The organism is Streptococcus mitis (assembly GCF_047459985.1).
Taxonomy (GTDB): domain Bacteria; phylum Bacillota; class Bacilli; order Lactobacillales; family Streptococcaceae; genus Streptococcus; species Streptococcus mitis_DZ.
Genome location: NZ_JASHHD010000011.1, coordinates 1 through 57671, shown reverse-complemented (window position 1 = coordinate 57671; position 57671 = coordinate 1). Strand labels below are relative to the sequence as shown.

Here is a 57671-nt window from a genome sequence, read left to right as displayed (position 1 = left end):
TCCACCGTAACCTCCTCCTGATTGGGTTGGGGGAGTTGGAGGAGTATTGTTAGAAGGTCTAAAATTGTTTAGGTCATTGAAGAAATCACCAAAGGGATCAAAGTCACGATTGTTCAAATCCGTCATGCCTTTAAAGAGACTATTGTTAGGATCTGTTTTGATAATCTTGTAGCAGTTTTGACAGAGGTCAATTTGCTTTTGTTTTCCATTGAGATTGGTGTAAAGATGAATTGTTGAGTCGTTGATTTTACAGTTTTGACAAAGCATACATCTACCTCATTTCTTTCTTTAGCCTGACCTGTCTAAAGGTCAAAAATAGTCAAATTTCTATACTCTCATTATAACAGGATTGGGGTGTAAAGCAAGTAAAAAGATTGTAGATATGATAATACTCAATGAAAATCAAAGAGCAAACTAGGAAACTAGCCGCAGGCTGTACTTGAGTACGGCAAGGCGACGCTGACGTGGTTTGAATTAGTATAAGTTGTTACAATGAAAATCTTTGTGAATTTGAACTATAAAAAAATCCTATTTGTGAGACAAAAAGGATTTTGGTTAGACATGCAGGGTTTAATCCCAGCTTGTTTTATACTAGTATAGGAGTTCGTAAATCTCCATTGCAATCAAGTCAATGCTGTCAAACGTATAAGTTTCGCGAGCTTCGACATCACGAAGGGTAAAGATTGATCCGTTTTCTTCATCATGGCTGTATGCAACTTCTGCAACAACAACTCCTTCGCGTTCAAAATTACGTTTTAAATTTCCGCCGTCTTTTGCCATTGCTTCAAGGCGGTTGATGATTCTAACCAAATGTGATTCCATTTTGATTCTCCTTCATTTCTTATCGTTACTATTTTACCATAAAGGAGGTCAACTTGACTAGAAAAAACTAAGATTTCTCGCTAATTCTACTAGTTGAAAGATTTTTTGAATAAATTAGATAAAGTATTTGAATTTTAATTCAAATCATGTTATAATCATACAGTATTCTATTTTAGAAAGTAGTGTGACTATGAATTTTTCTTTTTTACCTAAGTATTTACCTTATTTTAACTATGGAGCTGTTGTGACGGTTCTCATTTCTATCTGTGTTGTCTTTTTGGGGACTATTTTGGGTGTTGTCTTGGCTTTTGGGCAACGTTCAAAGTTTAAACCGCTTGTTTGGCTCGCCAACTTGTACGTTTGGATTTTCCGTGGGACGCCGATGATGGTTCAGATTATGATTGCCTTTGCTCTTATGCATATCAATGCTCCGACTATTCAGGTTGGGATTTTGGGAGTTGATCTGTCTCGTCTGATTCCAGGGATTTTGATTATCTCTATGAACAGTGGTGCTTATGTTTCTGAGACTGTTCGGGCTGGGATTAATGCGGTTCCAAAAGGTCAGTTAGAGGCGGCTTATTCTTTAGGGATTCGTCCTAAAAATGCTATGCGCTATGTGATTTTGCCACAAGCAATTAAAAATATCTTGCCAGCATTGGGAAACGAATTTATCACTATTATCAAGGATAGCTCCCTCTTATCAGCTATTGGTGTCATGGAGTTGTGGAATGGGGCTACAACAGTTTCTACAACGACCTATCTACCTTTAACACCACTTTTATTTGCAGCCTTTTATTACTTGATTATGACCTCTATTTTGACAGTAGCCTTGAAAGCTTTTGAAAAACGTATGGGACAAGGAGATAAGAAATAATGACAGAAACCTTGATAAAAATTGAAAATTTACATAAATCCTTTGGAAAGAATGAAGTATTGAAGGGCATCAACCTCGAGATTAAAAGAGGAGAGGTTGTTGTTATCATAGGTCCTTCAGGAAGTGGGAAATCTACCTTGCTTCGCTCTATGAATTTGCTAGAAGAAGCAACTAAAGGGAAGGTTATCTTTGAGGGAGTCGATATTACGGACAAGAAGAATGACCTCTTTGCCATGCGTGAGAAGATGGGTATGGTTTTCCAACAATTTAACCTCTTTCCTAATATGACTGTGATGGAAAATATCACCTTGTCTCCTATCAAGACCAAAGGCGAAAGTAAGGCAGTTGCAGAGAAGAGAGCTCAGGAACTTTTGGAAAAAGTTGGTTTACCAGATAAGGCAACTGCTTATCCACAGAGTTTGTCAGGTGGCCAGCAACAGCGGATTGCTATTGCGCGTGGCTTAGCTATGGAACCAGATGTTTTGCTCTTTGACGAGCCAACTTCAGCCCTGGACCCTGAAATGGTAGGTGAAGTGTTGGCTGTTATGCAAGACCTAGCCAAGTCAGGAATGACCATGGTTATCGTAACACATGAGATGGGATTTGCTCGTGAGGTGGCAGACCGTGTCATCTTTATGGCAGACGGTGTGGTTGTTGAAGACGGAACACCTGAACAGATTTTTGAACAAACTCAAGAACAACGGACTAAAGACTTCTTGAGTAAGGTTTTATAAGTTAGCTTTGTTTAGCTATTTGTAGCCAACTTTACATATAAAATATAGATTAATGAAAAGCTCGAACCGAGCTTTTTCTTATAGTTTGAAACTATAGGGTTGCCTAAGAAAGAAGTGTTAGAGGGGACTAGCAGTTTTTGGTATAATGGAAGATATTTGAAAGAAAAGAGAAGTGATATGACACAGATTATTGATGGGAAGGCTTTAGCGGCCAAATTGCAGGGGCTGTTGGCTGAAAAGACTGCAAAATTAAAGGAAGAAACAGGTCTAGTACCTGGTTTGGTAGTGATTTTGGTGGGAGATAATCCTGCAAGCCAAGTCTATGTTCGTAACAAGGAACGTTCTGCTCTTGCGGCTGGTTTCCGTAGCGAAGTAGTGCGAGTTCCAGAGACCATTACTCAAGAGGAGTTGTTAGACTTGATTGCCAAATACAATCAGGATTCAGCTTGGCATGGGATTTTGGTCCAGTTGCCATTACCAAAACATATCGATGAAGAGGCAGTTTTATTAGCCATTGACCCAGAAAAGGATGTGGATGGTTTCCATCCTCTAAACATGGGACGTCTTTGGTCTGGCCATCCAGTTATGATTCCATCGACACCTGCAGGAATTATGGAGATGTTTCATGAGTATGGAATTGATTTAGAAGGTAAAAATGCCGTTGTTATCGGTCGTTCCAATATCGTTGGAAAACCCATGGCCCAGCTTCTTTTGGCCAAGAATGCAACAGTGACCTTGACTCACTCACGGACTCATAATCTCGCTAAGGTTGCTGCAAAAGCGGATATTCTTGTGGTCGCAATCGGTCGTGCCAAGTTTGTGACTCCTGACTTTGTCAAACCAGGTGCTGTTGTCATTGACGTTGGGATGAACCGCGATGAAAATGGCAAGCTCTGTGGGGATGTGGATTATGAGGCGGTTGCACCACTTGCTAGTCATATCACGCCAGTTCCTGGAGGTGTTGGTCCTATGACCATTACTATGCTGATGGAGCAAACCTATCAGGCAGCACTGCGGACATTGAACAAGGACTAGGAAGATGAAATTCGTATTTGATTTGGATGGGACGTTGTCTTTTGACTATATGACCATAGATGAAGAGATCAAGCAGGTTCTTTTAAAGGCTGAAGATTATGGGCATGAGGTTGTATTTGCCTCAGCTCGCTCTTATCGGGATTGTTTGGGCTTGTTAAGTCCCGAGCTCAGTCAGCGTTTGGTTATAGGTTTGAATGGTGGTGTAGCCTATTATCTGGGGAAAGCTATCTATGAAAGAAATCTCGATGCTAGAGTTTATCAGGCGCTGGTGGATTATTGCCAAACCTATAATCTCCCTTTCTTTGTAGATGATTGCTTTGACTATAGTGGTCAGATCGTGGGGAAGATTCCATTTATCTCTAGTGTGGATCCCCTAAAGGTAGCTCGTCATCAGAAACTTGAGGACTTGGGTACTCCGATTAAGATAGTCGTTTATATGGGAGACCATGAGGATTTGCTTGATGACCTTCTTGGTCAGTTAGAAAGACTGGGGCAGGCTCATCTGTCCTATCATGCCCATGAAAAGTGCCTTTATGTCAATCCTTGGGATACTCATAAGGCGACAACTGTTGAAAAGTTGTGTGGAGAGAACTTCATCGCTTTTGGAAATGACCAAAATGATATTGAACTGTTTAAAACATCTCTCTACTCTGTCCAGATAGGAGATTTTGCTGGCCTTACTCCATATGCAGATGAAACGTTTGAGCTAAAAGGAGAACCTTCTCCAGCAGTGGCAGCTAAAATCTTACAGACCTTTGCGGAATTTAAGGGAAAATAGATAAAAGGAGGTAAGTGCCTCCTTTTTGTTGTATAATAAAGTGAGGTGATTAGATGATTTTAAAAATTTATAATGGAGAATATAGTTTGCAATGGGATGGAATATATCACTTAGCACTAATTGATTATCCAAATATTCAAGAGTGGGAATTAGAAAAAATTGCTAAATTTATAGCTTACGAAAAACTTCATAAACGTCAAACAAGTATCGAGTGTAATGATTCTTGTTTAAAAAAAGAAATTTTAGATTACCTCTGTCAGCATCCTTTTCTGCCACCATTTACCCCTACAGATAAAAGGGTAGCCTCGACTTATGATTTACATAAGAGGTTAGTGACTTCAGACTACTGTAGTCATACTACGACTATAGATGCAGCAATTTCTATTCTTAAAACTGGTCAGCTATTATCTGCTGTAAAAGCCTTTGGTCGATACGCTGAGGAGTTGGTTTTTGATAGTCGAAATGCTGCATCTGATCCAGCAGATTATTTTGACTATATCATGTTTGGATGGTCTAATACGACTTCGGGTTACCGACTCGCTATGGAGCGTTTGTTAGGACGGGCACCTTCTGAAGAGGAACTGCAAGAAAAGTTCATTCCTGGCGTTAGTTTTCATTTCCTGTATGAAGAATTAATTCAAGCACCAGGTTATATCTTTGATGGCTATCATGTTGCGAAGGTAAGAGATAGTTTAGATTTGGATACCTTTCTTCATTTGTGTATGATTCCTTCGAAAGATAAGGCTTGTTTTGAAGGTTTGATTCCTAGTCAATTACAAGATAGAGTGATTTACCTAGACTATGAGGGAGAAGGGTTACAGGCTTGGAATACTAAGGTGAATCAAGTGTTACATAGTAAGGATAAGTTGAAGGAGTAGTGTATGAAGGAGATTAATCAAGCTCTACTGAAAAAAGTAATCATCGAGCGTCCTCGGTCTAGTCATAAGGGAGACTACGGTCGTCTTCTCTTGATTGGGGGAACTTATCCCTATGGGGGAGCGATTATTATGGCTGCCTTAGGGGCGGTTAGAAGTGGCGCAGGCTTATTGACAGTAGCAACGGATAAAGAAAATATTCCAGCTCTCCATAGCCATTTACCAGAAGCTATGGCCTTTTCTCTTCAAGACCAGCAATTGTTAAAAGAGCAGTTGGAGAAGGCAGAAGTTGTCTTACTGGGACCTGGTTTACGAGACGATGCTTTTGGAGAAAATCTAGTAAAACAAGTCTTTGCTAGCTTAAGACAGAATCAGATTTTGATTGTAGATGGAGGTGCCCTGACTATTCTTGCTAGGACAAAGTTGTCATTTCCGTCTAACCAGCTTATCCTAACTCCCCACCAAAAAGAATGGGAAAAGCTGTCTGGTATTGCTATTGAAAAGCAAAACGAGGATGTAACAGCTAGTGCCCTGAATTCCTTCCTTCAAGGAACAATTTTGGTGGAGAAAGGTCCAGCTACTCGTATTTGGCAAGTTGGTCAGTCTGATTATTACCAGTTACAGGTTGGTGGCCCTTATCAGGCGACTGGAGGAATGGGAGATACACTAGCTGGGATGATTGCAGGATTTGCAGGCCAGTTTAAACAAGCCAGTCTCTACGAGCGTGTGGCAGTAGCGACCCATCTTCATTCAGCCATAGCCCAAAAACTAGCTCAAGAACATTATGTGGTCTTGCCGACGGAAATCAGCTCTTATCTTCCCGAAATAATGAAAAAAATATCTCAAAAAGGCACCTGATGGTTTCAGGCGCCTTTATATTTTTTAGAAAAAACCTTTAATCTTTCCAACGAGGCCATCTAGACCTTCAGAACCAGAAATCAACTGCTGAGCTTGAGAGAAGTATTCTCCAAGCTGTTCTTGATTTTCTGCAACAAATGTTTTTGCAGCTTCGAAATCTTTTGTTTCGATTAATTCTTTTACTTGATTAAACAAATCTAATGGATTCATATTATGTCTCCTTTTCTGTACTTAACCATTTAACCATCTTTATGATAAAAAATCAACCTAGTAAGATTTCTTCTAGAATGGATATCGGTTTCAAATTTTCAGATGAATATTAAGCCTTTACATGGTATAATAGAAGCAGCTCTCTAATGGAGGTGTTTGAGTGGAAAATCTGAAGAAAATGGCAGGCATCAAGGCTGCTGAGTTTGTCAAGGATGGGATTGTTGTCGGACTGGGAACTGGTTCTACTGCCTATTATTTTGTTGAAGAGATCGGTCGTCGTATTAAGGAAGAAGGGTTGCAGATTACAGCTGTAACGACTTCTAGTGTGACCAGTAAACAGGCTGAAGGGCTTAATATTCCGCTCAAGTCTATTGACCAAGTAGACTTTGTAGACCTAACCGTTGATGGTGCTGATGAAGTGGATAGTCAGTTTAACGGCATTAAAGGTGGTGGTGGTGCCCTTCTCATGGAAAAGATTGTAGCAACTCCATCTAAAGAATATATCTGGGTTGTTGATGAAAGCAAGCTAGTAGAGAAACTAGGAGCCTTTAAATTACCTGTAGAGGTAGTTCAGTATGGTGCAGAGCAAGTCTTTCGTCGATTCGAGCGAGCTGGCTACAAACCGAGCTTTCGCGAAAAGGAGGGCCAACGCTTTGTGACGGATATGAAAAATTTCATCATTGACCTTGATTTAGGTGTTATTGATGATCCTATTGTTCTTGGGCAAGAGTTGGACCACATTGTTGGTGTTGTCGAGCACGGCTTATTTAACCAAATGGTGGATAAGGTCATCGTTGCTGGACGAGATGGGGTTCGGATTTTAACTTCGACAAAAGCAAACTAATCAAAGTAATAAGGAGACACACTATGTCAAAATTTAATCGTATTCACTTGGTGGTATTGGATTCTGTAGGAATCGGTGCAGCACCAGATGCTAATAACTTTGTAAATGCTGGGGTTCCAGATGGAGCTTCTGACACACTGGGACATATTTCTAAAACAGTTGGTTTGAATGTCCCAATCATGGCTAAAATCGGTCTAGGAAATATTCCTCGTGAAACTCCTCTTAAGACTGTGCCGGCAGAAAGCAATCCAACTGGATATGCAACAAAATTGGAAGAAGTATCTCTTGGTAAGGATACTATGACTGGACACTGGGAAATCATGGGGCTCAACATTACGGAGCCTTTCGATACTTTCTGGAACGGATTCCCAGAAGAAATCTTGACAAAAATCGAAGAATTCTCAGGACGTAAGGTTATTCGTGAAGCTAACAAACCTTACTCAGGAACAGCTGTTATCGATGATTTTGGACCACGTCAGATGGAAACTGGGGAGTTGATTATCTATACATCAGCTGATCCAGTTCTTCAAATCGCAGCTCACGAAGATATCATTCCTTTGGATGAACTCTACCGTATTTGTGAATACGCTCGTTCGATTACCCTTGAGCGTCCTGCTCTCTTAGGTCGTATCATTGCCCGTCCGTATGTAGGTGAACCAGGAAACTTCACTCGTACGGCAAACCGTCGTGACTTGGCTGTATCTCCATTTGCCCCAACTGTTTTGGATAAATTGAACGAAGCTGGTATCGATACTTATGCTGTTGGTAAGATTAACGATATCTTTAACGGCGCTGGTATCAACCATGACATGGGTCACAATAAATCAAATAGCCATGGAATTGATACACTATTGAAGACTATGGGCCTTGCTGAGTTTGAAAAAGGATTCTCATTCACAAACTTGGTTGACTTTGATGCCCTTTACGGACACCGTCGTGATGCCCATGGTTACCGTGATTGCTTGCATGAGTTCGATGAACGCTTGTCTGAAATTATTGCAGCCATGAGAGAGAATGACCTTCTCTTGATTACTGCGGACCACGGGAACGACCCAACTTATGTGGGAACAGACCACACTCGCGAATATATTCCACTTTTGGCTTACAGTCGTGCCTTTAAAGGAAATGGTTTGCTGCCTGTCGGACATTTCGCAGATATCTCAGCGACTATAGCAGATAACTTTGGTGTGGAAACTGCCATGATTGGGGAAAGTTTCTTAGATAAATTGGTATAAGATGACGCGATATGCTTTACTTGTTCGGGGCATTAATGTCGGTGGGAAAAATAAGGTTGTCATGGCGGAGCTTCGTCAAGAACTGACAGAGTTGAAACTGGAAAAGGTTGAAACCTACATCAACAGTGGCAATATTTTCTTTGACACTAATATTGCTAGAAATCAGTTAGTTGAGGCTTTAAAGGGATTCTTAAAAAGGCACTATCCATTTATCCAACATTTTTCCTTGTTGTCTAATGAAGACTATGAAAAGGAAGTTAGAAATCTTCCTGATTGGTGGAATCATGAAATATCTCGGAAGGATGTGCTCTTTTACACTGAGGACTTGGATGTGGATCAAGTCATCGAGAAAGTGAAGAGTTTGGAACTGTTCGATGAAGTGCTTCATTTCGGGAGATTAGGGATTTTCTGGGGCAAGTTGTCAGAAGCTACCTACTCTAAAACAGCCTATCACAATCACTTGCTAAAGATGCCATTCTATCGCAATATTACCATTCGTAACGCTAATACCTTTGACAAAATTAGTCAATTTTTAAAACATAAAGAAGGAGATACCTAATGACATTTTTAGATAAAATCAGTGAAACAGCTGCTTTTTTGAAAGGCAAGGGAGTAGAAGCGCCAGAGTTTGGTCTAATCCTTGGATCAGGACTCGGTGAACTTGCTGAAGAAATCGACAATCCAGTTGTTGTAGACTATGCAGATATTCCAAACTGGGGTCGTTCGACAGTAGTCGGTCACGCTGGTAAATTGGTATATGGAGAACTTGCAGGACGTAAAGTATTAGCGCTTCAAGGTCGTTTCCATTTCTACGAAGGAAACCCATTGGAAGTAGTGACTTTCCCAGTTCGTGTCATGAAAGTGTTGGGATGTGAAGGGGTTCTTGTAACCAATGCTGCAGGTGGTATCGGCTATGGACCAGGAACCTTGATGGCCATCACTGACCACATCAATATGACTGGTCAAAACCCATTGATGGGTGAAAACTTGGATGATTTTGGTCCTCGTTTCCCAGATATGTCTAAAGCCTACACACCAGAATATCGTGCTACTGCACATGAAGTGGCTAAAAAACTTGGTATCAAGCTTGATGAAGGTGTCTATATCGGAGTGACTGGTCCGACTTATGAAACTCCAGCAGAAATTCGTGCCTATAAGACACTTGGAGCAGATGCCGTCGGTATGTCTACGGTTCCTGAAGTTATCGTGGCAGCTCACTCAGGCTTGAAAGTTCTGGGAATTTCATGTATTACCAACTTTGCAGCTGGTTTCCAAGAAGAACTCAACCACGAAGAAGTGGTGGAAGTAACAGAACGTGTTAAAGGTGATTTCAAAGGCTTGCTGAAAGCGATTCTTGCTGAATTATAAAAGGATTAATTGATGTCAAATTTAATGAATAATCCATTATTTCGTATCATTCGTGGAGTTTTTATAGTTGCTCTCCTAACTATTATTTGGTTGATTATATTTTCTGCCATAGATACGAGTGGTAGTGAAATAGACTATGAACCATTTCAAGGAGCATCTATCGTATTTGCAGTTTTAAGCTATATCATAATAGTCTTTCTATTTCAATACCATAAAGTTGTTAATTTAAAAGAGTTAATTAAATCTTCATACAGTGCAATTGAAATTAAAGAGCAGTATGTGGAAAAGTTAATTGTACAACTTCGTGAATTGACCGATAAAATTGTTGACCATGAGTTAAAAATGTCTGTTAGGAAAAATGTTTCAGAATTGTTGGAAGAAAAAAAGTCTGTTAACAATTTTACTAACGATGAAAATCAAGCTAATCATTCAGAATCTAAGCGTAAATTTTATGGTGAATCTGGAAATTCTTCCAAACACGAATACTCTACTAAAGTGGAGGAGACGAAGAATAAAATTATTGAGGAAATTGAAAGAGATACAAGTGTTACCGCAGATCAAAGTATAAAGGATCTGATTTCTGAGATTAAGGAGTCAGAAGTGCTAGTTGCTAATCAAAAATTACACTATAATGAAACGGTATCGCAATATAACAAAGAAATTTACACTTTACCATTTGCATTTTTAAGAACAACTTTAGGACATTCAGAAAAAAACTATTTATAATATTTAACAAAATCATTCAGGCTACATATAGTCAAAAAAGGTAAAACAAGGAAAGATAGAGCGTGTGTTCAGATTTGAACACGAGCGGAAAACTTTTCTGAACAAAAATACACACAGAAAGGAAGGGTAGTTTGGGTTTGAATTGAACCCGAGCTAGAGACTGTGTAAAAAAGATAAACTTCCTAGCATCATCGATGCTTCGTCAGTTTCCTATTTTTACTTTGTTCTCTGTCGCCTGTCCTACTAATAAAAAAGAAAGGTAGAGCGTGTGTTCTGATTTGAACATGAGCGGAAAGCTTTTCTGAACAAAAATACACACAGAAAGGAAGGGTGGTTCGGGTTTGAATTGAACCCGAGCTAGAGGCTGTGTAAAAAAGATAAATCCTCCTAGATGCGGAGCATCTTTGTCGGATTTCCTATTTTTACTTTGCCTCTTTAACGCCCTTGGTATCTTATATTATGTCTATCCATATTGCTGCTAAGCAGGGTGAAATTGCTGATAAAATTCTTCTTCCTGGGGATCCTCTTCGTGCGAAATTTATTGCTGAGAATTTCCTTGAAGACGCTGTTTGTTTTAACGAAGTGCGTAACATGTTTGGCTACACTGGGACTTACAAGGGTCATCGTGTTTCTGTCATGGGTACTGGAATGGGGATGCCATCTATCTCTATCTATGCGCGTGAGTTGATTGTCGATTACGGTGTGAAGAAATTAATCCGTGTGGGTACTGCTGGTTCTTTGAATGAGGATGTACATGTCCGTGAATTGGTCTTGGCACAAGCTGCTGCAACTAACTCAAACATCATCCGTAACGACTGGCCACAGTACGATTTCCCACAAATCGCTAGCTTTGATTTGCTGGACAAGGCCTACCATATCGCCAAAGAACTTGGTATGACAACCCATGTTGGGAACGTTTTGTCATCTGATGTCTTTTATTCAAACTACTTTGAAAAGAACATCGAGCTTGGTAAATGGGGAGTCAAGGCTGTGGAAATGGAAGCGGCAGCACTTTACTATCTGGCAGCCCAACACCATGTTGATGCTCTTGCTATCATGACTATCTCTGATAGTTTGGTGAATCCAGACGAAGACACAACTGCAGAAGAGCGTCAAAATACCTTCACTGATATGATGAAGGTTGGATTAGAAACATTGATTGCAGAATAAAAGGAAACAAAAAAGGAAGATTTTCTGGATGAAAATCTTCCTTTTTTAGTCATTCAGCCCATGCTGACCTTAATGAAATGTTACTCTATCGTCTATTTTTAAGAGATTGCAAGAAATAGTCAATCTCAGCTTGAGAATGGAGAATGCGCATCTTTTCTGGGTAAGTATTGTTTAAGTATTGGTATCTTTCCTTAGCATTTTTTGTTCGTCCATCCCGAAGAATCCAACGAATAAATTCCCAATTAAATTGTTCTTGACAACCAGCTGCCATGCTTTCTCTGACCTTGCCTCGGTATGTGAGGTAACGTTTAAAGGCTCGAAAGAGACAGGTCAATGGGGAAAAATTAAGAAAGATGATTTGGTCAGCTTCCTGCATTCTTTCCTCGTAATAACACCAAGAATAATTACCATCAATCACCCAATCGGAATGTTCGGTGAGAAAGTCTCTCATCTCTTTTAACATCCAATCGCGGTCACTGTCTACCCAGCCTGGCTGAAATTGAAGAGTGTCCATATGAAGTTTGGGAATGGAGTAGTAGCGAGACAAGTTTTCAGCTAGAGTTGATTTACCAGCCCCAGAATATCCGATAATTGCGATTTTCATTTTCTGACTTCTCCTATTTTGGGACAAAAAAACAGCCTCTATGGACTGTTTCTTATTTAGCAAGTTTAGCTGAAAGACGAGCTTTGTCGCGGCTTGCTTTGTTTTTGTGAATCAAACCTTTAGTTTCTGCTTTATCGATAGCTGAGCTAGCAGCACGGAAAAGTTCTTCAGATGGGTTTGCTTCGAAAGCTTTGATAGCAGTACGCATAGCTGATTTTTGAGCTGAGTTCTTTTCGTTTTGTTTAACGTTCAATTCAGCGCGTTTGATAGCTGATTTAATGTTTGCCAATGTTCTTACCTCCATATTTACTAACTATACCATTATATCTGAAAACTTACGTTTTGACAAGGGAAAATTATTTTTTTAAGTAAATTTCATCGATTTCATGGTTCTTTGTTTTATGAAGAATCACTTCCGCACGATTTCTGGTCGGTTCAATATAATTTTGTAAATTTGTGAGATTAATACTGGTCCAGACCTGATGGGCAAAGGACTCCACTTCCCCAATCGGCATCTGAGTAAATCGATAATAGTAGCTATCAGGGTCGTTTTGGGCTAGGCTCAGCATTTTCAAGAAACGGTCGAGATACCAACTCTCAATGTCATCAACTGCAGCATCAACATAGATAGAAAAGTCAAAGAAGTCAGTAATATAGAGACGCTCGTTTTGTGGATTTTGAAAGACGTTAATCCCCTCGACAATCACAAAGTCAGCTGCTTTTACTCGTTGTTTTGCTTCAGGTACGATGTCGTAGACTTCATGAGAATAGACAGGAATATCTACATCTTGTCCATTCTTGATGCGGTCCAAGAAGTTGAGAAGAGCTTCCATATCATAGCTTTCAGGAAATCCCTTACGATTTAAAATTCCTTGCTCAATCAAGGTCTGATTGGGATAGAGAAAGCCATCAGTTGTTACCAACTCAACCGTAGCATCTGTAAGCGTACGGGACAGTAGGATTTGAAGCAGGCGACTAGTTGTGGATTTTCCAACGGCAACACTCCCAGAAACCCCAATGATAAAAGGCTGGGATTTGCTTTCACGTTGAAGGAAAATTCCTTTTGAAAAGGCCAAATCATCCTTGGTACGCTTGTAAATTTGGATGAGATGGGCTAAGGGAAGATAGACATCGGTAACATCCTGCAAGCTAATCTGGTCATTAAAACTCTTGATTGATTCTAATTCCTCTTCAGTCAAAGGAGGGGTTGTCTTTCGATGTAAAGATTGCCAAGTTTGGCGGCTGATTTTTTCAAAATGTAAAAATTCGTTGGTCATTTGTTTTCCCCTAGATATTTTGTCTATCATACCATAAAAAGCTAAAAAAATAAAGCGGTTTCTTGATGATAGTAAGCTAATATCGTATAATAGAGATAGATAGAGGCTGAACAATTTAATGATGAAGTAGGGGATAGATTCCACTGATTTATAAGCTAATAAAGGAGAATTTTTAGTTCACAACTTATAGGAGGTGTACTATGAAAATCTTAAAAGGTTACATATTGGAGCTCTGTTTTATTGTAAGTTTTGCTCTACCTTTTATAAAAGGAGCGAATGCGGATAATGGTAGACGTTTTGTGGAAATCTATTACGGTTTTACTTTTTTGATGGAACATGCCATTATAACAGTTGTCTTTATCTGTTCGCTCTTGATTGCTTTCTTCCTAAAAAAGCGGTGGACGAAATGGCTTGCTGCTGGTAGTTATTTCTTTTTAGTCCTATGGATTGCTACAGAGGGTTATTTCTTCCGCATGTCAATAGAAGATTTGATACGACTTTGGACAAGTTGGGAAATCCTAACGAAAACTTATCAGTTGGGCTTTTATTTAAACATTTTGTTGGGAATGTTGTTGATAATAAAGTATTGTAAGGTTAAGCAATCGTAATAAACATGCGCCTGATTATAGATGATAAACTTTTTGTTTTATCCTGACTATGATATTTCTAGTTAAAAATGGTTTATCATTCATTTATAAGTGTTGAAAAAGATTGGAGAAAAGGTTTCGTTGACTAGCTTTCTTCAGTCTTTTTCGTTTTATTAGCAATTTGTAAACGATTTACAATTTAAGTCAAATTATGGTAAAATAGTTTCATGAGTAAAATGTATTATGCAGAAAATCCTGACGCTGCTCACGACATTCATGAGTTGAGAGTAGAGTTGTTGGGAGAAAAAATGACCTTTTTGACGGATGCGGGTGTTTTTAGCAAGAAAATGGTTGACTTTGGAAGTCAACTCTTGCTCAAGTGTCTTGAGGTCAACCAAGGAGAAACTGTCCTTGATGTAGGCTGTGGTTACGGACCTTTGGGCTTGTCCTTAGCTAAGGCTTATGGAGTTCAGGCGACCATGGTCGATATCAACAATCGTGCCTTGGATTTGGCACGAAAAAATGCTGAACGAAATAAAGTAGAAGCGACGATTTTCCAGTCCAACATCTATGAACAAGTTGAAGGACATTTTGACCATGTTATTTCCAACCCCCCTATCCGTGCGGGCAAGCAAGTGGTTCATGAAATCATTGAGAAAAGTAAAGATTTCTTGGAAACTGGTGGCGATTTAACAATCGTTATCCAGAAAAAACAAGGGGCTCCAAGTGCCAAGTCTAAGATGGAAGATGTGTTTGGCAATTGTGAAATCGTTAAAAAAGATAAGGGATACTACATCCTTAGAAGTGTGAAAGAATGAGAGCAGTTGATTTAATTCAAAAAAAACGAGACGGTCAAGAACTGACTTCAAGTGAAATCGAATGGCTGGTAGAAGGCTATGTGTCAGGAACTGTTCCTGATTATCAGATGTCTGCCTTTGCTATGGCTGTTTATTTTAAAGGAATGACGACTCGAGAAATATCTGATTTGACTATGAAGATGGTCAAGACTGGGCAAGAGTTTGATTTATCCGCTATTGATGGGGTTAAAGTTGACAAGCATTCTACTGGTGGTGTTGGTGATAAAGTGACCTTGATTTTAGCTCCTCTTGTTGCTAGCTTCGGTGTGCCTGTAGCAAAAATGAGTGGTCGTGGTCTCGGTCATACTGGTGGAACAATTGATAAATTGGAGTCCATTAAGGGCTATCAAGTGGAACGTAGTCAAGAGGATTTTATTCGGCAAGTGCAGGATATTGGTCTATCTGTCATTGGACAATCAGACCAGCTTGTCAAAGCAGATAAGTTTCTTTATGCCCTCCGTGATGTGACCGCAACTGTCGACACGATTCCCTTGATTGCAAGTTCGGTGATGAGCAAGAAAATCGCGGCAGGGGCGGATGCTATTTTGCTAGACGTTACTGTCGGTGAGGGTGCCTTCATGAAGACGGTTGATGAGGCGCGCGAACTAGCTCAAACCATGGTAGAACTTGGTAAGGCCGTTGGTCGGAAAACGGTAGCAGTGATTACGGATATGAGCCAACCTTTGGGACGAGCGATTGGAAATCGTCTGGAAATCCTTGAAGCATTGGAGATTCTCCAAGGTCAAGGCCGTCAGGATATTACCCACTTCATCTGTGAATTGGCACAAATCATGCTTGGTTTGGCTAATGTTGACAAGACAGTTGAAGAAGTTCGGCAACATCTTGAAAATGGTAAGGCACTGGCTAAGTTTGAGGAGATGGTCCAAGCTCAAGGTGGAGACTTGGAAGACCTTTATCGTCCTGTAAATGTAGCCCATGTGGTAGAAATCCCTGCTCAGGAAACGGGTGTCATTTCAGCTCTTCCAGCCATGGAATTTGGCCTTTATGCCATGAGACTGGGGGCAGGCCGTGCAGTCAAGTCTGATACCTTGGACTATGAAACTGGAATTGTTTTTGAAAAGAAGGTTGGAGATTCCGTCCAAAAGGGCGAAATTGTTGCAAAAGTATACACAAATGGGAAAATTTCTCCTCAGCTAGTTACAGATTTTCAAAAATATGTTAAAATAAATGACAGGGTGCAAAGTTTACGAGAAATTATAGAAATCATCTCATAAACCTCAGGAGAATCCGAATATGAAATTAAATAAATATATCGATCATACGCTTTTAAAACAAGATGCAACAGAAAATCAAATTGATTGTTTGTTGTCTGAGGCTAGAGAGTATGATTTTGCCAGTGTTTGCGTTAATCCGACCTGGGTTGAACATGCCAAAAAAGGGCTTGAAGGCGCAGATGTCAAGGTCTGTACAGTAGTAGGTTTCCCTTTGGGAGCAACAACTTCGTCCGTGAAAGCATTTGAAACAAAAGAAGCTATCCAAAATGGTGCAGATGAGATTGATATGGTGATCAATGTCGGGGCTCTCAAATCAGGTAATTTGGCCTTGGTTGAGTCGGATATTCGCGCAGTCGTTGAAGCAAGTAGTGACAAGTTAGTGAAAGTTATTATTGAAGCTTGCCTGCTGACAGACCAAGAAAAAGTTGTAGCTTGTCAATTAGCCCAAAAAGCTGGAGCTGACTTCGTAAAAACATCTACTGGCTTTTCAACTGGTGGAGCTACGGTAGCAGATGTTACATTAATGCGTGAAACAGTTGGACCTGAGATGGGTGTTAAGGCTGCCGGTGGAGCTCGTTCTTATGAAGATGCTCTTGCCTTCGTGAAAGCAGGTGCGACTCGTATCGGAACGTCAGCTGGGGTAGCTATTTTAAAAGGAGAATTGGCAGATGGCGACTACTGAGTTAATTGAACTAGCAATTGAAACCAGCAAACAAGCCTATGTGCCTTATTCTCATTTTCCAGTCGGAGCTGTTCTAGTAGCGAAAGATGGTAGTATTTATACAGGTGTCAATATTGAGAATGCTAGTTATTCTTTGACCAACTGTGGAGAGCGTACAGCGATTTTTAAAGCAGTTTCTGAAGGTCAAAGAGAGTTTTCAGAATTGATTGTCTATGGACAAACTGAAAAACCAATCTCGCCATGTGGTGCTTGTCGCCAAGTGATGGCTGAATTTTTTGAACAAGATCTAAAAGTGACTTTAGTCGCAAAAGATAAATCGACGGTCGAGATGACGGTCGGGGAATTACTTCCATACTCTTTTACAGACTTAAACTAGTCTGAGTCGCTCTCTGAGTGGCACGGTCCTTGTGGCCAACCAATCCATACTTGCAACATCGTTGCACATCTTATTTAGGAGGTTCAGTAATGAACAAGAAACAATGGCTAGGCCTTGGTCTAGTTGCAGTAGCAGCAGTTGGCCTTGCTGCATGTGGTAACCGCTCTTCTCGTAACGCAGCTTCATCTTCTGATATGAAGACAAAAGCAGCAATCGTAACTGATACTGGTGGTGTTGATGATAAATCATTCAACCAATCAGCTTGGGAAGGTTTGCAAGACTGGGGTAAAGAACACAATCTTTCAAAAGATAAAGGTTTCACTTACTTCCAATCAACAAGTGAAGCTGACTACGCTAACAACTTACAACAAGCGGCTGGAAGTTACAACCTGATCTTCGGTGTTGGTTTTGCCCTTAACAATGCGGTTAAAGATGCAGCTAAAGAACATTCTGACTTGAACTATGTCTTGATTGATGATGTGATTAAAGATCAAAAGAATGTTGCTAGCGTAACATTTGCTGATAACGAAGCTGCTTACCTTGCGGGTGTTGCAGCGGCTAAAACAACTAAAACAAAACAAGTTGGTTTTGTAGGTGGTATTGAGTCTGAAGTTATCTCACGTTTTGCAGCTGGATTTAAAGCTGGTGTTGAGTCAGTAGATCCATCTATCAAAGTACAAGTTGACTACGCTGGTTCATTTGGTGATGCTGCTAAAGGTAAAACAATTGCAGCAGCACAATACGCAGCTGGTGCAGACGTTGTTTATCAAGCAGCAGGTGGAACAGGTGCTGGTGTCTTTGCAGAAGCAAAATCCCTCAACGAAAGCCGTTCTGAAAGTGAAAAAGTTTGGGTTATCGGTGTTGACCGTGACCAAGTAGCAGAAGGTAAGTACACTTCTAAAGATGGCAAAGAATCAAACTTCGTTCTTGTATCTACTTTGAAACAAGTTGGTACAACTGTAAAAGATATTGCTAACAAGGCAGAAAAAGGTGAATTCCCTGGCGGCCAAGTGATCGTTTACTCATTGAAAGATAAAGGGGTTGACTTGGCAGTAACAAACCTTTCAGAAGAAGGTAAAAAAGCTGTCGAAGATGCAAAAGCTAAAATCCTTGATGGAAGCGTAAAAGTTCCTGAAAAATAATGGATGGAAGTCATTTCTTAGGAAGCGGCCCTCGGCCGCTTTTTTAAGAGTTGAGACAAAGTCATTTTGTCTCAGTAAAGCTTGCTACTAGAGAAACTAGCAAGTTTTATTGAAATAAAATAAGACTCTGAAAGGAAGAGCACATGGCACACGAAAATGTCATTGAGATGCGTGATATTACCAAGGTATTTGGTGAATTTGTTGCCAACGACAAAATCAATCTGCACCTACGAAAAGGTGAAATTCATGCACTTTTAGGAGAAAATGGGGCTGGTAAGTCCACGCTAATGAACATGTTAGCAGGGCTTCTTGAACCAACCAGTGGTGAAATTGTGGTCAATGGTCAAGTCGTCAACCTCGACTCACCATCTAAAGCGGCTAGCTTGGGAATCGGAATGGTTCACCAGCACTTTATGTTGGTAGAGGCCTTCACAGTTGCTGAAAACATCATTTTAGGTAGTGAATTAACTAAAAATGGTGTATTAGATATCGCTGGAGCTAGCAAAGAAATCAAGGCTCTTTCTGAACGTTATGGCTTAGCTGTTGACCCTTCTGCCAAGGTAGCAGATATCTCAGTTGGAGCCCAACAACGTGTAGAAATTTTAAAAACTCTTTATCGGGGGGCTGATATCCTTATCTTTGACGAACCAACGGCTGTTTTGACTCCATCAGAAATTGATGAGTTGATGGCTATTATGAAAAATCTTGTCAAAGAAGGTAAATCAATTATCTTGATTACCCACAAGTTGGACGAGATTCGCGCAGTTTCTGACCGCGTTACAGTTATCCGTCGCGGGAAATCCATTGAAACCGTCGAAATTGCAGGAGCTACCAATGCTGATTTGGCAGAAATGATGGTGGGTCGTTCTGTTTCCTTTAAAACAGAGAAACAAGCCTCCCAACCAAAAGAAGTTGTCTTGTCTATTAAAGACTTGGTGGTCAATGAAAACCGTGGTGTCCCAGCTGTTAAAAATCTGTCCTTGGATGTTCGTGCTGGAGAGATTGTTGGTATTGCGGGGATTGATGGAAATGGTCAGTCTGAACTGATTCAAGCCATCACAGGCCTTCGCAAGGTTGAATCTGGAAGCATCGAGCTAAAAGGAGATTCAATTGTAGGATTGCACCCACGTCAGATTACAGAGTTGAGTGTAGGGCACGTTCCAGAAGACCGTCACCGTGATGGCTTGATTTTGGAAATGATGATTTCTGAAAATATCGCCCTTCAAACCTACTATAAAGAACCACATAGTAAAAATGGAATTTTGAACTATTCAAATATTACTTCTTATGCTAAAAAGCTAATGGAAGAGTTTGATGTTCGTGCTGCCAGCGAATTTGTTCCTGCAGCGGCACTCTCAGGAGGAAATCAACAAAAAGCAATTATTGCTCGTGAAATTGATCGTGATCCTGATCTCCTTATCGTCAGCCAGCCAACTCGTGGTTTGGATGTCGGTGCCATTGAATATATCCACAAGCGCTTGATTGAAGAGCGTGATAATGGGAAGGCTGTCCTTGTTGTCAGCTTTGAATTGGATGAGATTTTAAACGTCTCAGACCGTATTGCCGTTATCCACGATGGTAAGATTCAAGGTATAGTATCACCAGAAACAACCAATAAACAAGAACTTGGTGTCTTGATGGCTGGTGGAAACTTGGGAAAGGAGAAGAGTGATGTCTAAAAAATTACAACAAATTTCAGTTCCCTTGATTTCTGTCTTCCTAGGAATTTTACTTGGAGCCATTGTCATGTGGATCTTCGGTTATGATGCTATTTGGGGCTACGAGGAATTGTTCTATACAGCCTTTGGAAGCCTTCGTGGGATTGGGGAAATCTTCCGTGCCATGGGGCCTCTGGTCTTGATTGGTCTTGGTTTTGCCGTTGCCAGTCGTGCAGGTTTCTTTAATGTCGGACTTCCTGGTCAGGCTTTGGCTGGTTGGATTCTTAGTGGTTGGTTTGCCTTGTCGCATCCAGATATGCCACGTCCCTTGATGATTCTAGCAACTATCGTGATTGCCTTGATTGCTGGTGGGATTGTCGGAGCGATTCCAGGTATTCTTAGAGCCTATCTAGGGACGTCAGAGGTTATCGTAACCATCATGATGAACTACATCGTCTTGTATGTAGGAAATGCCTTTATCCATGCCTTCCCTAAAGACTTCATGCAAAGTACAGATTCGACCATTCGTGTTGGGGCTAATGCAACCTATCAGACACCTTGGTTGGCTGAGTTGACTGGTAACTCACGGATGAATATCGGTATTTTCTTTGCTCTCATTGCCGTTGCAGTCATTTGGTTCATGCTCAAGAAAACAACCCTTGGTTTTGAAATCCGTGCGGTTGGTCTTAATCCTCACGCATCAGAATACGCTGGTATTTCTGCCAAACGGACTATCATCCTATCAATGATTATTTCAGGTGCCTTGGCAGGTCTTGGTGGAGCTGTTGAAGGTCTTGGTACCTTCCAGAACGTCTATGTTCAAGGGGCATCATTAGCCGTCGGATTTAATGGAATGGCAGTTAGTTTGCTTGCGGCCAACTCACCAATTGGTATTCTCTTTGCAGCCTTCTTATTTGGTGTTCTCCAAGTTGGAGCTCCTGGTATGAATGCGGCGCAGGTACCATCTGAGCTTGTCAGCATTGTAACAGCGTCTATTATCTTCTTTGTCAGTGTTCATTACCTTATCGAACGCTTTGTCAAACCGAAAAAACAAGTTAAAGGAGGTAAGTAAAGATGTCTATTACAACCTTGCTCACCCTCTTGGTGTCTTCTATGCTGATTTACTCAGCACCACTCATCTTTACAAGTATCGGTGGTGTTTTCTCTGAACGTGGTGGTGTGGTAAACGTCGGACTTGAAGGAATTATGGTTATGGGTGCCTTTTCTGGAGTTGTCTTTAACCTTGAATTTGCAGAACAATTTGGAGCAGCAACTCCATGGCTATCCTTACTTGTTGCAGGATTGGTTGGTGGTGTCTTCTCTATCATCCACGCAGCAGCAACGGTTCATTTTCGTGCAGACCATGTTGTCAGCGGTACGGTATTGAACTTGATGGCGCCAGCCTTGGCTGTTTTCTTGGTTAAAGTTCTTTATAACAAAGGACAAACCGACAACCTAAGTCAGACTTTTGGACGCTTTGATTTCCCAGTCTTGGCGAATATTCCAGTTATCGGTGATATCTTTTTCAAGTCAACTAGTCTACTTGGTTATTTGGCGATTGCCTTCTCATTCGTTGCTTGGTTTATCCTCTTCAAGACTCGCTTTGGTCTTCGTCTCCGCTCTGTCGGTGAACACCCTCAGGCAGCGGATACCTTGGGAATCAATGTCTACAAGATGAGATATTTAGGGGTTATCATTTCAGGTTTCCTAGGTGGAATTGGTGGAGCAATTTATGCTCAGTCAATTTCCGTTAACTTCTCAGTGACAACTATTGTTGGACCAGGATTTATCGCTCTTGCTGCGATGATTTTTGGAAAATGGAATCCAATCGGAGCCATGCTATCTAGTCTCTTCTTTGGACTTTCACAAAGTTTGGCTGTTATCGGTTCTCAATTGCCGTTCCTACAAGGAGTGCCAGCGGTTTACCTTCAAATCGCACCTTATGTTTTGACAATACTTGTCTTGGCAGCCTTCTTTGGAAAAGCAGTCGCACCAAAAGCAGATGGTATCAACTATATCAAATCAAAATAAGTATACAAAAAAACGTTAGTTCAATACATGAACTGACGTTTTATTTTTTAGGATGTTGGTGGGTCAAGTTCAATCCCCAAGGGACCAAATTTTCAGTTTTATTTTTAATGCGTGTGATATTATCCTTATGTCGAATGATGATCAAACTAGTGAGTGCTAGGATAATAGCGATGAAGAGAGGGTCATAGTGACTCAGGATAAAACCAAAAAGCGGAAAGAGTAAAATCCCGATGACAGCCGCGATAGATGCTGTGACGCTAGATAGTGAAATCATACTACCAAGATAGAGGGTTCCGAAGAAAACAACCGCAAGGTAGAGACAGAAGACAGGCGCAAATCCGAAAATCACTCCAGCACTAGTTGCGACAGCCTTGCCTCCCTTAAATCCTGCAAAGATAGGGAAGGTATGGCCAATAACAGCTATAAGTCCGAAGATGAGAGGCGAAACACCTTGCAGATGAAACATAATCGGAAGAAGGGTTGCTAGGGTTCCTTTGAAAAAGTCAATCACAAAGGTTGCCATACCAGCTTTCTTACCTAAAATGCGGAAGGTATTGGTCGTTCCAGTGTTACCAGAACCATGCTCGCGCAGATTGATTTGAAAGAATACTTGTCCAATCCAGAGACCAGACGGAATCGAACCCAGCAGATAGGCCAGGATTAATAAAACTATTGTAATCATACTACTATTATATCATGAAATGGAGAAGAAAGGCAGAGAATCTCTTCTGAAATTGTCACACCGGAGAAAGAAAAATTTTGCAAAATCCTTGGAAAACCTGTAGAATAGTAAAGATGAACGAATAGGAGGTTCCTTGTGTCAAAAAAGGAAATCAATATTAACAATTATAATGATGATGCCATTCAGGTGCTAGAAGGGTTGGATGCGGTCCGAAAACGTCCAGGGATGTATATCGGATCGACCGATGGTGCTGGTCTCCACCACCTCGTCTGGGAAATCGTCGATAATGCAGTCGATGAAGCCTTGTCTGGATTTGGTGACCGTATTGATGTGACTATCAATAAAGATGGCAGTTTAACGGTTCAAGACCACGGTCGTGGAATGCCGACTGGTATGCATGCTATGGGCATTCCAACAGTTGAGGTTATCTTTACCATCCTTCACGCTGGAGGAAAATTTGGTCAGGGTGGTTATAAGACATCAGGAGGTCTCCACGGGGTTGGTTCTTCCGTCGTGAATGCCTTATCTAGCTGGCTAGAGGTAGAAATTACCCGTGATGGAACGGTTTATAAACAACGTTTTGAAAATGGTGGCAAACCTGTCACGACTCTGAAGAAAATCGGTACAGCGCCCAAGTCTAAGACAGGAACCAAGGTTACCTTTATGCCGGATGCTAGTATCTTTTCTACGACAGATTTCAAGTACAATACCATTTCAGAGCGTCTTAATGAATCAGCTTTCCTCTTGAAAAATGTGACTTTGTCTCTGACTGATAAACGAACAGACGAAGCGATCGAGTTCCATTATGAGAATGGGGTGCAAGACTTTGTATCCTATCTCAACGAAGACAAGGAAACCTTGACACCAGTTCTTTACTTTGAAGGGGAAGATAATGGTTTTCAAGTGGAAGTAGCGCTTCAGTACAATGATGGATTTTCAGATAACATCTTGTCATTTGTCAATAACGTTCGCACCAAAGATGGTGGAACGCATGAGACAGGACTTAAGTCTGCCATTACCAAAGTCATGAACGACTACGCCCGTAAGACAGGTCTTCTAAAGGAAAAAGATAAAAACCTTGAAGGATCAGATTACCGCGAAGGGTTATCGGCTGTTCTTTCTATCCTAGTTCCTGAAGAACACCTCCAGTTTGAAGGACAGACTAAGGACAAACTGGGAAGTCCACTAGCTCGCCCGATTGTTGATAGTATTGTTGCTGAAAAGCTGACTTTCTTCCTTATGGAAAATGGGGAGTTGGCTTCTAATCTGATTCGTAAAGCCATCAAGGCTCGTGATGCCCGTGAAGCTGCACGTAAGGCGCGTGATGAGAGCCGAAATGGCAAGAAAAATAAAAAAGATAAGGGCTTGCTTTCTGGTAAATTAACCCCTGCCCAGTCCAAGAATCCTGCTAAGAATGAACTCTATCTGGTCGAGGGAGATTCTGCCGGTGGTTCTGCCAAGCAAGGTCGTGACCGCAAGTTCCAAGCTATCTTGCCTCTTCGTGGTAAGGTTATCAATACTGCCAAGGCCAAGATGGCGGATATCCTCAAAAATGAAGAGATCAATACTATGATTTATACCATCGGTGCGGGTGTGGGGGCAGACTTCTCCCTTGAAGATGCTAACTATGACAAGATCATTATCATGACCGATGCGGATACTGATGGTGCCCACATTCAGACCTTGCTCTTAACCTTTTTCTACCGCTATATGCGTCCGCTAGTTGAGGCAGGACATGTCTATATCGCCCTTCCCCCTCTTTACAAGATGTCAAAAGGAAAAGGCAAGAAAGAAGAAGTGGCCTACGCTTGGACGGACGGAGAACTAGAAGAACTCCGCAAGCAGTTCGGTAAAGGAGCTACCCTTCAACGCTACAAGGGGCTTGGTGAGATGAATGCGGACCAACTCTGGGAAACAACCATGAACCCAGAAACACGCACCCTCATCCGTGTAACGATTGAAGACCTAGCACGCGCAGAACGTCGTGTTAATGTCCTTATGGGAGATAAAGTAGAACCACGCCGTAAGTGGATTGAAGACAATGTCAAGTTTACGCTGGAAGAAGCGACAGTGTTTTAAAAAATCAAAAAAGGAGAACAACGATGTCAAATAATCTATCTGAAGATCAAGTAAAAGGAGCTCTTGAAAGTGGATATGGGCAATCGGAAGCCTTGTTAAATGATAAAGATGAATTAGATAATTTTTTGCAACGTTTGGAGCAAAAAATTAACGATATGCCATTTGTTGGAAAGAAATTTTCGATGATCCCAGTCATGATTTCTTTAGTGAAAAATTATGTTCAAGGGAAATATACCACAGTTCCCTATGGAACAATATTAGCTGTTTTGAGTGCACTTGTTTATTTCCTCTCTCCCATTGATATTATTCCAGATTTCATTCCCCTAGCAGGTTACTTAGATGACATGGCGGTTGTAGGACTTTGTATGAATATGGTCAGTATTGATATCGAAACTTATGAAAAATGGCGTCAAGCTCAAGGATTAATTTAAGCTAATTGTCCACTATTGTTTTTAGTTTTTAAAGGAAGGGTAAAATTATGTTCAGTATATTGTTTGATTCTCCTTTTCTCATTGTAGTCTTTGTTATAGGTGCGATTATGTTTATAATTGCCAAGCAAGAGAAACCAGAGCAAAGCCGTTATCTAAACTTTTTATTATTGACCCTAGTGACTTTTGGTGTGATACTATTTGATAATCCCTTTAAATCATATCTTTATGCAGGATTGCTATTCTATGTTTATGTCGTCTATATTTTCATACCTGCCAGTCTAGTTTTTGCTTTTATTTCTATTTATAAAAGTAAAAGACATCTACAATATTACCCTAGTAACTATTCAAAAATTCTAAAAACCAATGCATGGATCTTGATGATTTTATCAATCGTGAATCTTTTAATGCTACTGATGCAATCAGAAATAGGAATTATTATTTTAGTACCAATTGTCGGCATTAGTTCTATCATTCAATTTATCTTTGGAGAACTTGAAAGTAAAAGAGTGCAGAAACTACAACAACAAAAGCAAGAAGATGCTCCTATCCCTGACTCAATTTCAAACGACGGTGACATAGATGAGAACTGAAACAGAAATGATGAATCTGATTTTACAAATGGCTGAAAGTTTAAAAGTCGAGGCTGTCGCTATGTCTGGTTCACGAACGGATACAAAAGCACCAAAAGATGAGTTTCAAGACTATGATGTTGTTTTTGTCGTGGACGACTTAGATAATCTGACGAGTGACCTTTCTTGGCTAGACTCCTTTGGCAAACGTATCATTGAGCAACATAATGTCCTAGGCAACCGTCGACTTTATCTGATGCTTTTTGAAGATAGCAATCGAATTGATCTAACCCTATGCCCAAATGAACACATGAAAGAGTGGGTGGATAGCGAAGTTGGTTATACAGTTTTAGTTGACGAGAAGGACTTGTTTGAACCCTATTCTCAAAATCTAGAGCGTTACTGGACAAGCCCAGTTACTGAAACGGATTTTAAAAAATCCTGTAATGAATTTTGGTGGGTATCAGCTTACGTGGTTAAAGGGATTTGTCGCAAACAAGTCATCTATGCGACGGACCATCTCTACGGTATTTGTCAGCAAGAACTCTTGAAAATCTTAGCTTGGCAGGTCGCAAGTGATAGGGGGAAGGTCGATATCGGCAAGAACTACAAGTATCTTTTTAACTATTTACCCGCTGAGATAGAAAAGGATTTTTCAAATCTGCTTGATTTCTCAAGTTTAGACAAAATCACTCAGTCTTTATTGGCTACTATGAGTCTCTTTCATAGAGAAGCGCAAGATTTAGCCAAGAAGATGGGCTTTGTCTACGATAAGGAAGTGGCGGAGAGGATGATTAAGTATGCTGAGGAAAAATTTTAAAATACTAAGCAAGTAAAGAATACAAATTAAAACTTTTAAACTACAGAAAGGGTCGTTTGGTTGCTGAAGGCAACTGATCAACTTTTCCATAAAATCTATTCTACATTCTTTGAAAGGAGTTGAATACGCCCTAAATACTGTGTGAAAAAGATAAATTCTCTTGCGAGCATCGCTCACTTTAAGAATTTCCTATTTTCACTTTGCATTTTACGGGCTTTGTATCCTATGTCTAACATTCAAAACATGTCCCTGGAGGACATCATGGGAGAGCGCTTTGGTCGCTACTCCAAGTACATCATTCAAGACCGGGCTTTGCCAGACATTCGTGATGGATTGAAGCCGGTTCAGCGTCGCATTCTTTATTCGATGAATAAGGATGGCAATACCTTTGACAAGAGCTACCGTAAGTCGGCTAAGTCTGTCGGGAACATCATGGGGAATTTCCACCCACACGGGGACTCTTCTATCTATGATGCCATGGTTCGTATGTCACAGGACTGGAAAAATCGTGAGATTCTAGTTGAAATGCACGGTAATAATGGTTCTATGGACGGGGATCCACCTGCAGCTATGCGTTATACTGAGGCGCGTTTGTCAGAGATTGCTGGTTACCTTCTTCAGGATATCGAGAAAAAGACAGTTCCCTTTGCTTGGAACTTTGACGATACTGAGAAAGAACCAACTGTTCTGCCAGCGGCCTTTCCAAACCTCTTGGTCAATGGTTCAACAGGGATTTCAGCTGGTTATGCCACAGATATTCCACCACATAATTTGGCCGAAGTTATCGACGCTACGGTCTACATGATTGATCATCCAACTGCCAAGGTTGAGAAACTGATGGAATTCTTGCCTGGACCAGACTTCCCTACAGGAGCAATCATTCAGGGTCATGATGAAATCAAGAAGGCCTATGAAACTGGAAAAGGGCGCGTGGTTGTGCGTTCCAAGACGGAGATTGAAAAACTAAAAGGTGGTAAGGAACAAATCGTTATTACTGAGATTCCTTATGAAATCAATAAGGCCAATCTAGTCAAGAAAATCGATGACGTTCGTGTCAATAACAAGGTAGCAGGGATTGCTGAGGTTCGTGATGAGTCTGACCGTGATGGTCTTCGTATCGCTATCGAACTCAAGAAAGACGCTAACACTGAGCTTGTTCTCAACTACCTCTTCAAATACACTGATTTGCAAATCAACTACAACTTCAACATGGTAGCGATTGACAATTTTACTCCTCGCCAGGTTGGGATTGTGCCAATCTTGTCTAGCTATATTGCCCACCGTCGTGAAGTGATTTTGGCGCGTTCCCGCTTTGACAAGGAAAAGGCTGAGAAACGCCTCCACATCGTCGAAGGTTTGATTCGTGTCATCTCTATCTTGGATGAAGTCATTGCTCTTATCCGTGCTTCTGAGAACAAGGCTGATGCCAAGGAAAACCTTAAGGTTAGTTATGACTTTACTGAAGAACAGGCTGAGGCTATCGTTACCTTGCAACTTTACCGTTTGACCAATACGGATGTCGTTGTCTTGCAGGAAGAAGAAGCAGAGCTTCGTGAGAAGATTGCCATGCTGGCGGCTATTATCGGTGATGAGCGGACTATGTACAATCTCATGAAGAAAGAGCTTCGTGAGGTTAAGAAGAAGTTTGCGACTCCACGTTTGAGTTCTCTAGAAGACACTGCGAAAGCAATCGAGATTGATACAGCTAGTTTGATCGCCGAGGAAGATACTTATGTTAGCGTGACCAAGGCAGGTTACATCAAGCGTACCAGTCCTCGTTCCTTTGCAGCGTCAACGCTGGAAGAAATTGGCAAACGTGATGATGATCGTCTGATCTTTGTGCAAGCTGCTAAGACAACCCAGCACCTCTTGATGTTCACTACCCTTGGAAATGTCATTTACAGACCAATCCATGAATTAGCAGATATTCGTTGGAAGGATATCGGGGAACATCTGAGCCAAACCATTACAAACTTTGAAACTAACGAAGAAATCCTTTATGTGGAAGTAGTGGATCAGTTTGATGATGCGACAACCTACTTTGCTGCGACACGTCTCGGTCAAATCAAGCGGGTAGAACGTAAAGAATTCACTCCATGGCGAACCTATAAGTCTAAGTCTGTTAAGTATGCTAAACTCAAAGACGAGACAGACCAGATTGTAGCAGTGGCTCCGATTAAACTAGATGATATTCTCTTGATTAGTCAAAACGGTTATGCGCTTCGTTTCAATATCGAAGAGGTACCAGTTGTTGGTGCCAAGGCTGCAGGTGTCAAAGCTATGAATTTGAAAGAAGATGATGTCCTACAATCTGCCTTTATCTGCAACACCTCGTCCTTCTATCTTTTGACGCAGCGTGGAAGTTTGAAACGCGTTTCAATAGAGGAAATTCCAGCAACCAGCCGTGCCAAACGAGGATTACAAGTCTTGCGTGAATTGAAAAACAAACCGCACCGTGTCTTCTTAGCAGGAGCAGTTGCAGAGCAAGAGTTTGTTGGTAATCTATTCGGTACGGAAGTGGACGGGACTGATCAAACTCTGTTTGTCCAATCCAACAAAGGAACAATCTATGAAAGCCGATTGCAAGACTTGAACCTGTCAGAACGAACCAGCAATGGAAGCTTCATTTCTGATACTATTTCAGATGAAGAAGTTTTTGATGCTTATCTTAAAGAAGTATTTACTGAAGCTAAATAAGTGAAATGAAGAATCAGTTCTAAGAGCTGGTTCTTTTTATTGAAGAAATTTTCTGAAAATTACAAAATATGCTTGCTATTTTAGAAAAAAAGTGTAGAATATAAGAAATAGGTTTTTAGAATAAGGAGCGGAATATGACAGTAACGATTGATTGGGAAAATCTCGGTTTTTCCTATATGAAATTACCTTATCGCTACATTGCTCATTTTAAAAATGGACAATGGAATCAAGGAGAGCTGACAGGGGATGCAACCTTGCATATTTCAGAGTCTTCTCCAAGTCTCCACTATGGACAACAAGCGTTTGAAGGATTGAAAGCTTATCGTACTAAGGATGGTAGTATTCAACTGTTCCGTCCTGATGAAAATGCTAAACGCTTGCAACGTACATGTGACCGTCTCTTGATGCCCCAAGTTTCCACAGAAATGTTTGTAGAAGCTTGTAAGGCAGTTGTTCGTGCCAATGAAGAATATGTACCACCATATGGAACAGGTGGAACCTTATATCTTCGCCCTCTTTTGATTGGTGTCGGAGATATTATTGGGGTTAAACCAGCAGAAGAGTACATTTTCACCATCTTCGCTATGCCAGTTGGAAATTACTTTAAAGGCGGTTTGGTTCCAACCAACTTCTTGATTCAGGATGAATACGACCGTGCAGCGCCAAATGGTACAGGTGCGGCTAAGGTTGGTGGAAACTATGCTGCAAGTCTCTTGCCAGGGAAATTGGCCAAGTCACGTCATTTTTCAGATGTTATCTATCTAGACCCTTCAACACATACAAAGATTGAAGAAGTCGGATCAGCTAACTTTTTTGGAATTACAGCTGATAATGAATTTGTAACACCATTGAGTCCTTCTATCTTGCCATCTATTACCAAGTATTCTTTGCTTTATTTGGCAGAACATCGCTTGGGATTAACTCCTATTGAGGGAGATGTTCCAATTGATAATCTGGATCGTTTTGTAGAGGCAGGTGCCTGTGGCACAGCAGCGGTTATTTCTCCAATTGGAGGGATCCAACACGGAGATGATTTCCATGTATTCTATAGTGAAACAGAAGTAGGTCCTGTGACACGTAAATTATATGATGAACTGACAGGTATTCAGTTTGGTGATATCGAAGCGCCAGAAGGTTGGATTGTAAAAGTAGATTAAAATAAACTAAAGGAGATTTTTTATGAAATCGAAAAAGTGGCTCTTAACAGCAGGACTAGTCCTGAGTACAACAGCTCTTTTAGTAGCTTGTGGAAAAGCTGATAAAGAAGCGGATGCACCGACAACATTCTCGTATGTCTATGCAGTAGATCCGGCATCTTTGGATTACAGTATAGCGACTCGTACATCAACGACAGACGTTATTGGAAATGTTATTGATGGTTTGATGGAAAATGACCAGTACGGGAATGTTATCCCTTCCTTGGCTGAAGATTGGTCTGTGTCCAAAGATGGGTTGACTTATACCTATAAACTTCGTAAAGGAGTTAAATGGTACACATCCGAAGGTGAAGAATACGCAGAAGTAACAGCCCATGACTTTGTAACAGGATTAAAACACGTGGCTGACGGCAAGTCAGATGGTGTCTCTCTCATCCAAAATTCAATCAAGGGCTTGGACGCCTACATGACTGGTGAGACTAATGATTTCTCTACAGTTGGTGTCAAGGCCTTGGACGATTACACAGTTGAATATACTCTAAACAAACCAGAAAGCTTCTGGAACTCTAAAGTCACAACAGCAACAATGTTACCTGTAAATGAAGAGTTTTTGAAGGCATCAGGTAAAGATTATGGAGCAGTTACTCCATCAGGGATTCTCTACAACGGTCCTTATTTCTTGAAGACCTTGACTTCTAAATCGTTGATCGAATATGAGAAAAATCCAAATTATTGGGATAAAGAAAAGGTAAAAATTGAGAAGATTAAATTGACTTACTACGATGGTTCTGATCAGGAATCGTTGATTCGTAGTTTCTCTTCTGGTGCCTATACGACAGCTCGTCTCTTCCCAAGTAGCTCAAACTTTGCTTCAACTTTGGAACAATACGGAGATAAAATCACTTATAGCCCACAGGACTCAAGTAGTTATTACTTCACCTTTAACGTAAATCGTCAGTCATATAATAAAACTGCGAAAACAAGTGAAGAACAAAAGACTTCTACAAAAGAAGCTATGCTTAATAAGGACTTCCGTCAGGCTATCAACTTCGCCTTCAACCGCCATTCTTATGCTGCCCAGCTAAATGGTGAAGACGGTGCGGACAAGATTATTCGTAACAGTTTAGTTCCAGATAACTTTGTGCAAGCAGGTGGTAAGAACTTTGGTCAAATTGCTCAAGCAGAATTGGTGAACTATGGCGACCAATGGAAGGGTGTTGAGCTAGTTGACGGTAAGGATTCTATCTATAACCCAGACAAGGCTAAAGCAGCATTTGAAAAAGCTAAGAAAGACTTGGAATCTAAAGGGGTAACTTTCCCAATTCATTTGGATGTGCCAGTTGAACAAACAGATACTATCGCCGTTCAACAAAGCAACTCTTTCAAACAGTCTATTGAATCAACACTTGGTGCTGAAAATGTTGTCATCGATGTTCTTCAAATGACAGATAATGAAAAGGAAACAATCACTTCACAAGCGCGTGTTCCTTCTCAAAAAGACTATGATTTGAACAGTACAGGATGGGCTCCAAGCTACCAAGACCCAGCATCTTATTTAACTATCATGGATCCTAAATCAGGCTCTGCTATGAAACACCTTGGAATTACTAAAGGGAAAGACAAGGATGTTGTAGCGAAACTTGGTTTGGACCAGTATAAGAAATTATTGGATGATGCCGATTCAGAAACTACAAATCTTGAAGAACGCTATGAAAAATATGCCAAGGCTCAAGCTTGGTTGACAGATAGTTCATTATTGATGCCAACAGCCTCATCTGGTGGTTCTCCAGTTGTAAGTAATGTTGTGCCATTCTCAAAACCATACTCACAAGTTGGTATTAAGGGTGACCCATATATCTTTAAAGGTATGAAATTGCAAAAAGATATCGTTACAACCAAAGAATATGAAGAAGCACTGAAAAAATGGCAAAAAGAAAAATTGGAATCAAACGGTAAGTACCAAAAAGAACTAGAAAAACACATTAAATAAAGCAGAAAACTCTATATCAGACATGGAATGATATAGAGTTTTTTCTTGCTAGTTTTAGGATTTTCTTGTAAAATAGAAAAAGTGAAGAGAGGTATGAAATGAGTAAGAAAGATAAAAAAATCGAAATTCAAGTATCAGATGCCAAAGTTAAGGTAGGAAAAGACAATTTTGAAGGTTATACGTTAACCATTGGTAAAAAAGTTATCGGAGAAATTGCCGAATTAGATGGACAATTTGCCATCATAAAGAATGGGAATGTCGATAGTTTTTATAAAAAATTGGAAAAAGCTGTGGAAATTTTGATTGAAAATTATAATTTAGCAAAATAAGTCTTGTTTTTTTGAAATTTTCATGATATAATAGTCGATGTTGATTGTAGGAGAGATAGCGAAGAGGCTAAACGCGGCGGACTGTAAATCCGCTCCTTCGGGTTCGGGGGTTCGAATCCCTCTCTCTCCATTTCATCAATGGGGTATAGCCAAGCGGTAAGGCAAGGGACTTTGACTCCCTCATGCGTTGGTTCGAATCCAGCTACCCCAGTTCTTAGGTAATAATCAAGATAAAAAGCAAAATATCTTAGGGTATTTTATTTTTATAATTGAAAGACGTGAACGATATGAACATGTCCTTGCGGGTGCTTAGGAAAAAAATTATAAGTATGTCAAGTTTAAGAAAAACTTGATTGTTGGAGGATTTTTTAGATGAACGAATTTGAAGATTTGCTAAATAGCGTTAGCCAAGTTGAGACTGGTGATGTTGTTAGTGCTGAAGTATTGACAGTTGATGCGACTCAAGCTAACGTTGCAATCTCTGGAACTGGTGTTGAAGGTGTCTTGACTCTTCGCGAATTGACAAACGATCGCGATGCAGATATCAATGACTTTGTTAAAGTAGGAGAAGTATTGGATGTTCTTGTACTTCGTCAAGTAGTTGGTAAAGATACTGATACAGTTACATACCTTGTATCTAAAAAACGCCTTGAAGCTCGCAAAGCATGGGACAAACTTGTTGGTCGCGAAGAAGAAGTTGTCACTGTTAAAGGAACTCGTGCCGTTAAAGGTGGACTTTCAGTAGAATTTGAAGGTGTTCGTGGATTTATCCCAGCTTCAATGTTGGATACTCGTTTCGTACGTAACACTGAGCGTTTTGTAGGTCAAGAATTTGATGCTAAAATCAAAGAAGTTGACGCTAAAGAAAACCGCTTCATCCTTTCACGTCGTGAAGTTGTTGAAGCAGCTACTGCAGCAGCTCGCGCTGAAGTATTCGGTAAATTGGCTGTTGGTGATGTTGTAACTGGTAAAGTTGCACGTATCACAAGCTTCGGTGCTTTCATCGACCTTGGTGGTGTTGACGGATTGGTTCACTTGACTGAATTGTCACACGAACGTAACGTATCACCAAAATCAGTTGTAACTGTTGGTGAAGAAATTGAAGTGAAAATCCTTGATCTTAACGAAGAAGAAGGACGCGTATCACTTTCACTTAAAGCAACAACACCTGGACCATGGGATGGCGTTGAGCAAAAATTGGCTAAAGGTGATGTAGTAGAAGGAATAGTTAAACGTTTGACTGACTTCGGTGCATTTGTTGAAGTATTACCAGGTATCGATGGACTTGTTCACGTATCACAAATTTCACACAAACGTATTGAAAATCCAAAAGAAGCTCTTAAAGTTGGTCAAGAAGTTCAAGTTAAAGTTCTTGAAGTTAACGCAGATGCAGAGCGTGTATCACTTTCTATCAAAGCTCTTGAAGAACGTCCAGCTCAAGAAGAAGGACAAAAAGAAGAAAAACGTGCTCCACGTCCACGTCGTCCAAAACGTCAAGAAAAACGTGATTTCGAACTTCCAGAAACACAAACAGGATTCTCAATGGCTGACTTGTTCGGTGATATCGAACTTTAATCAAATTGAAAATTCACAAAATCCTTTGTTTCCTAAACAAGGGATTTTTCTTTTGTCTGTAAGCCTTTTTTGATATAATAGTTCTATGTTAGAATCAGAAAAACAATCACGTTATCAAATGTTAAATGAAGAGCTATCTTTTTTATTGGAAGGTGAAACTAATGTTTTGGCTAATCTTTCCAACGCCGGTGCTCTTTTAAAATCACGCTTTCCTAATACCGTATTTGCAGGCTTTTATTTGTTCGATGGAAAGGAATTGATTTTAGGTCCCTTCCAAGGTGGTGTTTCCTGCATCCGTATAGCGCTAGGCAAGGGTGTTTGTGGGGAGGCAGCTCACTTTCAGGAAACTGTTATTGTTGGAGATGTGACGACCTACCCCAACTATATTTCTTGTGATAGTCGAGCTAAAAGTGAAATTGTTGTGCCGATGATAAAGAATGGTCTATTACTTGGAGTTCTGGATCTGGATTCTTCAGAGATTGATGATTATGACGCTATGGATCGAGATTATTTGGAACAATTTGTCGCTATTTTGCTTGAAAAGACAGAATGGGACTTTACAATGTTTGGGGAGAAAGCCTAATGTATCAAGCACTTTATCGAAAATATAGAAGTCAAAATTTCTCCCAGTTGGTTGGTCAAGAAGTTGTGGCTAAGACTCTTAAACAAGCAGTGGAGCAAGAGAAAATAAGTCATGCCTATCTTTTTTCAGGACCTCGTGGAACAGGAAAAACCAGTGTAGCCAAGATTTTTGCTAAAGCTATGAACTGTCCAAATCAAGTGGGTGGTGAACCTTGTAATAACTGCTATATTTGTCAAGCAGTGACGGACGGTAGTTTAGAAGATGTCATTGAAATGGATGCGGCCTCTAATAATGGGGTCGATGAAATCCGTGAAATTCGTGATAAATCTACTTATGCGCCTAGCCTTGCCCGTTATAAGGTTTATATCATAGATGAGGTTCACATGCTGTCTACAGGGGCTTTTAATGCCCTCCTAAAGACGCTGGAAGAGCCAACACAGAATGTGGTCTTTATTTTGGCCACTACTGAATTGCACAAAATTCCTGCCACTATTCTATCCCGTGTGCAACGTTTTGAATTTAAATCGATTAAGACACAGGATATTAAGGAACATATCCACTATATCTTAGAAAAAGAAAATATCTCTTCTGAACCAGAGGCTGTAGAAATTATCGCTAGACGAGCTGAAGGTGGGATGCGAGATGCCCTGTCTATTTTGGATCAAGCCCTGAGTTTGACACAGGGAAATGAACTGACGACTGCCATCTCTGAAGAAATTACAGGGACCATTAGTCTGTCAGCCTTGGATGATTATGTGGCTGCTTTGTCTCAACAGGATGTTCCCAAAGCCTTAGCTTGCTTAAATCTTCTCTTTGAGAATGGTAAGAGCATGACTCGTTTTGTAACAGACCTTTTGCACTATTTAAGAGACTTATTAATTGTTCAAACAGGGGGTGAAAACACTCATCATAGTTCAGTCTTTGTGGAGAATTTGTCACTTCCTCAAGAAAATTTGTTTGAAATGATTCGCTTAGCGACAGTCAGTTTAGCAGATATTAAGTCTAGTTTGCAGCCTAAGATTTATGCTGAGATGATGACCATCCGTTTGGCGGAGATTAAGCCCGAACCGGCTCTTTCTGGAGCGGTTGAAGATGAAATTTCTGCACTGAGACAAGAAGTGACACGTCTCAAACAAGAACTCGCCAATGTGGGAACTGTAGCTAAGCCAACAAATCCAGCTCCTAGTCGCCCAGCAGCGGGCAAGACAGTCTATCGTGTGGATCGCAATAAAGTTCAATCTATCTTACAAGAGGCCGTCGAAAATCCTGATTTAGCACGACAAAATCTGATTCGTTTGCAGAATGCCTGGGGAGAGGTAATTGAAAGTCTAGGTGGGCCGGACAAGGCTTTGCTGATTGGTTCTCAGCCGGTTGCGGCCAATGAACACCATGCCATTCTTGCTTTTGAGTCTAACTTTAATGCTGGTCAAACCATGAAACGTGATAATCTTAACGCTATGTTTGGCAACATTCTCAGTCAGGCAGCAGGTTTTTCACCTGAGATTTTAGCCATTTCTATGGAGGAATGGAAAGAAGTTCGCGCAGCCTTTTCAGCCAAAGCCAAATCTTCTCAGACTGAAAAAGAAGCAGAAGAAGAAAGCCTGATTCCAGAAGGATTTGAATTTTTGGCTGATAAAGTGAAGGTAGAGGAAGACTAAAGAAAGATTTCATGATACAATAAGTTTATGAATAGACAACAATTTATTATTATCGCGCTGTTTACAGCTGTTGAGACCTATTTTTTCAATGAAGCCTGGATGACTGGTCGCTATATAATGGCAGCCTTTTGGGCTATTTTGCTCTTTAGAAATTTCCGAGTGAGTTACTTGATGGGTAAAATAGTAGATGTCATTGACCAGCATTTAAAAGGAAAAGACTAGTCCTCAGCTTCTAGACAAAATCAAAGCCTTTTGGGCTTTTTTTTGTTATACTATAAAAGTATATTTATTGACCTTTTACCGTATTGTCTAGGAAAATCAAGTATGTTTCTAGTAAGTACTGTAAAGGTCTTGAAAAAGAAAGGAACTATCATGTCAGTATTAGAGATCAAAGATCTTCACGTTGAGATTGAAGGAAAAGAAATTTTAAAAGGGGTTAACCTGACCCTTAAAACAGGAGAAATCGCTGCTATCATGGGACCAAATGGTACTGGTAAATCGACTCTTTCTGCCGCTATCATGGGGAATCCAAACTATGAAGTCACTAAAGGTGAAGTCTTGTTTGATGGCGTAAACATCCTTGAGTTGGAAGTGGACGAGCGTGCGCGTATGGGGCTTTTCCTTGCTATGCAATACCCGTCAGAAATTCCTGGTATTACTAACGCTGAGTTTCTTCGTGCAGCTATGAATGCTGGAAAAGAAGATGATGAAAAGATTTCAGTTCGTGAATTTATCACTAAATTGGATGAGAAGATGGAATTGCTCAACATGAAAGAAGAAATGGCTGAGCGTTACCTCAACGAAGGTTTCTCTGGTGGTGAGAAAAAACGTAATGAAATTCTTCAACTTTTGATGTTGGAACCAACTTTCGCTCTTTTGGATGAGATTGACTCTGGTCTTGATATTGACGCTCTTAAAGTTGTTTCTAAAGGTGTTAATGCCATACGTGGTGAAGGTTTTGGTGCTATGATTATCACTCACTACCAACGTCTTTTGAATTACATCACACCAGACGTGGTACACGTGATGATGGAAGGTCGTGTTGTCCTTTCTGGTGGTCCAGAACTGGCTGCGCGTTTGGAACGTGAAGGATACGCAAAACTAGCTGAAGAACTTGGCTACGACTACAAGGAAGAATTGTAATTCCCTCGTATCTTTTAGGAGAAGTAAATGACTAAAGAAACTATTAAACTTTTTTCAGAAATGCACGCTGAACCAAGCTGGTTGGCAGACCTCCGTCAAAAAGCTTTTGATAAGATTGAGACTTTGGAATTGCCAGTCATTGAGCGTGTCAAATTCCACCGTTGGAATCTGGGAGATGGTACTATTACAGAAAGTGAGTCATCAGCAAATGTTCCAGATTTCACTGCACTAGATAATCACTTGAAGTTGGTGCAAGTAGGAACTCAAACAGTTTTTGAACAAATTCCAGTTGAGTTAGCTGAACAGGGTGTCGTTTTTATAGACTTCCACTCAGCTTTAGAAGAAATTCCAGAACTCGTAGAAGAATTCTTCATGTCATCTGTCAAGTATGACGATGATAAATTAGCAGCTTACCATACAGCGTATTTCAACAGTGGCGCTGTTCTCTATATTCCTGATAATGTTGAGATTGCTGAGCCAATCGAAGGAATTTTCTACCAAGACAGTGATAGCGATGTGCCATTTAACAAACATATTATGATTATCGCTGGCAAGAACAGTAAGATTAGCTACCTTGAACGTCTAGAGTCACGTGGTGAAGGAAGTGCCAAAGCAACTGCTAACATTACTGTCGAAGTGATTGCACGTTCTGGTGCTCAAGTCAAGTTTGCTGCTATTGACCGTCTTGGTGAGAATGTCACTGCCTACATTAGCCGCCGAGGTAAACTAGGTAACAATGCAAGTATTGACTGGGCTATCGGTGTCATGAACGAAGGGAACGTTGTTGCTGACTTTGATAGTGACTTGATTGGTAACGGTAGCCATGCTGATCTTAAAGTTGTAGCGCTCTCAAGTGGTCGTCAGGTACAAGGGATTGATACACGTGTAACTAACTATGGTTGCAACTCTATCGGAAATATCCTACAACATGGGGTTATTCTTGAAAAAGCAACCTTGACCTTCAATGGTATCGGTCACATCATCAAGGGTGCTAAGGGAGCAGATGCCCAACAAGAAAGTCGTGTTCTCATGCTTTCAGACCGGGCGCGTTCAGACGCCAACCCAATTCTTTTGATTGATGAAAATGATGTTACTGCAGGACACGCAGCATCGATTGGACAAGTTGATCCAGAAGACATGTACTACCTCATGAGTCGTGGCTTGGATAAAGCAACTGCAGAACGCTTGGTTGTTCGTGGTTTCCTTGGCTCTGTTATCGTGGAGATTCCAGTCAAGGAAGTTCGTGATGAAATGATTGCGACTATCGAAGAAAAATTGTCAAAACGCTAAGGGGTAGCCTATGTTAGATGTAGAAGCTATTCGTAAGGATTTTCCAATTTTAGACCAGATTGTCAACGATGAACCATTGGTTTACTTGGACAATGCTGCGACGACACAAAAACCACTAGCAGTTCTGGAAACGATCAATCGCTACTATGAACAGGATAATGCCAATGTTCACCGTGGTGTTCATACCTTGGCTGAAAGGGCGACAGCTTCTTATGAAGCCGCTCGTGAAACCATTCGCAAGTTTATAAATGCGTCTTCTACAAAGGAGGTACTCTTTACTAGAGGAACTACAACTAGTCTTAACTGGGTGGCACGTTTCGCTGAGGAAATTTTGACTGAGGGAGACCAGGTCTTGATTTCTGTCATGGAACACCATTCCAATATTATTCCATGGCAGGAAGCTTGCCGAAAGACTGGGGCAGAGCTTGTTTATGTCTATCTCAAAGATGGAGCTCTGGATATGGATGACTTGCGATCTAAATTGACGGATAAGGTTAAATTTGTTTCACTAGCACATGCTTCCAACGTTCTTGGAGTGGTCAATCCTATCAAAGAAATCACGCAAATGGCTCATAAAGTTGGAGCTATTATGGTGGTAGATGGTGCTCAGTCTACACCTCATATGATGATTGATGTTCAGGACTTGGATGTAGACTTCTTTGCCTTCTCAGGTCACAAGATGGCTGGTCCGACTGGTATCGGTGTTCTTTATGGCAAAGAAAAGTATTTGGAACAAATGTCACCAGTTGAATTTGGTGGCGAGATGATTGATTTTGTTTATGAACAATCTGCAACTTGGAAGGAATTGCCTTGGAAATTTGAGGCTGGAACTCCCAATATGGCAGGTGCGATTGGACTTGCTGCTGCAGTAGATTATCTTGAAAGTCTTGGTATGGAAGCCATTGAAGCTCATGAACAGGAATTGATTGCATATGTCTTTCCAAAATTGCAGGCAATTGAGGGATTGACCATTTACGGTTCGCAAGATTTGGCTCAACGTTCAGGTGTCATTGCCTTTAATCTAGGTGATCTTCATCCTCACGACCTTGCGACTGCTCTGGATTATGAAGGAGTAGCGGTTCGTGCCGGTCACCATTGCGCTCAACCTTTGCTCCAGTATTTGGATGTTCCAGCAACAGCTCGTGCAAGTTTTTATATCTACAATACCAAGGCAGATTGCGACAAGTTAGTCGATGCTTTACAAAAGACAAAGGAGTTTTTCAATGGCACTTTCTAAACTAGATAGCCTTTATATGGCAGTGGTAGCGGACCATTCGAAAAATCCCCATCACCAAGGTAGGTTGGAAGATGCTGAACAAATTAGCCTTAACAATCCAACTTGTGGGGATGTCATCAACCTCTCTGTCAAGTTTGATGCAGATGATCGTTTGGAAGATATTGCTTTTCTAAACTCTGGTTGTACGATTTCAACTGCCTCTGCTAGTATGATGACAGATGCAGTCTTAGGAAAGACCAAGCAAGAAATCCTAGAGCTTGCAACCATCTTTTCTGAAATGGTTCAAGGTCAAAAGGATGAGCGTCAAGATCAACTTGGAGATGCAGCATTCTTATCAGGAGTTGCCAAGTTTCCTCAACGAATCAAATGCGCAACCCTAGCTTGGAACGCCCTTAAAAAAACAATTGAAGACCAATAAAACAAATAAGACAAAGTTTCTTTGTTTTATTAATCATAAGTAATGAAGAATGAAAGAAAGGATATTATGGCTGAAGAAAGAGTAGAACCAAAACCAATTGATCTTGGTGAATATAAATTTGGTTTCCATGATGATGTAGAGCCTGTCCTATCGACAGGAAAAGGATTGAACGAAGAAGTCATTCGTGAGCTATCAGCTGCTAAGGGTGAACCTGAGTGGATGTTAGAATTCCGTTTGAAGTCTTATGAAACCTTCAAAAAAATGCCTATGCAAACATGGGGAGCAGACTTGTCAGAGATTGATTTTGATGACTTGATTTACTACCAAAAACCATCTGATAAACCAGCTCGTTCTTGGGATGAAGTTCCTGAAAAAATCAAAGAAACCTTTGAACGTATTGGGATTCCTGAAGCTGAGCGTGCTTATCTTGCTGGAGCTTCTGCCCAGTACGAGTCAGAAGTGGTTTACCACAACATGAAGGAAGAATTCCAGAAATTGGGTATTATCTTTACTGATACAGATTCTGCCCTTAAAGAGTACCCAGATTTGTTTAAACAATACTTTGCGAAGTTAGTACCGCCGACTGATAACAAGTTGGCTGCCCTCAACTCAGCAGTATGGTCTGGTGGAACTTTTATATATGTACCAAAAGGAGTTAAAGTGGATATTCCACTTCAAACTTACTTCCGTATCAACAACGAAAATACTGGTCAGTTTGAACGTACCTTGATCATCGTTGATGAGGGAGCAAGCGTCCACTACGTAGAAGGATGTACAGCGCCAACTTATTCAAGTAACAGTTTGCATGCTGCTATTGTAGAAATATTTGCCTTGGACGGGGCTTACATGCGTTATACAACCATCCAAAACTGGTCTGACAACGTTTATAACTTGGTAACAAAACGTGCCAAAGCCTTGAAAGATGCGACTGTTGAGTGGATTGATGGAAACTTGGGTGCTAAAACAACCATGAAATACCCATCTGTTTATCTTGATGGAGAAGGTGCGCGAGGAACTATGCTTTCGATTGCCTTTGCCAATGCTGGTCAACACCAGGATACTGGTGCCAAGATGATCCACAATGCACCGCATACAAGTTCATCAATCGTGTCTAAATCCATCGCCAAAGGCGGAGGAAAAGTTGACTATCGTGGACAAGTAACCTTTAACAAGAACTCTAAGAAATCTGTTTCTCACATCGAGTGTGATACCATTATCATGGATGACTTGTCAGCATCAGATACCATTCCGTTTAATGAAATTCACAACTCGCAAGTTGCATTGGAGCACGAAGCTAAGGTTTCTAAGATTTCGGAAGAACAACTCTACTACCTCATGAGTCGTGGTTTGTCAGAGTCTGAGGCAACTGAGATGATCGTTATGGGATTTGTAGAGCCCTTCACTAAAGAATTACCAATGGAATATGCTGTTGAGCTTAACCGCTTGATTAGCTATGAAATGGAAGGATCAGTTGGGTAAAATTTGATTTTAGATTTATACTCAATGAAAATCAAAGAGCAAACTAGGAAGCTAGCCGCAGGCTGTACTTGAGTACGGCAAGGCAACGCTGACGTAGTTTGAATTAGATTTTCGAAGAGTATTACCCAAAATCAAGGACTTTGAAGACGAACTTGTAACAAAAAAATCGCGGTTTAAAATCGCGATTTTTTTTATAATTTTTCGTTGATGAAGCGGATAAACTGATTCCACCAAACTTTTAAGAAGAAGGCTTTTTCAACTTTCTTTTCTGCTACCATTTCAAAACTAGGACGTTCTGTAGTGATATAACCTTGTCCAATCAAGTCATTATCTTCATAAGTCAAATGTCCAACTACTGTTCCGGCTTCAAGTGGTGCTGGGATTGCCTTAGAATCAGGTGTGAATTGAATAGATTGAGAAGATTGATTCCCAACACGTTCAATTAGAGTAATATCATCTTTGGCAACAGCAGTGACTGTATCTTCTTTTCCGTCTTGTACAGGGGCTTTGCTATCTTGATAGGCATCACCTTTCTGAACGATTTTACGAAGTGTGAATGTAGAAGAGATATAATCCATTAGTGAAGATGTAGCTGTGAAGCGAGCATAAGGATTATTGTCTTGATGATCGGCATTCAAAACAACTGTAATAACCCTCATTCCTTTTTCGACAGTAGTACCTACAAAAGATTCTCCAGCTTTGTCTGTTGTTCCTGTCTTAAGTCCGTCAAAACCACCGCGGTAAGCAGGCAAGCCTTCTAACATGTAGTTGGTAGAAGTAATTGTCATGCCAGCAAAAGTAGAAGAAGGTTTTTTCGTGATTTCTAAGACTTGTGGGTATTTTTTGATGAGGTTGCGAGCAACGATAGCAACATCATATGCACTGAGCTTATTTTCCTCATCTTTTTTAGAGCCTGGGTAAATATTATCCCCTAGAGTCTCATTGTTAAGCCCCGTCGTATTGACAACTGTGGCATCCTGAATTCCCCATTCCAAGAGTTTTGCCCGCATCATATCGACGAAATCTTTTTCTGAGCCAGCAATTTTCTCGGCTAGGGCAATAGCGGCACTGTTAGCACTAGATACTAGTGTTGCTTCCAGTAGCTGCTCGACAGTATAATTACGAGCCTCCATAGGGACGTTACTCGCTTCGGAATTTGTCGTTAATTTGTAAGGATAATCAGAAATATCTACCGGAGTGGATAGTGTAATACTGCCGTTTTCCAAGGCTTCATAGACAAGATAAACCGTAATCAATTTTGTGATTGAAGCGATTTCAACTGGCTGAGTTGCATCTTTTTCATAAAGTATTTTACCAGAATTCGCCTCAACAGCAATTGCATGTTTAGCAGAAATATTAAAATCTTGTGCAGCAACAGTCGATGCTGAGCCAATGACGGAAAGGCTTAGGAGAGTTAAAATTATTTTTTTCATAGTAAGTTTATTCTATCATAAAGAAAAAAATATTCCCAGTTTCATGATATATGAAAGAAGCTTTTTTGAAAGTGTGGTAAAATAGATGAATGGAGGTACCTCATGTTTCGTAAGAATAAATTATTTTTTTGGACCAGTGAGATTTTACTATTAACCATCATCTTCTATTTATGGAGAGAGATGGGAGCAATTATTACACCTTTTGTAAGTGTCGCAAACACTATAATGATTCCCTTTCTTTTAGGTGGTTTTTTATATTATTTGACCAATCCTATTGTAAATTTTTTACAAAAGTATTTCAGAATTAACCGCATCATTGGAATTCTATTAACCTTGTGCGCCTTGGTCTGGGGACTAGTTATTGGGGTAGTCTATCTCTTACCAATTTTGATTAATCAGCTGACAAGTTTGATTTCAACAAGTCAGACAATTTATAGTCGTCTTCAAGATTTGATTGTAGATTTATCGACTTATCCAGCCTTTCAAAATTTAGATATTCAAACGACTATTCAACAGTTAAATTTATCCTATGTTGATATTTTACAAAATATCCTAAATAGTGTGACCAATAGTGTTGGAAGTGTCCTATCAGCTCTCTTTAGTACTGTTTTAATTATTATCATGACACCTGTGTTTTTGGTTTATTTTTTGTTAGATGGTCACAAATTTTTACCGATGCTTGAACGTACTGTTTTAAAGCGAGATAAGTTGCATATTGCAGGTCTGCTAAAAAATTTGAATACTACAATAGCTCGCTATATTAGTGGAGTCGCCATTGATGCGATTATTATTGGTTGTTTGGCCTTTATCGGATATAGTATCATTGGTTTAAAATATGCTTTGGTATTTGCCATCTTTTCAGGATTAGCCAATCTCATTCCGTATGTGGGACCAAGTATAGGTCTGATTCCGATGATTATCGCCAATGTCTTTACTGATCCCCATAGAATGTTGATTGCAGTTGTTTATATGCTGATTATTCAGCAAGTGGATGGGAACATCCTTTACCCTCGCATTGTTGGTGGTGTGATGAAGGTTCATCCAATTACGATTTTAGTATTACTTTTGTTATCAAGTAATATCTATGGTGTCATTGGTATGATTGTAGCAGTACCAACCTATTCTATCTTAAAAGAAATTTCTAAGTTCTTATCACGTTTGTATGAAAATCATAAAATAATGAAAGAACGAGAAAGAGAATTAGCTAAGTAAAAGTCAGGAAATTCCTGATTTTTCTTTTTGTTTAGTTAAGTGATAGGAGTAGAAGTGTCGTTTAGATTAGCCGATTAAGAATAATTCACAAAATGTGTGTAAAACACTTGCAATTTAGCTGAAATTTGATAAAATAGTAAGGAAAGTTAGACTGTATTGCCTACTGTCTATCTATAAAATATATTTTATTGGAGGCTTTTACTCAAATGGCAAAAGAAAAATACGATCGTAGTAAACCACACGTTAACATTGGTACTATCGGACACGTTGACCACGGTAAAACTACCCTAACTGCAGCTATCACAACTGTTTTGGCACGTCGCTTGCCTTCATCAGTTAACCAACCTAAAGACTATGCGTCTATCGATGCTGCTCCAGAAGAACGCGAACGCGGTATCACTATCAACACTGCGCACGTTGAGTACGAAACTGAAAAACGTCACTACGCTCACATCGACGCTCCAGGACACGCGGACTACGTTAAAAACATGATCACTGGTGCCGCTCAAATGGACGGAGCTATCCTTGTAGTAGCTTCAACTGACGGTCCAATGCCACAAACTCGTGAGCACATCCTTCTTTCACGTCAGGTTGGTGTTAAACACCTTATCGTCTTCATGAACAAAGTTGACTTGGTTGACGACGAAGAATTGCTTGAATTGGTTGAAATGGAAATCCGTGACCTATTGTCAGAATACGACTTCCCAGGTGACGATCTTCCAGTTATCCAAGGTTCAGCTCTTAAAGCCCTTGAAGGTGACTCTAAATACGAAGACATCGTTATGGAATTGATGAACACAGTTGATGAGTACATCCCAGAACCAGAACGTGACACTGACAAACCATTGCTTCTTCCAGTCGAAGACGTATTCTCAATCACTGGACGTGGTACAGTTGCTTCAGGACGTATCGACCGTGGTATCGTTAAAGTCAACGACGAAATCGAAATCGTTGGTATCAAAGAAGAAACTCAAAAAGCAGTTGTTACTGGTGTTGAAATGTTCCGTAAACAACTTGACGAAGGTCTTGCTGGAGATAACGTAGGTGTCCTTCTTCGTGGTGTTCAACGTGATGAAATCGAACGTGGACAAGTTATCGCTAAACCAGGTTCAATCAACCCACACACTAAATTTAAAGGTGAAGTCTACATCCTTACTAAAGAAGAAGGTGGACGTCACACTCCATTCTTCAACAACTACCGTCCACAATTCTACTTCCGTACTACTGACGTTACAGGTTCAATCGAACTTCCAGCAGGTACTGAAATGGTAATGCCTGGTGATAACGTGACAATCGACGTTGAGTTGATCCACCCAATCGCCGTAGAACAAGGTACTACATTCTCTATCCGTGAGGGTGGACGTACTGTTGGTTCAGGTATGGTTACAGAAATCGAAGCTTAATTCGATTTAGTTCCCAGAAGAACAATTATTTAAGTCAGACACTAAAAGAATCTTGCTATGCAAGGTTCTTTTTTTCTGATATTGAACTAAAATTGAAGGATTGCTTATACAAAAAAGCTCTATACACTTGGTGTGCATAGAGCAAAGGGAGCTTTATTGGATATAGAGTTCTTGATTTTTTAGGACAATTTCTCGTACACTTGCAAACTTCTTGAGTTTTTTGATTTCTTCAGGATGAGTGACGAGAGTGATAACATAACCTTCTTTTCCCATACGACCAGTACGGCCAGCACGGTGGGTGTATGTCTCGATGTCTCTAGGAACATCAAAGTTTACGACACATTCGAGGCTATCGATATCAATTCCACGTGCCAGAAGGTCAGTTGCAAGAAGCAGGGTTAGTTGCTTGTCTTTAAACTTTTCTAAGATGACTTTTCTAAATTTGACATTGACATCACTAGCGAGGGAAACAGCCAAGATATCTCGATACTGTAATTTTTCTTCTGCACTTCCAAGGTCTGATAGGCTATTAAAGAAGACCAGACCGCGGAAATCCTCAACATGAGCTAGTTTTCGTAGCATATCCACTCGGTGACGTTGGTCTACCTGCATGTAGAAGTGCTGGATGTTGTCCAATTTTTGGTCAGAGAGATCAATGGTACGTGTGTTAGGCGCAATCTTTTCTTGATCAAACTTAGTCGTCGCACTCATGTAGACGAGTTGGTGGTCACGAGGTGCGTAGTGAGTGATTTTCTCAACAAAGTGTATCTGAGAATCATCTAGCAATTGGTCAAATTCATCTAGAATGATGGTTTTCACATTCATCATCTTGATTTTTTTCAGTTTAATGAGTTCAAAGATACGGCCTGGTGTTCCAATCAGAATTTCTGGCCCTTTTTTTAGGCGTTCAATCTGGCGTTTCTGACTTGAACCTGATAAGAAGAGTTGGGCAGTCAAGCCGATAGCCTCTGCCCACGTTTTACATACATCAAAAATTTGTCCAGCAAGTTCTGTATTCGGTGCTAGAATCAAGAGTTGTTGGGCTTTTTTCTTTTGTAGTCTGAGAAGACTTGGTAGAAGGTAAGCTAGGGTCTTGCCAGTTCCTGTTGGGCTCACTCCTAGGAGGTTTTCTCCAGCAAGAAGGGGCTCAAATAGTTGAGTTTGAATGGGGGTGAATTCTTGGAAACCGAGTTGGTCACTTAGTTCTTGCCATTCAGTAGGTAGTTTGGTTTTCATTTTTCTGCCTCAAATCTAATGCCAGCAGTCTGGCGCATGATATATAGTAGCTCATGAACTGAACTTGCATCTTCCAGCCAAGTTTGGTAGAGATTCAGATCTGGTTGCTGGATCATGTGTGCAAATGCAGCGACTTCCTCAGTCATCGTATGAGGAGCCTGTTGGATAGGGAGCTGGACTTGATTTCCTTGGTGGTCGGTAAAAATGGCCGAGCGAACATGCTCAATTGTGTTGAGGGTCAAGGTTCCATCTGTCGTATAAATCTCGCAAGGAAGATTGGAAGTGATGTTTTTTCCAGCCTTGATATGAACTTGATAGTCAGGGTAGAAGAGGATCCCATCTCCATTTAGGTCAATGCTATTGTCAAGCTGTTGCCCTTGATAGGTGGCATCTAGAGCCTTGCCAAATAGACAAACAGCCGCATAAATGGGGTAAATCCCCAAGTCCATAAGAGCTCCACCAGCAAAACGGTCTGAAAAGACATTGGGAGTCTGTCCAGCCAACAAATCCGGCATTTTAGAAGAATACTTGGCATAGTTGAAATCTGCTCCTAAAATTTGTTTGTCTGCCAAAAAGTTTTTGATAGTAGTAAAAGCTTCCTCGTGGTAATTGCGAGCTGCTTCAAAGATAAAACAGTGATTTTTCTTAGCTGTTTGAACCAATTCCAGCCAGTCTTGTGGCTGAGTGACAGCTGGCTTTTCAAGAATGACATGTTTACCTGCAGACAAGGCATCTTTTGCCTGAGCAAAATGCAAGGAGTTTGGGCTGGCAATATAGACCACATCAAAGGAGCTATTGAAGAAGTCCTCTACTTGATCAAAGGGTTGGATATCCTGATAACGAGAAGCAAAGTTTGCTGCAGTTTCTAGTTTTCTAGAATAGACTGCGACCAGCTGGTATTTTCCACTGGCATGGGCTGCCTCTATAAAGTGATGGCTGATAGCGCCTGTTCCGATGATACCTAATTTAAGCATAATTACCCCCTTTTTCGATTTCAAATTCTTCCTTTATTATAACATAGATAGACGGGACTATCCAACAGAGGGTAAAAAATTTCAAATAAGCTACTAGGTCTTTTCCGAAGAAAGTGGTACAATAATGAGATGAGTAAATGAAATGGGAGGGAAAATGAGGTTATTACCTATAAGGAAAATATCACGTCAGTCTAAGAGGCTAGCGCTTTTTTTGACTTTTTGTGCAGGTTATGTAGATGCCTATACTTTTATTGTGCGAGGGAACACTCTTGTAGCTGGACAAACTGGGAATGTTGTCTTTCTTTCAGTAGAATTGATTCAAAATAATGTTTCAGATGTTAGGGACAAGGTTCTCACCTTGCTAGCTTTTATGATGGGGGTCTTTTTATTAACTGTTTATAAGGAAAAATTGAGAATTGTGAAAAAACCTATTCTATCATTGATTCCTTTAGCAATCCTATCAATAGTTATTGGTTTTGTACCGCAGACTGTAGATAATATCTATCTAGTACCGCCCTTGGCCTTCTGTATGGGACTGGTGACAACCGCTTTTGGTGAGGTTTCGGGGATTGCATATAATAATGCCTTTATGACAGGGAACATCAAACGGACCATGCTGGCTTTCGGAGATTATTTCCGAACCAAGCACACTCCTTTTTTACGTGAAGGGTTCATATTTGTTAGCCTGCTTAGTAGTTTTGTCCTTGGTGTTCTCTTTTCAGCCTATTTGACGATTTTCTATCATGAAAAGACTATCCTAGGTATTCCAATCATGATGAGTATTTTTTACTCTAGTATGCTTTTTGCTAAGTGGCGGAAAAAAGTAAAAGAAAAAGCTTCATTTTAGGTGTTATTACTTGTAAGAAAACAGGAGATATGCTATACTTGAAGGGTAGACTATGCACGATCCTGTGCAACCGCACGAACATCGTTGCTTGATTATTCAAGTTTAAGTGGTTCGTCCCACGATGCTAGGCGAGTCTTCACAAAAAATTCGGGGAAACCCATAAAAATCATAGGAGGTGCATAATGCGCACATACGCAATTATCAAAACTGGCGGAAAACAAGTTAAAGTTGAAGTTGGTCAAGCAGTTTACGTTGAAAAATTAAACGTTGAAGCTGGTCAAGAAGTTACTTTTAACGAAGTTGTTCTTGTTGGTGGTGAAAACACTGTTGTCGGAACTCCACTTGTTGCTGGAGCTACTGTAGTTGGAACTGTTGAAAAACAAGGAAAACAAAAGAAAGTTGTTACTTACAAGTACAAACCTAAAAAAGGTAGCCACCGTAAACAAGGTCACCGTCAACCATATACTAAAGTTGTCGTCAACGCAATCAACGCTTAATTTTAAGGAGAACGCATGATACAAGCAGTCTTTGAGAGAGCCGAAGATGGCGAGCTGAGGAGTGCGGAGATTACTGGACACGCCGAGAGTGGCGAATACGGCTTAGATGTCGTGTGTGCATCGGTTTCTACGCTTGCCATTAACTTTATCAATTCCATTGAGAAATTTGCAGGCTATGAACCAATCTTAGAATTAAACGAAGATGAAGGTGGCTATCTGATGGTTGAAATTCCAAAAGATCTTCCTTCTCACCAGAGAGAAATGACACAATTATTCTTTGAATCATTTTTCTTAGGTATGGCAAACTTATCGGAGAACTCTTCTGAGTTCGTCCAAACCAGAGTTATCACAGAAAACTAACACGGAGGAAAACATTATGTTAAAAATGACTCTTAACAACTTGCAACTCTTCGCCCACAAAAAAGGTGGAGGTTCTACATCAAACGGACGTGATTCACAAGCAAAACGTCTTGGAGCTAAAGCAGCTGATGGACAAACTGTAACAGGTGGATCTATCCTTTATCGTCAACGTGGTACACACATCTATCCAGGTGTGAACGTTGGACGTGGTGGTGACGATACTTTGTTCGCTAAAGTTGAGGGCGTAGTACGATTTGAGCGTAAAGGACGTGATAAAAAACAAGTTTCTGTTTACCCAATCGCTAAATAAAAAGGTCCAGTGAACCTTTTTATCCCGAGCCTTGAAATGAAAAGGCGAGGAAGCTAGAAGTAGTATTAAATAAGGCTTTTTAAGTTTTCGGAGATTTAATATGATTTAAAATAAATGTTTATAAATTACAAGATTTTAGAGATATTTTGCAAATAGTTAACAATTGTAGGAAATATTTCTAATTTTTTTTGTATTTAAGCTATAATATAAGGGTCGTCTATTAATAAAATATTATTAAATACGGCATTTTATTATGAAAAATGTAATAAAAAATATAAACAAATTATAAGGTGAGAATAATGAATCAAGAATCAAAAGGATTTTTTCAATTTAGACAAAGGTTTAGTATAAGAAAGTTCAAAGTAGGAGTAGCAAGTGTGGCAATTTCTACAATGGCCATTGCTAGTACTCTAGTAATGGGGAAAATACCGACAGTACATGCAGATGGAGTAGTAGAACCTGTAACAAGTTCAACAGTAGAACCTGTAACAAGTTCAACAGTAGAACCTGTAACAAGTTCAACAGTAGAACCTGTAACAAGATCAGCAGTAGAACCTGTAACAAGTTCAACAGTAGAACCTGTAACAAGTTCAACAGTAGAACCTGTAACAAGATCAGCAGTAGAACCTGTAACAAGTTCAACAGTAGAACCTGTAACTAGTACTGAAAATGGAGTTAGTTTACAAGGACATTTAGTAGGTAACCAAACAGAATATAATGTAGGAGAACAAATCATCTCAACATTTAGATTAGATGTGTCTGCACCTTCAAAATTAGAAGAAGGTTCTTATATTTTAGTGAATCTACCTGAGAATGAACCTATTACTGATGTACAATTTGGTACAGCTTTAAGAGTGGAAAAAGTAACGGATAGACAGTATAAGATTTATACTGGAGAAGTTCCAAGTGGTTCTTATGGTAAATTTAATATTAGTTACAAGTTTGATAAATATAGAACTGGTCGTAATTCACAAACCTCTATCACTTCTCAAGTGATGGATAAAAATGGAAATCCAATTTCTCCTGCAATGAATACTAAGTCAGTGGTAGCAAATACAAATAAGAGCGGATATGCTAGTATTAATGTGGACAGTGAAAGTGGTGCAAGAGATTTAGCTTTATTTAATACAAATGCACCTGGCGATTCTATTGATGAAACAAAGAACAAAGAATTAGTTTTAAAATTAACGACATTAAATAAAGAAGTTGCTGCTGTTAATAAAATACAGCATGCTATTACTTTACCGACAGGAGCTGTAGTGTCTGAAAAATCAATTAATGCAGGATGGACACAGGAAGGTAATATTGCTCGTTACACAAGAACAATAACAGATGCAAAACCTGTATTCGATCAAGGAAATAATACTAGTGATGATACACTTAGCATCAATATGCGTCAGGCAGGTACATTAGAAGAGTTTTTAAAAGGAAAAAAATTTACCTTTACAGATAACGTAACTTATACAGATAAATCAGGAGAAACAAATATAAGTCAAGGATCTACTTCGTTAGTTGTGAAGGCTGTGAATCCTTATAAAAATAATGGAGGGGGAGCAACACCAGATGGACCAGGACAACAACCCCCATTAGTGATTAACAACTATACTAATGAACAAAATCATGAAAATAGGGTAAATATTGCAATTCCTGGAATTAATACAGAAACCGATGATAAAAGAATTATTACTTTCTGGAGAAGTGTAGATACTCCTACAAAACTTAAGGAAGTTGAATTAACTATTGATAGTGATTTTGATCAAAAGAGATCTATTGAATTTTATGGTACTTGGAACAAGAATGGGACTTATGCACCTTGGTATGCACCAGATAATCTAGGAACTAGTAATACGTTTGAAGTATATACAGTAAATGGTACAACAGAAACAAAACTTGGGGAAATCGCCTTTAAGAAAAATGGTGGAACATCTATAGATCTACCAGAAGGAACAACTAAAGTTTTATTAAGACCAAAAGGGGAAATGACATTTACAAATGATACGTTAAGTCAAGCGGGTATTTATTTACATCAAAACTTAAAAGGCTTAGAAAAAGCTAAACAAATGGTTTCAGAAGGGAAAGAAGCTAAGAGTATTGTTACTGCAAAAATTTCAACTCAAGACACAGATGTGGTCAATACAAGTACTTCTAAAACGATTTTAGCAGATGCTAGAACAGCTTTAAAACTGACATCGAGAACTGGGAAGGTAGAAACGGTTCTAGCAGGAAATAAAACACAATCATTAAGTTCTGGAATAGAAGCTTATGATTACTCACCTTCAGGTTTAGGGAATCGTGTATATGGTACAGATACTTCACATGGTGCTAATACAGATAAGAAATTAACTTATCTTGGTGCGAAAAATGCTAAAATTATTGTAGAATTACCAGATGGATTTAGCTACGCAGGTAATAGTCCACTTATAACTAAAGATGATAATTATCAAAATACTGGTAAACGTGTATTGATTATTGATCCAAAGGATTCAAACACTCGTGAGAATGTAACTCCAGATTTAGAGTTTAATGTAGCGCAGTGGGTTCAAACAGGTAGTTATCGCTTGAAATATACATTAGTTTGGGATGAAAATAGAATCCTACATGGATTAAATCCTAATAATGAGTTTGATGGAGATAAGTCAATTATCAATACATCAACTTTTACTTACGAAATTCCTGTAAGTAATTCATCAGCGACACGATTACACGTAGATGTGACGGATAAAAATGATCAACGTGAAGGTTATACTACATCGCTGAAAAATCTAGCTCCAAAAACAGATGTAACTTATCGCTTTACATTATCAAATACAGATAATTCAAAATTATCAAATAATGAAGTACTTGTGACATTACCTAAAAAAGGGGACAAGAATATTGTTGATACAAGTATAAATCGTAATTCTGCATTTGATGTGGAAGCTACAGGAGAAGCGATAGCCCCCGCAGGATGGACTGCATACTACTTAACTTCTCCAATTAATGGAAATGTGAATGAAGTTTCAGCAGCAGCTACTTTAACAGCAGATCAAGTGACAGATTGGAGCAAGGTTACAGCAGTTAAGTTTGTCTCTAATCCAGGAACTACATTAAACCCAGGATTGTCAAATGAATTTTTGGTACCAGCAAGAATTTCTAAAGATGCAAAAGATACACAGGTAGCTTATATTTCAGCAGCAGCAAAAACAAATGATGAAAAAATATATAATGAGGCGAATACAGCTTCTGTTACTATTAAAACAGAGAACATAAAAACTGGATCTGTTAAAGTTGCATATGAAGATATGCAAGGGAATACGATTAAACCAACGATAACAGCTATTGAAAAAAGAGCTTATACAAAAGATTATAATGTAGATACAGAAGAATATCGTCCTGATGAATTTACATATAATGAAAAAGCGTATAGATATGTGAAAGTCAAAGAAACATCTGCTCCGGTTGAAGGTGTTGTTAACAGTGAAGAAATTACAGTAACTTATGTTTATGATACTTTGTTGGATACAAAAACAGTAGCAACAAAACAAACGGTAACGTACGAAGGAGCAGGAGAAAACACACCAGCGCCTAACGTACAAACAAATTACACATTCACTGGAAAAACAAATAAAGTTACAAACGAAACAACATGGAATGAAAAAACACATACTTATGGAGTCGTAACAACACCAAAAGTAGAAGGATACTATGCGGATAAAGCACAAGCAGGCGGAAAAGAGGTAACACCAACAAATCCAGAAGCAAGTGATAAAGTAGTATATAAACCATTAGGAAAAGTAATCTTAGTGGACGAAGGTGGAAATGAAATTCCAAACACACCAAAACCTACTTATAAAAACAATCCAAATGATCCAACTGTTGGAGGAGAAACACCAATTCCAGAAATTCCAGACGGATATGAAATCAAACCAAAACAAGACGTACCAGGATTCAACCCAGAAGGAAAAGTAGTCACTCCACAAAAACCAGGAGAAGACACAAGAATCGTGTTAGTAGCGAAGCAAGGAGATATCACAAAAGCAACAAAACAAACGGTAACGTACGAAGGAGCAGGAGAAAACACACCAGCCCCTAACGTACAAACAGATTACACATTCACTGGAAAAACAAACAAACTTACAAATGTAACAACATGGAATGAAGAGACACATACTTATGGAGTCGTAACAACACCAAAAGTAGAAGGATACTATGCGGATAAAGCACAAGCAGGCGGAAAAGAGGTAACACCAACAAATCCAGAAGCAAGTGATAAAGTAGTATATAAACCATTAGGAAAAGTAATCTTAGTGGACGAAGGTGGAAATGAAATTCCAAACACACCAAAACCTACTTATAAAAACAATCCAAATGATCCAACTGTTGGAGGAGAAACACCAATTCCAGAAATTCCAGACGGATATGAAATCAAACCAAAACAAGACGTACCAGGATTCAACCCAGAAGGAAAAGTAGTCACTCCACAAAAACCAGGAGAAGACACAAGAATCGTACTAGTGAAAGCAAATCAAAAAGCAACAGTTAAGTATGTTGTTGACGGAACAAATACTGTTCTTCACAAAGATGAGCTAGTAGGTAAATCTGGAGAACCAATCCAATACACAACAGAACCTAAACTCGCAGAATTGAAAAAACTTGGATATGAATTAGTTACTGACGGATTTGTAACAGCGACAGATAAGAATTTCGATAATGATTCAAGAGTTGATCAAGATTTCTTGGTAACCGTAGCTAAGACAGTTCCAGTAACACCAACAACTCCACAAAACCCTAACGAAGATCCTAAGAACCCTAACCCAGGAGACCCAATTGATCCTAAGAATCCAACTGGACCAAAATGGACGAAAGATGCTCTTGATAAACTAAACGACATCAAGTCAGTAACTCGTACAATTACTTACGTTAAAGACGGTACAACTGAAGAAGTATCTACAACTGAAGCTCCAAAAGTAACGAATAAAGTAAGCTTCACACGTACAGTAGTTGTAAATCCAAAAGACGGTTCAGTAGTAGGTTACGATACAACAGGTGACGGTATTGCAGATGTACCAGCAACAGACACTACAAGCGGATGGACAGCTGCAGGTACAGCTAAATTTGCAGAAGTTAAATCACCAGTTGTTAAAGGATATGTTGTAAAACCTAACCAAGATACACAAGGTGACTTAGTAGAAGCTGATGGATCTAAAGTAAAAGCATCTACAACAGACTTAACTGTAGATTCAGTTAACCAAGATCTAAAAGTTAGATACGTACCAGTTGGAACATGGACACCGAAAGTACCGGAAGGTGAAACACCAATCAATCCAATTCCATATCCAAACGATCCAAAAGATCCAGGTAAAGTTGTAGATCCAAATGATCCAACAAATCCAAATGATCCAAACAAACCAAGTGTTCCAGTGATTCCACATATCCCAGGAACAACTCCAAAAGATCCAAATGGAAACCCACTGAAACCAGTAGATCCGAAAGATCCATCTAAAGGATATGTACCACCAACACCTAAGACACCAACGGAAAATACTCGAATTGATTATGTAAAAGATGATCAAAAAGCAGTAACGAAATTCGTAGATCTAAGTGGAAACCCAATTCCAGGTGTTAACAACATTGAAGAAACTGGTAAATCAGGTGAGCCATTAACGAAAGCAACAGAAGTAACTACAGAAATTGTTAAGTTAGTTGCTAAAGGATATGATCTAGTAAGCAACAACTACGGTAAAGATAACAACGGAAACTTTGATAAAGATTCTGGAAAAGATCAAGAATACACTGTAGTGTTAACACCACACGTTGAGCCAATTAAACCATTTGACCCAACTAATCCGAACGATCCAAACACACCAAAACCAGGTCAGCCAATTGATCCTAAGAATCCAGATGGACCAAAATGGACGAAAGAATTAATCGACAAGCTAACTACGACTAAACATGTTACTCGTACAATCACTTACGTTGACGATAAAGGAAACAAAGTTGAGTACACAGACAAAGCTGGAAATAAATCTACAGCTGATGTAACTGACAAAGTAACATTTACTCGTGAAGCTAAGATTAATCTTGTAACAGGTTCTATCGAATATGCTAGCTGGACTCCAGTGAACAACGATACTACATTTGATAAAGTAACATCGCCAGTAGTTCCAGGTTATGTTCTGAAAGATGCATCTCAAAAAGAAGTAGCAGCTACAGAAAACTTAACTGAAAACTCTAAAGATGAAAACATCAAAGTGGTTTACGTGCCAGTTGGAAAACTTGTACCGAAAGTACCAGAAGGTGTAACACCACCAACTCCAACGCCTTACGATAACGATCCTCAAGATCCAGGTAAAGTTGTACCACCAAGTCCAACTAAACCACAAGATCCACAAGATCCAAATAGTCCGAAAGTACCAGTGATTCCTCATATCCCAGGAACAACACCACAAGTGCCGAAAGATCCAACTAAACCAGTAGATCCAAACACTAACCCACTTGTACCGTTGAAACCAATCGATCCAAAAGATCCATCTAAAGGATATGAAGTACCGGACGTACCGGCAGATCCAACGAAAGATACGCCAATTTATTACGTACCGGAAGATCCAAGACCTTACCCAGGTCCAAATCCTACTCCGGTTCCAAACCCAGCTCCAGCTCCAGCGCCACAGCCAGAACCAAAACCAGAGCCTAAGCCGGAACCAAAACCGGAACCTAAGCCAGATCTAAATCCAACTCCAGAACCAGAGAAACCAGAAGTTCCAGAAACTCCTGTTAAACCAGCTCCTGTAGTCGAAGAAACAGTTAAGACGGCTTCTCAATTGCCAAACACTGGTGGACAATCTACAATTGCAATGACTGCACTTGGCGCTACAATTGGTTTGATTGGACTTGGTCTAGTTGGACTTGGTTTAGTTGCAAAACGTAAAAAAAGAAGATAAAGCTTAATATTTCTAGTTTTCTAGAATGATTCAAGATTTGTCTTAGAATATCTAAATCAAAGATATTCTAAAAGATGTCATACATTTATTAATAAGTGTATGTAATCGCAAGAGGAGCCCGAGACAAAATAGTTCTCCTCAGCCACAAAAAAGCTAGAGATTTCCAATAGCGGAACTCTAGCTTTTTAAGGCCCTTTTCTACCATTTGTCAAGTCTATCAATGCCTTTAATTAATAAGGCTCTTTGTCAACTGTAGTGGGTTGAAAAAAGCTAACATCTGGAGAGGACGATCGTCGTTCTCTCCATTTTTATATTCAGAGCGATAAAAATTCGTTTCTTAAAGTTTTCAAAGTTCCGAAAACCA

Annotated in this window: 54 protein-coding genes, 2 tRNA genes, 1 pseudogene and 1 other annotated feature (1 of these 58 running past the window's edge); of the genes and pseudogenes, 47 read left to right on the top strand and 10 right to left on the bottom strand. The window is 39.9% G+C overall.

The genetic code is table 11. The annotated features are described in order from the left end of the window. On the bottom strand, positions 1 to 267 hold the start of the coding sequence (locus QM959_RS07105; RefSeq protein WP_414372348.1) for an AAA family ATPase. Its footprint begins 1992 nt before the window's first position; only the first 267 of its 2259 coding nucleotides appear in the window; its start codon is at positions 265 to 267; its stop codon lies beyond the left edge, outside the window. Positions 268 to 591: 324 nt separating this feature from the next. Continuing rightward, positions 592 to 822 carry a DUF1797 family protein gene (locus QM959_RS07100; RefSeq protein WP_000443570.1) on the bottom strand — a complete coding sequence of 77 codons (231 nt, stop codon included), beginning with the start codon at positions 820 to 822 and terminating at the stop codon, positions 592 to 594. Between the two features lie 190 nt (positions 823 to 1012). Here QM959_RS07100 and QM959_RS07095 point away from each other — a divergent pair, with 190 nt between their 5' ends. From QM959_RS07095 to QM959_RS07070, 6 genes are all read left to right on the top strand, one after another. Beyond that, complete coding sequence (locus tag QM959_RS07095; protein WP_001011642.1) at positions 1013 to 1696, top strand: amino acid ABC transporter permease; 684 nt, start codon at positions 1013 to 1015, stop codon at positions 1694 to 1696. Then, positions 1696 to 2430, top strand: coding sequence for an amino acid ABC transporter ATP-binding protein (locus QM959_RS07090; RefSeq protein WP_000140955.1), 735 nt, complete (start codon positions 1696 to 1698; stop codon positions 2428 to 2430). The genes QM959_RS07095 and QM959_RS07090 overlap by 1 nt, the downstream gene beginning before the upstream one ends. Positions 2431 to 2607: 177 nt before the next feature. Beyond that, positions 2608 to 3465: a bifunctional methylenetetrahydrofolate dehydrogenase/methenyltetrahydrofolate cyclohydrolase gene (locus tag QM959_RS07085; RefSeq protein ID WP_414372346.1), complete on the top strand. Its 858-nt coding sequence runs from the start codon at positions 2608 to 2610 to the stop codon at positions 3463 to 3465. Between the two features lie 4 nt (positions 3466 to 3469). Beyond that, on the top strand, positions 3470 to 4243 hold the full coding sequence (locus tag QM959_RS07080; RefSeq protein WP_414372344.1) for an HAD hydrolase family protein: 774 nt from the start codon (positions 3470 to 3472) through the stop codon (positions 4241 to 4243). Between the two features lie 53 nt (positions 4244 to 4296). Beyond that, complete coding sequence (locus QM959_RS07075; protein WP_414372342.1) at positions 4297 to 5121, top strand: phosphate ABC transporter ATPase; 825 nt, start codon at positions 4297 to 4299, stop codon at positions 5119 to 5121. Positions 5122 to 5124: 3 nt separating this feature from the next. After that, a complete protein-coding gene (locus tag QM959_RS07070; RefSeq protein WP_414372340.1) occupies positions 5125 to 5976 on the top strand; it encodes an NAD(P)H-hydrate dehydratase in 852 nt (283 codons plus the stop codon). A gap of 24 nt (positions 5977 to 6000) precedes the next feature. On the opposite strand, the gene QM959_RS07065 is transcribed toward QM959_RS07070, so the two are convergent. Beyond that, positions 6001 to 6186, bottom strand: a complete 186-nt coding sequence (locus tag QM959_RS07065; RefSeq protein ID WP_001068558.1) for a hypothetical protein — start codon at positions 6184 to 6186, stop codon at positions 6001 to 6003. Positions 6187 to 6346: 160 nt separating this feature from the next. On the opposite strand from QM959_RS07065, the gene rpiA reads away from it, so the two are divergent. The 6 genes from rpiA to deoD all read left to right on the top strand — a co-directional run bounded on the left by rpiA (position 6347) and on the right by deoD (position 11529). Beyond that, complete coding sequence (rpiA, locus tag QM959_RS07060) at positions 6347 to 7030, top strand: ribose-5-phosphate isomerase RpiA (RefSeq protein ID WP_414372338.1); 684 nt, start codon at positions 6347 to 6349, stop codon at positions 7028 to 7030. Positions 7031 to 7053: 23 nt separating this feature from the next. Then, positions 7054 to 8265, top strand: a complete 1212-nt coding sequence (locus tag QM959_RS07055; protein ID WP_414372336.1) for a phosphopentomutase — start codon at positions 7054 to 7056, stop codon at positions 8263 to 8265. Position 8266: 1 nt separating this feature from the next. Continuing rightward, positions 8267 to 8824 carry a DUF1697 domain-containing protein gene (locus QM959_RS07050; RefSeq protein WP_414372334.1) on the top strand — a complete coding sequence of 186 codons (558 nt, stop codon included), beginning with the start codon at positions 8267 to 8269 and terminating at the stop codon, positions 8822 to 8824. Beyond that, a complete protein-coding gene (locus QM959_RS07045; protein ID WP_414372332.1) occupies positions 8824 to 9633 on the top strand; it encodes a purine-nucleoside phosphorylase in 810 nt (269 codons plus the stop codon). Before QM959_RS07050 ends, QM959_RS07045 begins: the two co-directional genes overlap by 1 nt. A 12-nt stretch (positions 9634 to 9645) precedes the next feature. Further along, a complete protein-coding gene (locus tag QM959_RS07040) occupies positions 9646 to 10359 on the top strand; it encodes a LemA family protein (protein ID WP_414372330.1) in 714 nt (237 codons plus the stop codon). A gap of 459 nt (positions 10360 to 10818) precedes the next feature. Then, positions 10819 to 11529, top strand: coding sequence for a purine-nucleoside phosphorylase (gene deoD / locus QM959_RS07035; RefSeq protein ID WP_000022080.1), 711 nt, complete (start codon positions 10819 to 10821; stop codon positions 11527 to 11529). 85 nt (positions 11530 to 11614) lie between these two features. Here deoD and QM959_RS07030 read toward each other — a convergent pair whose 3' ends face one another. From QM959_RS07030 to coaA, 3 genes are all read right to left on the bottom strand, one after another. Then, positions 11615 to 12133: a DNA topology modulation protein gene (locus QM959_RS07030; RefSeq protein ID WP_414372328.1), complete on the bottom strand. Its 519-nt coding sequence runs from the start codon at positions 12131 to 12133 to the stop codon at positions 11615 to 11617. A 52-nt stretch (positions 12134 to 12185) separates the two neighbouring features. Beyond that, positions 12186 to 12422 (bottom strand): 30S ribosomal protein S20, encoded by a 237-nt coding sequence (rpsT, locus tag QM959_RS07025; RefSeq protein WP_001274000.1) that lies wholly within the window; start codon positions 12420 to 12422, stop codon positions 12186 to 12188. Between the two features lie 67 nt (positions 12423 to 12489). Beyond that, complete coding sequence (gene coaA / locus QM959_RS07020) at positions 12490 to 13410, bottom strand: type I pantothenate kinase (RefSeq protein WP_414372326.1); 921 nt, start codon at positions 13408 to 13410, stop codon at positions 12490 to 12492. Positions 13411 to 13610: 200 nt separating this feature from the next. On the opposite strand from coaA, the gene QM959_RS07015 reads away from it, so the two are divergent. The 9 genes from QM959_RS07015 (at position 13611) to QM959_RS06975 (ending at position 21978) form a co-directional block, all read left to right on the top strand. Then, the gene (locus QM959_RS07015; RefSeq protein WP_247935660.1) at positions 13611 to 14018 is read left to right on the top strand and encodes a hypothetical protein; all 408 of its coding nucleotides are present in this window, start codon (positions 13611 to 13613) and stop codon (positions 14016 to 14018) included. Positions 14019 to 14224: 206 nt separating this feature from the next. After that, positions 14225 to 14815 (top strand): class I SAM-dependent methyltransferase, encoded by a 591-nt coding sequence (locus QM959_RS07010; RefSeq protein ID WP_414372324.1) that lies wholly within the window; start codon positions 14225 to 14227, stop codon positions 14813 to 14815. Beyond that, positions 14812 to 16089, top strand: a complete 1278-nt coding sequence (locus QM959_RS07005) for a pyrimidine-nucleoside phosphorylase (protein ID WP_414372322.1) — start codon at positions 14812 to 14814, stop codon at positions 16087 to 16089. Before QM959_RS07010 ends, QM959_RS07005 begins: the two co-directional genes overlap by 4 nt. 19 nt (positions 16090 to 16108) lie before the next feature. Continuing rightward, positions 16109 to 16771: a deoxyribose-phosphate aldolase gene (gene deoC / locus QM959_RS07000; protein ID WP_414372320.1), complete on the top strand. Its 663-nt coding sequence runs from the start codon at positions 16109 to 16111 to the stop codon at positions 16769 to 16771. Further along, positions 16758 to 17147, top strand: a complete 390-nt coding sequence (locus tag QM959_RS06995; protein ID WP_247935663.1) for a cytidine deaminase — start codon at positions 16758 to 16760, stop codon at positions 17145 to 17147. Before deoC ends, QM959_RS06995 begins: the two co-directional genes overlap by 14 nt. Before the next feature lie 89 nt (positions 17148 to 17236). After that, a complete protein-coding gene (locus QM959_RS06990; RefSeq protein WP_247935664.1) occupies positions 17237 to 18289 on the top strand; it encodes a BMP family lipoprotein in 1053 nt (350 codons plus the stop codon). A 143-nt stretch (positions 18290 to 18432) separates the two neighbouring features. Continuing rightward, the gene (locus QM959_RS06985; RefSeq protein ID WP_033681960.1) at positions 18433 to 19968 is read left to right on the top strand and encodes an ABC transporter ATP-binding protein; all 1536 of its coding nucleotides are present in this window, start codon (positions 18433 to 18435) and stop codon (positions 19966 to 19968) included. Continuing rightward, positions 19961 to 21019, top strand: a complete 1059-nt coding sequence (locus QM959_RS06980) for an ABC transporter permease (protein ID WP_033683459.1) — start codon at positions 19961 to 19963, stop codon at positions 21017 to 21019. Before QM959_RS06985 ends, QM959_RS06980 begins: the two co-directional genes overlap by 8 nt. A gap of 2 nt (positions 21020 to 21021) precedes the next feature. Then, positions 21022 to 21978 carry an ABC transporter permease gene (locus tag QM959_RS06975; RefSeq protein ID WP_247935667.1) on the top strand — a complete coding sequence of 319 codons (957 nt, stop codon included), beginning with the start codon at positions 21022 to 21024 and terminating at the stop codon, positions 21976 to 21978. A 40-nt stretch (positions 21979 to 22018) separates the two neighbouring features. Here QM959_RS06975 and plsY read toward each other — a convergent pair whose 3' ends face one another. Continuing rightward, positions 22019 to 22660 carry a glycerol-3-phosphate 1-O-acyltransferase PlsY gene (gene plsY, locus QM959_RS06970; RefSeq protein ID WP_247935410.1) on the bottom strand — a complete coding sequence of 214 codons (642 nt, stop codon included), beginning with the start codon at positions 22658 to 22660 and terminating at the stop codon, positions 22019 to 22021. A 135-nt stretch (positions 22661 to 22795) separates the two neighbouring features. On the opposite strand from plsY, the gene parE reads away from it, so the two are divergent. The 19 genes and pseudogenes from parE (at position 22796) to sufB (ending at position 42115) form a co-directional block, all read left to right on the top strand. Then, positions 22796 to 24739, top strand: coding sequence for a DNA topoisomerase IV subunit B (gene parE, locus QM959_RS06965; RefSeq protein WP_414372317.1), 1944 nt, complete (start codon positions 22796 to 22798; stop codon positions 24737 to 24739). Between the two features lie 263 nt (positions 24740 to 25002). Continuing rightward, positions 25003 to 25101, top strand: a pseudogene (locus QM959_RS06960) (YkvA family protein); the annotation flags it as partial. A 116-nt stretch (positions 25102 to 25217) separates the two neighbouring features. After that, positions 25218 to 25760, top strand: a complete 543-nt coding sequence (locus QM959_RS06955; protein ID WP_414372315.1) for a hypothetical protein — start codon at positions 25218 to 25220, stop codon at positions 25758 to 25760. Then, the gene (locus QM959_RS06950) at positions 25750 to 26559 is read left to right on the top strand and encodes an aminoglycoside 6-adenylyltransferase (RefSeq protein ID WP_414372313.1); all 810 of its coding nucleotides are present in this window, start codon (positions 25750 to 25752) and stop codon (positions 26557 to 26559) included. The genes QM959_RS06955 and QM959_RS06950 overlap by 11 nt, the downstream gene beginning before the upstream one ends. Before the next feature lie 225 nt (positions 26560 to 26784). Next, complete coding sequence (gene parC / locus QM959_RS06945) at positions 26785 to 29256, top strand: DNA topoisomerase IV subunit A (RefSeq protein WP_414372312.1); 2472 nt, start codon at positions 26785 to 26787, stop codon at positions 29254 to 29256. Positions 29257 to 29390: 134 nt separating this feature from the next. Further along, a complete protein-coding gene (locus QM959_RS06940) occupies positions 29391 to 30413 on the top strand; it encodes a branched-chain amino acid aminotransferase (RefSeq protein ID WP_414372311.1) in 1023 nt (340 codons plus the stop codon). Positions 30414 to 30435: 22 nt separating this feature from the next. After that, positions 30436 to 32403, top strand: coding sequence for a peptide ABC transporter substrate-binding protein (locus QM959_RS06935; RefSeq protein WP_414372309.1), 1968 nt, complete (start codon positions 30436 to 30438; stop codon positions 32401 to 32403). A 98-nt stretch (positions 32404 to 32501) separates the two neighbouring features. Further along, positions 32502 to 32732: a DUF2969 domain-containing protein gene (locus QM959_RS06930; protein WP_414372307.1), complete on the top strand. Its 231-nt coding sequence runs from the start codon at positions 32502 to 32504 to the stop codon at positions 32730 to 32732. 49 nt (positions 32733 to 32781) lie between these two features. Beyond that, a tRNA-Tyr gene (locus tag QM959_RS06925) sits at positions 32782 to 32862 on the top strand. 9 nt (positions 32863 to 32871) lie between these two features. Continuing rightward, positions 32872 to 32943: transfer RNA gene (locus QM959_RS06920), tRNA-Gln, on the top strand. A gap of 161 nt (positions 32944 to 33104) precedes the next feature. Beyond that, positions 33105 to 34307, top strand: coding sequence for a 30S ribosomal protein S1 (rpsA, locus tag QM959_RS06915; RefSeq protein WP_414372305.1), 1203 nt, complete (start codon positions 33105 to 33107; stop codon positions 34305 to 34307). A gap of 85 nt (positions 34308 to 34392) precedes the next feature. Continuing rightward, complete coding sequence (locus QM959_RS06910) at positions 34393 to 34890, top strand: GAF domain-containing protein (protein WP_414372303.1); 498 nt, start codon at positions 34393 to 34395, stop codon at positions 34888 to 34890. Further along, the gene (dnaX, locus tag QM959_RS06905) at positions 34890 to 36548 is read left to right on the top strand and encodes a DNA polymerase III subunit gamma/tau (RefSeq protein WP_414372301.1); all 1659 of its coding nucleotides are present in this window, start codon (positions 34890 to 34892) and stop codon (positions 36546 to 36548) included. Before QM959_RS06910 ends, dnaX begins: the two co-directional genes overlap by 1 nt. A 27-nt stretch (positions 36549 to 36575) precedes the next feature. Next, entirely contained in the window at positions 36576 to 36770 is a 195-nt protein-coding gene (locus tag QM959_RS06900; protein ID WP_125453016.1) for a DUF3272 domain-containing protein, read from the top strand. 150 nt (positions 36771 to 36920) lie between these two features. After that, on the top strand, positions 36921 to 37691 hold the full coding sequence (gene sufC / locus QM959_RS06895) for a Fe-S cluster assembly ATPase SufC (protein WP_125848644.1): 771 nt from the start codon (positions 36921 to 36923) through the stop codon (positions 37689 to 37691). A 27-nt stretch (positions 37692 to 37718) separates the two neighbouring features. After that, entirely contained in the window at positions 37719 to 38981 is a 1263-nt protein-coding gene (gene sufD / locus QM959_RS06890) for a Fe-S cluster assembly protein SufD (protein ID WP_414372298.1), read from the top strand. A gap of 10 nt (positions 38982 to 38991) precedes the next feature. Continuing rightward, on the top strand, positions 38992 to 40218 hold the full coding sequence (locus QM959_RS06885) for a cysteine desulfurase (RefSeq protein ID WP_414372296.1): 1227 nt from the start codon (positions 38992 to 38994) through the stop codon (positions 40216 to 40218). Further along, the gene (sufU, locus tag QM959_RS06880; RefSeq protein WP_414372294.1) at positions 40205 to 40636 is read left to right on the top strand and encodes a Fe-S cluster assembly sulfur transfer protein SufU; all 432 of its coding nucleotides are present in this window, start codon (positions 40205 to 40207) and stop codon (positions 40634 to 40636) included. The genes QM959_RS06885 and sufU overlap by 14 nt, the downstream gene beginning before the upstream one ends. A gap of 66 nt (positions 40637 to 40702) precedes the next feature. Continuing rightward, on the top strand, positions 40703 to 42115 hold the full coding sequence (gene sufB / locus QM959_RS06875; protein ID WP_000797057.1) for a Fe-S cluster assembly protein SufB: 1413 nt from the start codon (positions 40703 to 40705) through the stop codon (positions 42113 to 42115). Positions 42116 to 42306: 191 nt separating this feature from the next. On the opposite strand, the gene pbp3 is transcribed toward sufB, so the two are convergent. Beyond that, positions 42307 to 43548 carry a D-alanyl-D-alanine carboxypeptidase PBP3 gene (pbp3, locus tag QM959_RS06870; RefSeq protein ID WP_414372292.1) on the bottom strand — a complete coding sequence of 414 codons (1242 nt, stop codon included), beginning with the start codon at positions 43546 to 43548 and terminating at the stop codon, positions 42307 to 42309. A gap of 102 nt (positions 43549 to 43650) precedes the next feature. Between pbp3 and QM959_RS06865 the strand changes: the two genes are divergently transcribed. Further along, positions 43651 to 44760, top strand: coding sequence for an AI-2E family transporter (locus QM959_RS06865; protein ID WP_414372291.1), 1110 nt, complete (start codon positions 43651 to 43653; stop codon positions 44758 to 44760). Positions 44761 to 44966: 206 nt separating this feature from the next. Beyond that, positions 44967 to 46163, top strand: coding sequence for an elongation factor Tu (gene tuf, locus QM959_RS06860; RefSeq protein WP_001040724.1), 1197 nt, complete (start codon positions 44967 to 44969; stop codon positions 46161 to 46163). Between the two features lie 153 nt (positions 46164 to 46316). On the opposite strand, the gene QM959_RS06855 is transcribed toward tuf, so the two are convergent. Both QM959_RS06855 and QM959_RS06850 read right to left on the bottom strand, forming a co-directional pair. Then, positions 46317 to 47399, bottom strand: a complete 1083-nt coding sequence (locus QM959_RS06855; RefSeq protein WP_414372283.1) for a DEAD/DEAH box helicase — start codon at positions 47397 to 47399, stop codon at positions 46317 to 46319. Next, the gene (locus QM959_RS06850) at positions 47396 to 48373 is read right to left on the bottom strand and encodes a Gfo/Idh/MocA family protein (RefSeq protein WP_414372281.1); all 978 of its coding nucleotides are present in this window, start codon (positions 48371 to 48373) and stop codon (positions 47396 to 47398) included. Before QM959_RS06850 ends, QM959_RS06855 begins: the two co-directional genes overlap by 4 nt. 142 nt (positions 48374 to 48515) lie before the next feature. Here QM959_RS06850 and QM959_RS06845 point away from each other — a divergent pair, with 142 nt between their 5' ends. The 5 genes from QM959_RS06845 to QM959_RS06825 all read left to right on the top strand — a co-directional run bounded on the left by QM959_RS06845 (position 48516) and on the right by QM959_RS06825 (position 57307). Beyond that, positions 48516 to 49220, top strand: coding sequence for a YoaK family protein (locus QM959_RS06845; RefSeq protein WP_414372279.1), 705 nt, complete (start codon positions 48516 to 48518; stop codon positions 49218 to 49220). A 58-nt stretch (positions 49221 to 49278) separates the two neighbouring features. Continuing rightward, positions 49279 to 49366: a sequence feature (ribosomal protein L21 leader region), on the top strand. 36 nt (positions 49367 to 49402) lie between these two features. Then, on the top strand, positions 49403 to 49717 hold the full coding sequence (gene rplU / locus QM959_RS06840) for a 50S ribosomal protein L21 (RefSeq protein ID WP_414372278.1): 315 nt from the start codon (positions 49403 to 49405) through the stop codon (positions 49715 to 49717). Between the two features lie 15 nt (positions 49718 to 49732). Further along, complete coding sequence (locus tag QM959_RS06835) at positions 49733 to 50077, top strand: ribosomal-processing cysteine protease Prp (RefSeq protein ID WP_000613699.1); 345 nt, start codon at positions 49733 to 49735, stop codon at positions 50075 to 50077. Positions 50078 to 50093: 16 nt separating this feature from the next. Next, the gene (gene rpmA / locus QM959_RS06830) at positions 50094 to 50387 is read left to right on the top strand and encodes a 50S ribosomal protein L27 (RefSeq protein WP_000916509.1); all 294 of its coding nucleotides are present in this window, start codon (positions 50094 to 50096) and stop codon (positions 50385 to 50387) included. Between the two features lie 299 nt (positions 50388 to 50686). Beyond that, positions 50687 to 57307, top strand: a complete 6621-nt coding sequence (locus QM959_RS06825) for a mucin-binding protein (protein ID WP_414372276.1) — start codon at positions 50687 to 50689, stop codon at positions 57305 to 57307. Positions 57308 to 57671: the final 364 nt, after the last annotated feature.

Coding starts and splice junctions, on each gene's coding strand:
- QM959_RS07100 (WP_000443570.1), bottom strand. CDS start 822: ATGGAATCACATTTGGTTAGAATCATCAACCGCCTTGAAGCAATGGCA.
- QM959_RS07095 (WP_001011642.1), top strand. CDS start 1,013: ATGAATTTTTCTTTTTTACCTAAGTATTTACCTTATTTTAACTATGGA.
- QM959_RS07090 (WP_000140955.1), top strand. CDS start 1,696: ATGACAGAAACCTTGATAAAAATTGAAAATTTACATAAATCCTTTGGA.
- QM959_RS07085 (WP_414372346.1), top strand. CDS start 2,608: ATGACACAGATTATTGATGGGAAGGCTTTAGCGGCCAAATTGCAGGGG.
- QM959_RS07080 (WP_414372344.1), top strand. CDS start 3,470: ATGAAATTCGTATTTGATTTGGATGGGACGTTGTCTTTTGACTATATG.
- QM959_RS07075 (WP_414372342.1), top strand. CDS start 4,297: ATGATTTTAAAAATTTATAATGGAGAATATAGTTTGCAATGGGATGGA.
- QM959_RS07070 (WP_414372340.1), top strand. CDS start 5,125: ATGAAGGAGATTAATCAAGCTCTACTGAAAAAAGTAATCATCGAGCGT.
- QM959_RS07065 (WP_001068558.1), bottom strand. CDS start 6,186: ATGAATCCATTAGATTTGTTTAATCAAGTAAAAGAATTAATCGAAACA.
- QM959_RS07055 (WP_414372336.1), top strand. CDS start 7,054: ATGTCAAAATTTAATCGTATTCACTTGGTGGTATTGGATTCTGTAGGA.
- QM959_RS07050 (WP_414372334.1), top strand. CDS start 8,267: ATGACGCGATATGCTTTACTTGTTCGGGGCATTAATGTCGGTGGGAAA.
- QM959_RS07045 (WP_414372332.1), top strand. CDS start 8,824: ATGACATTTTTAGATAAAATCAGTGAAACAGCTGCTTTTTTGAAAGGC.
- QM959_RS07040 (WP_414372330.1), top strand. CDS start 9,646: ATGTCAAATTTAATGAATAATCCATTATTTCGTATCATTCGTGGAGTT.
- deoD (WP_000022080.1), top strand. CDS start 10,819: ATGTCTATCCATATTGCTGCTAAGCAGGGTGAAATTGCTGATAAAATT.
- QM959_RS07030 (WP_414372328.1), bottom strand. CDS start 12,133: ATGAAAATCGCAATTATCGGATATTCTGGGGCTGGTAAATCAACTCTA.
- coaA (WP_414372326.1), bottom strand. CDS start 13,410: ATGACCAACGAATTTTTACATTTTGAAAAAATCAGCCGCCAAACTTGG.
- QM959_RS07015 (WP_247935660.1), top strand. CDS start 13,611: ATGAAAATCTTAAAAGGTTACATATTGGAGCTCTGTTTTATTGTAAGT.
- QM959_RS07010 (WP_414372324.1), top strand. CDS start 14,225: ATGAGTAAAATGTATTATGCAGAAAATCCTGACGCTGCTCACGACATT.
- QM959_RS07005 (WP_414372322.1), top strand. CDS start 14,812: ATGAGAGCAGTTGATTTAATTCAAAAAAAACGAGACGGTCAAGAACTG.
- deoC (WP_414372320.1), top strand. CDS start 16,109: ATGAAATTAAATAAATATATCGATCATACGCTTTTAAAACAAGATGCA.
- QM959_RS06995 (WP_247935663.1), top strand. CDS start 16,758: ATGGCGACTACTGAGTTAATTGAACTAGCAATTGAAACCAGCAAACAA.
- QM959_RS06990 (WP_247935664.1), top strand. CDS start 17,237: ATGAACAAGAAACAATGGCTAGGCCTTGGTCTAGTTGCAGTAGCAGCA.
- QM959_RS06985 (WP_033681960.1), top strand. CDS start 18,433: ATGGCACACGAAAATGTCATTGAGATGCGTGATATTACCAAGGTATTT.
- QM959_RS06980 (WP_033683459.1), top strand. CDS start 19,961: ATGTCTAAAAAATTACAACAAATTTCAGTTCCCTTGATTTCTGTCTTC.
- QM959_RS06975 (WP_247935667.1), top strand. CDS start 21,022: ATGTCTATTACAACCTTGCTCACCCTCTTGGTGTCTTCTATGCTGATT.
- plsY (WP_247935410.1), bottom strand. CDS start 22,660: ATGATTACAATAGTTTTATTAATCCTGGCCTATCTGCTGGGTTCGATT.
- QM959_RS06955 (WP_414372315.1), top strand. CDS start 25,218: ATGTTCAGTATATTGTTTGATTCTCCTTTTCTCATTGTAGTCTTTGTT.
- QM959_RS06950 (WP_414372313.1), top strand. CDS start 25,750: ATGAGAACTGAAACAGAAATGATGAATCTGATTTTACAAATGGCTGAA.
- parC (WP_414372312.1), top strand. CDS start 26,785: ATGTCTAACATTCAAAACATGTCCCTGGAGGACATCATGGGAGAGCGC.
- QM959_RS06940 (WP_414372311.1), top strand. CDS start 29,391: ATGACAGTAACGATTGATTGGGAAAATCTCGGTTTTTCCTATATGAAA.
- QM959_RS06935 (WP_414372309.1), top strand. CDS start 30,436: ATGAAATCGAAAAAGTGGCTCTTAACAGCAGGACTAGTCCTGAGTACA.
- QM959_RS06930 (WP_414372307.1), top strand. CDS start 32,502: ATGAGTAAGAAAGATAAAAAAATCGAAATTCAAGTATCAGATGCCAAA.
- rpsA (WP_414372305.1), top strand. CDS start 33,105: ATGAACGAATTTGAAGATTTGCTAAATAGCGTTAGCCAAGTTGAGACT.
- QM959_RS06910 (WP_414372303.1), top strand. CDS start 34,393: ATGTTAGAATCAGAAAAACAATCACGTTATCAAATGTTAAATGAAGAG.
- dnaX (WP_414372301.1), top strand. CDS start 34,890: ATGTATCAAGCACTTTATCGAAAATATAGAAGTCAAAATTTCTCCCAG.
- QM959_RS06900 (WP_125453016.1), top strand. CDS start 36,576: ATGAATAGACAACAATTTATTATTATCGCGCTGTTTACAGCTGTTGAG.
- sufC (WP_125848644.1), top strand. CDS start 36,921: ATGTCAGTATTAGAGATCAAAGATCTTCACGTTGAGATTGAAGGAAAA.
- sufD (WP_414372298.1), top strand. CDS start 37,719: ATGACTAAAGAAACTATTAAACTTTTTTCAGAAATGCACGCTGAACCA.
- QM959_RS06885 (WP_414372296.1), top strand. CDS start 38,992: ATGTTAGATGTAGAAGCTATTCGTAAGGATTTTCCAATTTTAGACCAG.
- sufU (WP_414372294.1), top strand. CDS start 40,205: ATGGCACTTTCTAAACTAGATAGCCTTTATATGGCAGTGGTAGCGGAC.
- sufB (WP_000797057.1), top strand. CDS start 40,703: ATGGCTGAAGAAAGAGTAGAACCAAAACCAATTGATCTTGGTGAATAT.
- pbp3 (WP_414372292.1), bottom strand. CDS start 43,548: ATGAAAAAAATAATTTTAACTCTCCTAAGCCTTTCCGTCATTGGCTCA.
- QM959_RS06865 (WP_414372291.1), top strand. CDS start 43,651: ATGTTTCGTAAGAATAAATTATTTTTTTGGACCAGTGAGATTTTACTA.
- tuf (WP_001040724.1), top strand. CDS start 44,967: ATGGCAAAAGAAAAATACGATCGTAGTAAACCACACGTTAACATTGGT.
- QM959_RS06855 (WP_414372283.1), bottom strand. CDS start 47,399: ATGAAAACCAAACTACCTACTGAATGGCAAGAACTAAGTGACCAACTC.
- QM959_RS06850 (WP_414372281.1), bottom strand. CDS start 48,373: ATGCTTAAATTAGGTATCATCGGAACAGGCGCTATCAGCCATCACTTT.
- QM959_RS06845 (WP_414372279.1), top strand. CDS start 48,516: ATGGGAGGGAAAATGAGGTTATTACCTATAAGGAAAATATCACGTCAG.
- rplU (WP_414372278.1), top strand. CDS start 49,403: ATGCGCACATACGCAATTATCAAAACTGGCGGAAAACAAGTTAAAGTT.
- QM959_RS06835 (WP_000613699.1), top strand. CDS start 49,733: ATGATACAAGCAGTCTTTGAGAGAGCCGAAGATGGCGAGCTGAGGAGT.
- rpmA (WP_000916509.1), top strand. CDS start 50,094: ATGTTAAAAATGACTCTTAACAACTTGCAACTCTTCGCCCACAAAAAA.
- QM959_RS06825 (WP_414372276.1), top strand. CDS start 50,687: ATGAATCAAGAATCAAAAGGATTTTTTCAATTTAGACAAAGGTTTAGT.